The following is a 57,671-nucleotide window of genomic DNA, read 5'->3' as shown; positions in this document are numbered from 1 at the left end:
CCAACGCGGCACAGCTGCATGGCAAAGAGTTGTCGTACAACAACATTAACGACGCCAATGCGGCGATCAACCTCATTCGCGAATTTCAAGAGCCGGCTGTGGCCGCCATCAAACATATGAACCCGTGCGGCGTCGGCGTCGGCGCGACGCTTCTTGAGGCGTTTACGAAAGCGTACGAAGCGGACCCGGTGTCGATTTTCGGCGGCATTATTGCGGTCAACCGTGAAGTGGACAAAGAAACAGCCGAACGGATGCACGACATCTTTTTGGAAATCGTCATCGCTCCGTCATTCAGCGACGAGGCGTTTGCCATTTTGACGAAAAAGAAAAACATCCGTCTGTTGGCGCTTGATTTTACCGCGCCGGACGTCAAGGAAAAAATGCTCGTTTCCGTCAATGGCGGCTTGCTCGTCCAAGAGGCCGATACGTTCACGCTCGAAGACGCTGAATGGAACGTCGTTACGAAGCGCGAGCCGACCGAGGCTGAGCGCGAACAGCTTCGGTTTGCTTGGAAGGTTGTCAAACATGTGAAATCGAATGCGATTGTACTGGCCAAAAACGGGATGACAGTCGGCGTTGGCGCCGGGCAAATGAACCGGGTCGGCGCGGCCAAAATTGCGATCGAACAAGCCGGGGAACAGGCGGTTGGCGCCGTGTTGGCCTCCGATGCGTTCTTCCCGATGGACGATACGGTCGAGGCGGCGGCGAAAGCCGGCATTACCGCGATCATTCAGCCGGGCGGCTCGATTCGCGACGCGGATTCGATCCGCAAAGCGGATGAATACGGCATCGCCATGGTCTTCACCGGCGTGCGCCACTTTAAACATTAAGCGTGGCAAAGGAGAGGGAGACGATGAATGTACTGGTCATCGGACGAGGCGGGCGCGAGCACGCCATCGCCTGGAAAGCGGCGCAAAGCCCGCTTGTTGGCAAGCTGTATGTAGCGCCGGGAAACCCGGGCATCGCGGACGTGGCGGAACTGGTCCATATTGATGAGCTCGATATTGAGGCATTGGTGCAGTTTGCGAAACAACAGGCGATCGATTTGACGATCGTCGGGCCGGAAGCGCCGCTTGCTTCCGGCATTGTTGACCGTTTTATGGCCGAGGGGCTTCGCATTTTCGGCCCAAGCCAGAGGGCGGCGCTCATCGAAGGAAGCAAGGCGTTTGCCAAAGAGCTGATGAAGAAATACGGCATCCCAACGGCGGACCATGCGTCCTTTACGTCGTACGAAGAGGCGAAAGCTTATATTGAACAAAAAGGCGCGCCGATCGTCATTAAAGCGGACGGATTGGCCGCCGGAAAAGGCGTCACCGTCGCCCAAACGGTGGAAGAAGCGCTTGCCGCGGCGAAGGCAGCGCTTGTCGACGGACAATTCGGCACAGCCGGCAGTCAAGTTGTCATTGAGGAGTATTTAGAAGGGGAAGAATTTTCGTTTATGGCGTTCGTTAACGGCGAGAAGGTGTATCCGCTCGCCATCGCCCAAGACCATAAGCGGGCGTATGACGGAGACGAAGGACCGAACACCGGCGGCATGGGAGCCTACTCGCCGGTGCCGCAAATTTCGGATGAGATGATGGATGCCGCGCTAGAGGCCATTTTGCGGCCGGCGGCGAAAGCGTTGGCGGCGGAAGGACGGCCGTTTCTTGGCGTGCTGTACGCTGGATTGATGGCCACGGCAAATGGACCGAAAGTGATCGAATTCAACGCCCGCTTCGGCGATCCGGAAGCGCAAGTCGTGCTGCCGCGTCTGAAGACCGATTTGGTGGAAGCGGTACTAGCGGTGATGGATGGAAAAGAGTTGGAGCTTGAATGGACGGACGAGGCGGTGCTTGGCGTCGTGCTGGCAGCTAAAGGTTACCCCGGGGCTTACGAGCGCGGGGCCGAAATCCGCGGGTTGGACCGAATTTCCCCTGATGCGTTGTTGTTCCATGCTGGCACCAAACGAGAAGGCGGCGCATGGTACACCAATGGCGGACGCGTTCTCCTGTTAGCGGCCAAAGGGGAGACGCTCGCAAAAGCGAAGGAAAAAGCGTACGAGCAGTTGGCGGCGATCGACTGCGACGGCTTATTTTACCGGCGCGACATCGGCCGGCGCGCTATCGAACGCGCCTCCGCCGCATATACACGTATGAAAGGGCGATAATGCCGCCGATTAACGCGGTCAATACGAACGACATATCGGTCATATACTCGAGCAGCATGGTGGTTCACTCCTTTGTAGTCGAAGGTGTCCCAAGTATGGGACACCTTTTTTGATGATGTTTGGCTAGTCCACAATGCCAAGCCGCAGATCATTTTGCTTTCTTCTCTTTCGTTGACAGTTGGCACTCTTCATTGGCCGTTTCGATACATAGCAGCACGTATCGCTCACGATGCGAAAAATGTTGCCGAATGACGGTGGAATGGAAGACATCGGCAAAAGCGGTGCGCAACGTCGGACGGATGTCCTCCCTCATGTCGGATTGACGACCGCTTCCTTTTCCTCTTCAAACAGCTGCCGGCGCTGCATATTGTCAAACAGGGCGGTCATCGGACAAAAACGGGTGATCCCTTCTCCGACTTTCATCGCCCCAAGCAAAGCGGCCCACAAATAGGATGTGCACCATGGCCGCCGGGCGAGGCGGGCGGTGGCCCAGGCGATGACAGTCAGGCCAACCGTGATGCGAATGAATGCGTTCACAATGCCGATATTCGCCATCGGTCTGTCCCCTCCTTATATTTTTATTGTGAAAGTCGCTTTTGTGCGTTAAAATGGTTGTATGGAACGATTAGGAAACAAGGGACGGGGTGTCAATGGGCGAACAACGTTACCGATGGAAAGGCAGCGAACTGCGTGCACAAGCAGCGGTGATTGATGGCAAACAATCGCCGACGAAAGTATTGGTGAACGCCACATATTTGCATTCGTATTTTCGTGAATGGGTAAAAGGAAACATATGGATCCATGGCGACCGCATCGTGTATGCCGGAGAGCGTCTTCCCGATCGTGTCGACGAGGCGTGTGAGATCGTCGACTGCCGTGGGTACGTGCTCGTTCCCGGCTACATTGAGCCGCATGTTCATCCATTTCAATTATATAATCCCCATTCGTTTGCTCGTTATGCAGCGGCGCACGGAACAACAACGCTCATCAACGATAACTTGTTTTTGCTTTTGCAGCTCGATGATGAAGACGCGCTTTTATTTTTACAAGAAATGAATGCGCTTCCAACGTCGATGTATTGGTGGTGCCGGTTTGATGGGCAAACGGAGCTCGAGCGCGAAGAGGAACAAGTGTCCAATGCTCGGATCAAGCGCTGGCTTGACCAAGAGGCGGTGCTTCAAGGCGGTGAGTTGACCTCATGGCCAAAAGTGGCGAGCGGCGATGACATCATCTTGTATTGGATGCAAGAAGCGCATCGGCGGCGCCGCAAAATTGAAGGGCATTTTCCGGGGGCGTCGGAAAAGACGCTTGTCAAAATGGCGCTCTTTGGCGCAGATGGCGATCATGAGGCAATGACGGGAAAGGAAGTGCGCATGCGCCTTTGGCACGGCTATACCGTCGCGCTTCGGCATTCCTCGATTCGCCCCGATTTGCCGGTGCTGCTTGAAGAGATGAAAGCGCTTGGCATCCGGCATTATGATAAATGCTTGTTGACGACGGATGGCTCGCCGCCGGCGTTTTATGAGAATGGGGTGATCGATTGGCTGATCCGCATCGCGATCGAGCATGGCGTGCCGGTGATCGATGCCTATGCGATGGCGACGATCAACGCCGCCCGCCACTACGGCATCGAGCATCTTCACGGCAGCATTGCCACCGGCCGCATCGCTCATATCAACTTTTTGCGCTCGGCTCACGATCCGACGCCGGCGCAAGTGCTCGCCAAAGGCGAATGGGTGAAGCGCGATGGAGAAGCGCCGCCTCTCTGGCCGGCGCCGGAATGGTCTCGGTTTGGCATTCGGCCGCTTTCGTTGTCATGGGAGCTTGAATGGGATGATTTGCAATTTTCCATGCCGATGGGGCTGTGCATGGAAAACGCCGTCATTTTAAAACCGTATTCCGTGTCGATCGATACGTCGCGCGATCGTTTAGGGCATGACCATGATGAGTGTTTTCTGGCCTTGTTTGACCGAAACGGCCGCTGGCGCGTCAATACGATGTTAAAAGGTTTTTCATCGGTGCTTGGCGGGCTGGCGAGTTCTTACTCGAACACCGGGGATTTGATTTTGATCGGCAAGCATAAGGAAGATATGATGCTCGCCTTCCGGCGGATGAAGGAGATCGGCGGCGGCATTGTGCTCGCTGAGGACGGAGAGATTTTGTTTGAGCTCTCGCTTCCTTTAGGCGGCATGATGTCCTCCTTGGAGGTGGATGAATTGATCAACGAAGAAAAAACGTTCGTCCGTTTGTTGCGCGAGCGTGGATATCCGTTCGAAGACCCGGTGTATTCGTTGCTCTTTTTGCAATCGACCCACCTGCCGTATGTGCGCGTCACCCAACGCGGCATTTATGATGTGATGCACAAAACGGTACTCTTTCCTTCGATAATGCGGTAAAATAAAAAAGAAAAGGTTGTGTGTCCATTGAAACATTGGCTGTTCGTCATCAGCTGCGCGGCATTGTTGTTAGGGGGCTGCACGACCAAAAGCGAGCCGAAGCAGGCTGAACCAGCCAAACCGGCTCCTCGGCAGGAGCAGCCGTCCAAGCCTCCGGCGGAGGAAAAACAAACGTTCCCGCTGACGGGGCTGCCGGCGAAAGGGAACATCCATCAACGGGTCGTCGGCGTGATGATCAACAATCACCCGAAGGCGCGGCCGCAATCGGGGCTTCGTGCGGCGGACATCGTGTATGAGGTGCTTGCCGAGGGCGATATCACCCGTTTGTTGGCGTTGTACCAAAGCGAATTGCCGGAGCGGGTCGGACCGGTGCGAAGCGCGCGTGATTACTATATTGACTTGAGTGAAGGCTACCATGCACTGTATGTATGTCACGGCTGGAGTCCGGAGGCGAAAGCGCGTCTTGAGGGAGGCGGAATCGACTATTTGAACGGATTGTTTTACGACGGCACATTGTTTCAGCGCGTCCCGTTCCGCAAGGCGCCGCACAACTCATACATTTCATTCGCCAACATCGAAAAAGGAGCGAAACAAAACGGGTATGCTTGGACGGACCACGTTGCCCCGCTATCGTTTCGCACCGATGAGCCGAGCGGCCAAAAGGTCGAGACGGTTCACATCGCCTATTCGCATCGCGCCTATGCCCAGGTTGAATACCAATATGTTCCTGAACAAAAGGGGTATTACCGGTACAGCGGCGGCGAGCAAACGATCGATTATGATACGCATAAGCCGGTTGTCGTGCAAAACGTCATGATTATCGCTGCCCGGCATCGAGTCATCGATAGCCACGGACGGCGCGACATCGACCTCGCCTCCGGTGGCAAGGGGTACTTGCTGCAGGGCGGCGTCATGCAGCCGATCGAATGGAAAAACGTCGACGGCCGGCTGCTGCCGTACCATAACGGGGCTCCGATCGGATTCGTGCCGGGAAAAACGTGGATCAATATCGTGCCGGAACTGGCGATCGTCCAGTGGAAATCATAACCGCCTTGTCTGTTGCAAGGCAAAGGGGCGGTGGATTCGCAGATTGGTTGGCTACAACATTTTTCCCGCCAAAACGCAAGGAGGAAGCAGCTATGCAAATTGACAAACTGCGCGGCAGAGAGTTGGATCAACTGTTTAAAGCGATTTTATCGCTGCGCGATTTAGAAGAGTGTTACCGTTTTTTTGATGATTTATGCACCGTGAATGAAATCCAGGCGCTCGCCCAGCGGCTCGAGGTCGCCCGCATGCTGCGCGAAGGATATACGTATCACAAAATCGAAACGGAAACCGGAGCGAGCACGGCGACGATTTCGCGCGTCAAGCGCTGCCTCAACTACGGCAATGATGCTTACGCCATGGCGCTCGATCGCATTAAAGAGGAGCAACAGCAAGAAGAGAAAGAAGCCAACGAAGCGGTCACAGACTGACGCGGCAAGGAGATTCCTTCCATTTGCAAAGGAACTCCTTTTCTTTTTGCGGATTTGTTATAATGGAACAATGGAGACGGAGTGGAGGGTTGCCGCTATGGAGGAGATTCGCGCTTGGCGCCATGTGTTTAAACTCGACCCGAATAAACCGATTGATGACGAGCGCCTTGAGCGCCTTTGCGAGTCGGGAACGGATGCCGTCATCGTCGGCGGAACCGACGGGGTGACCATCGACAACGTGCTTGATTTATTGGCTCGCATCCGCCGTTTTTCGGTGCCATGCGCGCTCGAAGTCACCGACGTCGAAGCGCTGACGCCGGGATTTGACGTATATTTGGTTCCGATCGTGTTAAACAGCCGGCAGGCGGAGTGGATCATCGGCCGTCATCACGAGGCGGTGAAACAATACGGTGATATGATGAACTGGGATGAGATTGCCGCAGAGGGCTATTGCATTTTAAATCCGGAATGCAAGGCCGCCAAGCTGACGAGAGCCGATACGGAGCTTGACGTCGACGATATTGTGGCCTATGCCCGTTTGGCTGAGCATTTGTACAAGCTGCCGATTTTTTACCTTGAGTATAGCGGAGTTTATGGAGATCCGTCTGTCGTGGAAAAAGTGAAACAAGCGCTTGATCAGACGCAGCTGTTTTACGGCGGCGGCATCACAACTCCTGAGCAGGCGGAGCATATGGCGCGCTATGCCGATACGGTGGTCGTCGGCAACGCGATTTACGACGCGTTCGAACAGGCGTTGGCGACGGTGGCGGCGGTGAAGCAGATGGCTGGTCAACGCAGCGGCGATGACGGAAAATAGAACATATGTTTTGTTGGTGGTGGACATGATGAATTTTTTATCGGAAAAGCTGCTTGCGCATTTAAACAAAGAGCAGCAAGAAGCCGTTAAAACGACAGAAGGCCCATTGCTCATCATGGCGGGAGCGGGCAGCGGAAAAACGCGCGTGCTGACGCACCGGATCGCCTATTTGATGGCGGAAAAACAGGTGGCGCCGTGGAATATTTTAGCCATTACGTTTACGAACAAAGCGGCGCGTGAAATGAAGGAGCGGGTGCAGGCGCTCTTAGGCGGGGCGGCGGAAGACGTGTGGATTTCGACGTTCCATTCGATGTGCGTCCGCATGTTGCGCCGCGACATTGACCGCATCGGCATCAATCGCAATTTTTCCATCCTTGACCCGACGGATCAGCTTTCGGTCATCAAAGCGATTTTGAAAGACAAAAATATCGATCCGAAAAAATTTGAGCCGCGGACGATTTTAGCGACGATCAGCGGGGCGAAAAACGATTTGCTCACGCCCGAGCAATTCGCAAAGCGGGCATCGACGTACTACGAAAAGATCGTCGGCGACGTGTATCAAGAGTATCAACAGCGCCTTCTCCGCAATCATTCACTCGATTTCGACGATTTGATCATGACGACGATCCACTTGTTTGACCGCGTGCCGGATGTGCTTCAATATTACCAGTATAAGTTCCAGTACATCCATATCGATGAGTACCAGGATACGAACCGCGCTCAATATACGCTGGTGAAAAAGCTCGCAGACCGGTTTCAAAATATTTGCGCCGTCGGCGATGCCGACCAGTCGATTTACCGGTGGCGCGGGGCGGACATTCGCAATATTTTATCGTTTGAGCGCGACTACCCGAACGCGAAAGTCATTTTGCTTGAACAAAACTACCGCTCGACGAAACGCATTTTGCAGGCGGCAAATGAAGTCATTGCGCATAACGTCAATCGAAAACCAAAGCGGTTGTGGACGGAAAACCCGGAAGGGAAGCCAATCGTCTATTATGAAGCGATGAACGAAGTGGACGAAGCGCAATTTGTCGCCCGCCGCATTCAAGAGGCGGTTGAGAGCGGGGAGCGCCGCTACCGCGATTTTGCCGTGCTTTATCGGACGAACGCCCAGTCGCGCGTCATCGAGGAAATGTTTTTAAAAGCGAACATTCCGTACCAAATCGTCGGCGGCTTAAAGTTCTATGACCGGAAAGAAATTAAAGACATTCTCGCTTACTTGCGCGTCATCGCCAACCCCGATGACGATTTGAGCTTGCTTCGCATCATCAACGTGCCAAAGCGTGGCATCGGCGCCTCTACGATCGACAAACTTGTCCGCTATGCGGCCGAGCATGAGCTGTCCTTGTTTGAAGCGCTCGGCGAGCTGGAGATGATCGGCTTCAGCGCGAAGACGGCCGGGGCGCTCGCCGCGTTTCGCGGACAGCTTGAGCAATGGACGCAGCTGCAAGAATACGTTCCGGTGACGGAACTTGTGGAGGAAGTGCTCGACCAATCGGGCTACCGCGAGATGCTCAAGGCGGAACGGACGATTGAAGCGCAAAGCCGGCTTGAGAACTTGGACGAGTTTTTGTCGGTGACGAAGCATTTCGAAAATGTAAGCGACGATAAATCGCTCGTCGCCTTTTTAACCGACTTGGCGCTCATTTCTGATTTGGACGAGCTGAATGGGACAGATCAGGCGGCCGAGGGCGATGCCGTCGTCTTCATGACGCTGCACGCCGCCAAAGGGCTTGAGTTTCCGGTCGTGTTTTTGATTGGCATGGAAGAAGGCATTTTTCCGCATCTTCGTTCACTGGAGAATGAGGATGAAATGGAAGAAGAGCGGCGGCTGGCGTATGTCGGCATCACTCGGGCCGAGGAAGAGCTCGTATTGACGAACGCGCAAATGCGGACGCTGTTTGGCAACATCCAAATGAACCGGCCGTCGCGCTTTTTAGATGAGATTCCCGCGCATTTGCTGGAGACGGTCTCGCGTGGGAAACCGTCTGTTTCCCGTTCAGCGTCCGCTCGCTTGCAGGCAGGCGGCGCCATCAGGGTGTGGAAAGTCGGAGACCGGGCGAACCATCGGAAATGGGGAATCGGTACGGTTGTCAGTGTCCGTGGCGAAGGTGACGACCAAGAACTCGATATCGCCTTCCCGAGCCCGATCGGCATTAAACGTCTGCTCGCTAAATTTGCGCCGATTGAGAAAGTATAGAAAGGAGAACGGGTGAACGTATGGACCGCCAACAAGCCGAACGGCGCGCGGCCGAGCTGCGCGAACTGCTGCACCGCTATGGCTACGAATATTATGTGCTCGACCGGCCGTCCGTCCCGGACGCCGAGTATGACCGGCTCATGCAAGAGTTGATGGCCATCGAGGAACAGTATCCGGAATTGAAAACGAGCGACTCGCCGACCCAGCGCATCGGCGGCCCTCCGCTTGAGGCGTTTCGCAAAGTGACGCATGTTGTTCCCATGATGAGTCTCGCGAACGCGTTTGACGAAGGGGATTTGCGCGATTTTGACCGCCGCGTCCGCCAAGAGGTCGGCGAAGCAGCGTACGTGTGCGAGTTGAAAATCGATGGTCTCGCTGTCTCCGTCCGCTATGAAGATGGTTATTTCGTCCAAGGGGCGACACGCGGCGACGGAACGACCGGCGAGGACATTACGGAAAATTTGAGAACGATCCGTTCACTGCCGCTTCGGCTGAAGGAGCCGGTGTCGCTGGAGGCGCGCGGCGAGGCGTTCATGCCGAAAGCGTCGTTTTTGCGCTTGAATGAGGAGCGAAAAGCCCGAGGCGAGGAGCTGTTTGCCAACCCGCGCAACGCTGCGGCTGGCTCGCTCCGCCAGCTCGATCCGAAAGTGGCGGCGTCGCGCCAGCTCGATTTGTTCGTTTATGGTTTGGCCAATGCCGAAGAGCTTGGCATTGAGTCGCACAGCGAGGCGCTCGACTACTTACAGGCGCTTGGGTTTAAAGTGAATCCCGAGCGGCGGCGCTGCGCCAACATCGATGAGGTGATCGCCTTCGTCAACGAGTGGCACGAAAAACGGCCGCAGCTGCCGTACGAGATCGACGGCATCGTCATTAAAGTCGACTCGTTCGCCCAACAGCGGGAGCTTGGTGCGACGGCAAAAAGCCCGCGCTGGGCGATCGCCTACAAATTCCCAGCCGAGGAAGTGGTGACGACGCTCATCGGCATTGAGGTGAACGTCGGCCGCACGGGCGTCGTCACTCCGACAGCGATCTTAGAGCCGGTCCGCGTCGCCGGCACGACCGTGCAGCGCGCCACTCTTCATAATGAAGATTTTATACGGGAAAAAGATATTCGCATCGGCGATGCGGTCATCATTAAAAAAGCGGGCGACATCATCCCGGAAGTGGTCGGCGTCGTCGTCGACCGGCGCGACGGGGATGAAACGCCGTTTGTGATGCCGACGCATTGTCCGGAATGCGAAAGCGAGCTCGTCCGCCTAGATGGAGAAGTGGCGCTCCGTTGCTTAAACCCGAAATGCCCGGCCCAGCTGCGCGAACGGCTCATCCATTTTGCCTCAAGAGCAGCGATGAACATTGAAGGGTTGGGCGAAAAAGTCGTCACCCAACTGTTTAACGCTGGCCTCGTCCACGATGTCGCCGATTTGTACCGGCTGACGAAAGAACAGCTCATCGGTTTGGAACGGATGGGCGAAAAGTCAGCAACCAACTTGCTTGCAGCGATTGAGGCATCGAAGCAAAACTCGCTCGAGCGGTTGCTGTTCGGTCTTGGCATCCGCTACGTCGGGGCGAAAGCCGCCCAACTTTTGGCTGAGCATTTTGAAACGATGGAGCGGCTGGAAAAAGCGACGAAAGAGGAATTGATGGCCGTGCCGGAAATTGGCGAGAAAATGGCGGACTCGATCATCGCCTTCTTTTCCCAGCCAGAAGCGGCCGAGCTGCTCCATGAGCTGCGGCTTTACGGCGTCAACATGGCATACAAAGGGCTGAAGCGGGCGGCTGAAGCGCCTGCTGACTCCGCCTTCGCCGGCAAAACGGTCGTCTTGACCGGCAAACTCGCGTCGATGTCGCGCAATGAGGCAAAAGAAGAGATTGAACGGCTCGGCGGGCGCGTCACCGGCAGCGTCAGCCGCAGCACCGACATCGTCATCGCCGGTGAGGACGCCGGATCGAAGCTGGAGAAAGCCCAGCAGCTTGGCATTGAGATTTGGGACGAATCACGATTTTTGCAAGAGATCAGCAGGGGGAAACGATGAAACGAATCTCACCACTTCGCAGTTTGGTTGCCTGCCGTTGGACGAATCGGGCCCGAAAGCGGTTGGCCGCTGTCGGCCTCGCTTCGATTTGTTTGTTGTCTGCGTGTGCGCCGAAGTTTGACAAAGGTGAGGAAGTCGTGCAAGACAAAGGCAGCAAACAGCAAGAAGCCGTCATCCCGAAATACAACATTGCCGACTCGTATTACCGCGTCATCCTTCCGTTCAAACCGTCCGGGGCCCGTGGGGAGGTCGTCAATGATTTAAATACGCGCCTTGATGTCGACGAATTTGAGACGGGGCTCATGCGCTTGGCCACTGAGCAGTTTCCGTCGGATGAGTACTTGTTCCAAGAGGGGCAATATTTAGACAGCGAGACGGTTGGAAAATGGCTCGCTCGCAAGAAGACGACTCGCCAGCTGAAGGAAGAGAAAATGAAGCCGGAAGACAACATCGGCTTAAACCCACCGATCAGCGACACGGGAACAAACGAACAAAAAAACAAACAAAGCCCGATTTATTTGGCGAGCATTTTGGAACATGATTATTTGGTGAAGATCGACAACGACAAAGTGAAGCTCGGCGGCATCGCTATCGGCCTGGCGTTAAACTCCGTCCACTATTATTCGACCGAGCAAGGCTATCCGCGGGAGGTCAAAATCAAAGACGATGTCATCGAACGGGAAGGAAAGCGGATCGCCGCCGAGGTGCTGAAGCGGCTGCGGAGCATGAAAGGGCTTGGGAACGTGCCGATTACGATCGCCCTGTACAAACAAGCGCCCCGTTCATCTGTTGTTCCAGGCCACTTTTTCGCCGTCGCCCATGTCGATGAAGGAAGCAGCACCATCGATGATTGGGAGGCGGTGAACGAGGAATATTATTTATTCCCGTCTGATGAGGCGGAAGAAAACCACCGCGACGACTGGCTGAAATTCAATAATTTTAAATCAGACGTTGAGGACTTTTTCCCGAACTACACGGGCATCGTCGGCAGAGGGCTGTATGTCAACGACCAGCTTCAGAAGTTAACGATCAACATTACGATGCCGTTTTACGGCAAAGCGGAAGTGATCGGCTTTACCCAATACGTGACCGGCTTGGTGATGGAAAAATTCCCGGACTACATCACCGTCAACGTCTACATCGCCTCGGCCGGCCAGCCGGAAAGCCTCATCGTGCGCCAGGCGAAAGCAGACGAGCCGTTTGTGCATATTTATCAATGACAACGTGCCACATCCCCTCTGGACGAGCCAGAGGGGATGTGTTTTTTGCGATGTTGCGGTTCGAAAAGGCTGGTGTAAACGGATTCGGTGGCAGCCTGTCGGTGTGATTTGCCGGATGGGGGACAGACTGATAAAATAATGAAGACCTAGATGCGAGTAAAGGTGTGTCACGATCATGAAAGCCATCTGTGTGTTTTGCGGATCAAGTTATGGACAAAGCGTAAAATACAAGGAAGCGGCGAAAGAGCTCGGAACGTTTTTAGCCCGAAGCGGCATGACGCTCATTTATGGCGGCGGAAAACGCGGCTTGATGGGGGAAGTCGCGGAGGCGGCGCTTCGGCATCAAGGGCGCGTGGTTGGGGTCATTCCGCAATTTTTGAAGGACCGGGAAGTGGCGCATAATCGATTGAGCGAACTGTTGGTCGTCGATACGATGCATACGCGCAAAGCGAAAATGTATGAGTCGGCCGACGGGTTTATCGCCCTGCCAGGAGGGTACGGGACGTATGAAGAGCTGTTTGAAGTGCTCTCATGGTCGCGCGTCGGCCTCCACCAAAAACCGATCGGCCTGCTCAACGTGGACGGGTTTTTCGACCCCCTTCTTCATTTGCTTCGGCATACAGTCGAAAACGGATTTGCCGCGCCGGAAGATCTCGATCTGATTGTCAGTGCTGAGGATGTTTCGACGCTGTATGAGCGGATGAAGACGTTCCGCCATCATCGCTGTTCTGGAACATGAAGGAACGGGTTGCCGCTTCCTGCTAAGCTGGCAAATTGTTCACTTCATAAGCGGCTCGGATGCCGGATTCAATGGCGCCTTGAATCCATCCGTGGTGGGTGGAAGCGTGTTCCCCGGCAAAATGCACCCTTCCTTCGGGAGCGGCGATATACGGCGACAGCTCCGTCACTTGATTCGGCTTCATCATCGTGAAGGCGCCGCCTGAGTACGGATAGCGAACCCAGCTATGGCTTGTTCCGGTTTCAAATTCACGGTACACTTGTTCGCCATGGAGGACAGCTAAGTTTTTGAGCGTGTATTCAAGCCGCTCTTCATCGCTTAAGCTGTCCCACGGGATCGTGTCGTCTTCCCACGTATAGCTGGCCAATACGACGCCAGGCCCTGCCGTGCCGATGCCTTGGCTCGGATATTGAGTGTATCGAATCGGCAAGTCCGAGACCGTTTTGCCGCCGAACATCCCTTCTTTTTCCCAAAATCGTGTTTTAAATTGGATGCCGGTTTTCGTCGAGCCGACGTAATGCAGTTCGCGGATCGCTTTCCATTTGTTTTCGGAAAACGAATGGCGCGGCTCCATTTCGATAAACTGCAAAATCGAAAACGGGATGGTGACGATCACGCGATCTGCGGTGATTTGAAACGGCTGGAGAATTTTTGTATGGGTGGCGTGGATGGTGACGCCGTTTTCGTGCTGGACGATTTTTTGCACTTTATGGCTAAAGAAAATCTCGTCCTTCAGCTGCGGCAAAAAAGCTTTGGGAAGCCGATCGTTGCCGCCGACAATTTCATAAAAGCGAATATTCGGCGTAAACAGCACCATCAGTTCGCGCAGCATCTCCAGAAACGAAAGTTCAGGGAATCCTTCTAACGAGAGAACGGCTTTGATCATATCGATGGCTCCCACGGACAACGGTAGACCGAATGGGTTGTAGCGCAAATAGGCGTCCAGCGAGTAGCGGTCGAGCTGTTCAATGACAATCGGCCAATGTTTTTCCGGATTTTGTTCGATGAATTGAATGACCGGACGAATCGCCATCTGCAATAATTGGGAAGCGGTTTTGCCTCGTTCATGCGGGGCGACCGGAAAGCCAAAGAGGTCGGGATGCCGCTCATATTCACCAAGGCGCGCTTTCACGCCGCGAAAATACAGAATGTCGCGCGGAGTGCTGTTGATAAACGGGTGAAGCGGCAAGTTGAATTTTTTGATGTATTCCAATGTCAATTGATGGGTGTGCGGGATGCGCATGGCGCCAGCTTCAAGATACTGGTCGTCGCGAAAGTGGGAGCGGAGCGTGTAGATTCGGCCGCCGACCCGCTCGGACGCTTCAAGAATCGTGATGCGATGGCCGGCTTGCTTCAGCAATGACGCTGCGACAAGTCCGGCCATTCCGGCGCCGATAATGACGATGTTTTGAGGGGTGGATGTTTTCGTCAACCCATTTCGGATGATCGCAATCATCGTTTCCATTGGGAGTTTCGGAAACACATAAGGATGTGCCACGTTTGAATCCCCCTTTGCCGTTTTCACCGCGCGAGGATGAAGGTGCGGTTATTCCATCTTATTCCGCGGCAAAGGGGAGTATGTGAGAATAGGAATGCCCGTCACGGCCTGGAAACGATATACGTCCCGCCATCGATTTCGATGCGGCGCTGCTCCTGCATGCCCACAAGCCGGCACAAAAAAGGGCGCGTTGACGGTCGATGGTCGGCTTCATAAAAACAAAGGGCGATGCCGCCGACGGCTAGTTCAGCGTACGCCCCTGCCTCATCGCGCCCAAAGCGAGGGACAGGAAGGCCAAACAGCCGCCGATACGTGTCGATGGCGCGGCGAAGGTCAAGCGTATAGACGCCGATGGACGACAAAGAAGAAGCCCCGATTCGATGGTGCATGAGCGGCGCCAGCTCGTTCATCCGCACGTCATCACCGTCGCCCCATTGGATGAAAAACGGATAGCGAAATGCACCGTCTGTGTCGTCTTCGATAAACAGCATCGACCATGTCAGCCGCTTGCCGTCATCGCGCTCGCGGCTGCCGGGGAGCGGACCGATTGGGGTAAACCCGTTTCGTTTGAGATGTGCCGCCACCGCTCCGATGTTGTTCGTGCGGAAGGCAAATTGGGAGAAGCCGTTTCCTTCTTGGCGGTCGGCGACAAGCTGGGCGATGAGCGGATTTCCGCATGTTTTCGCCGTCTGCTCATCGGCGATGCCGATCCACTCAATGTAGCGCAAATGCTCGAAGCAGCATAATGCGTTATACGTTCCCCATGACGGATGGCGGCCGCCGTGGATGGCTGTAAACCCCCATTGTTCAAACGCCGTTTTCGCTTGCTCCGGTCGTTCGGTTAAGTGGACGAGATGGTCAAACGCGACATTCATGGCGGCGACCTCCTCCTAGATGGAATCGATCAGCGGAACAACATTTCTTTCAGCTTGTAAATGATTCGTTCGTTGTCGACGGTGCGGTGGGCGATAAAATTCAAGTCCAGCTTGATGTCTTCGATTTGGGCAGCCAATTGTTCGTAACGGGAGTCCATTTTTTGTTCGAGGCGGTCCACCGTTTGTTTCAATGAGGCAAATTCCTGGTGAAGCTGGTGGACGTCAGCGGCGAGAGCTTCCAGTTTGGCGTCTGTTTCGTCTTGGCGGTGGAGAAGAGCGGCCACGATGCCGTTCAATTCCTTTTGCCCGGCGCGAAGCGAATCTTGTTCTTGACGCAGACGCTGTTGTTCCAAACGGATTTCCTGCTGCTCTTTTCGGATTTCTTGTTGTTCTTTTCGAATTTCTTCTTGTTCCTGGCGAATGGCGATTTGTTCCCGCTCGAGCCGCTCTTGGCCTTCCACGAGCTTTTGCAGCGTCCCGTCCATCGCGTTCAAGCGGTCAAGCACTTGGGCGAGCAAAGCGTCACTCATCGTCATTATTCCCCCTTTTTTGTCCGTTATGGCCATTATAGTACATATGTTCGTTTTCGTCAACGGGCAACTAGGCAAAAGAGGGCCAGACGGTTGCTTTATTTCCTAAACGTTTGGTATCATCATAGTATTGTGGAAGGTCGACCATGTCGGAGGTGAATACAATGTCGCGAATTTCGATTGAACAAGTGAAACATGTCGCCGATTTGGCGCGGTTGGCGATTACGGATGAAGAGGCCGAGATGTTTACGAAACAGCTCGATGCGATTATTACGTTTGCCGAGCAGCTGAATGAATTGGATACGGAGAACGTTCCGCCGACTTCGCACGTGCTTGATATGAGAAACGTGATGCGCGAGGATATTCCAGAACCGGGGCTGCCGCGCGAAGAAGTGTTGAAAAACGCGCCAGATCAGCAAGACGGCCAGTTCCGTGTGCCGGCCATTTTAGAGTAAGGAGGGGGATTTATGTCGCTTTTTGACCATTCCGTGTCAGAATTACATACGTTGCTGAAGAAAAAAGAAGTGTCGATTTTCGATTTAGTCGACGAATCGTACCGCCGCATCGATGAAGTGGAAGAGAAAGTGCAAGCGTTTTTAACATTAAATGAAGAACAGGCGCGGGCGAAAGCGAAAGAGTTGGATAACCAGCTCGCCAAAGGCGAAGAAACGAACCCGCTGTTCGGCTTGCCGATCGGCATTAAAGACAACATCGTCACAAAAGGGCTGCGTACGACATGCGCCAGCAAAATTTTGTACAACTTTGACCCGATTTACGACGCCACTGTCATGGAGCGGTTGAATGCCGCAGGGACGATCACGATCGGGAAGTTGAACATGGACGAGTTCGCCATGGGCTCGTCGACGGAAAACTCCGGGTTTCAGCTGACGCGCAACCCGTGGGACTTAGAGCGCGTTCCGGGCGGCTCAAGCGGCGGTTCGGCGGCGGCGGTGGCGGCCGGCGAAGTGCCGTTTGCGCTCGGCTCGGATACGGGCGGTTCGATCCGCCAGCCGGCAGCGTTTTGCGGGGTTGTTGGCTTGAAGCCGACGTACGGACGCGTCTCGCGCTTCGGGCTTGTTGCGTTTGCGTCGTCGCTGGACCAAATCGGCCCGATTACGCGCACGGTCGAAGACAACGCGTATGTATTGCAAGCGATCGCGGGCGTCGACCCGATGGATTCGACTTCAGCGAACATTCCAGTGCCGAACTATGTGGAGGCGTTAACGGGCGATATCAAAGGGTTGAAAATCGCTGTGCCGAAAGAATATTTAGGTGAAGGCGTCGATGAAGGCGTGCGCCAGTCAGTGCTTGCGGCGCTTGCCGTGCTTGAGAAGCTTGGCGCGGCGTGGGAAGAAGTGTCGCTGCCGCATTCAAAATACGCCTTGGCGACGTACTATTTGCTCGCTTCGTCCGAGGCATCAGCGAACTTGGCTCGCTTTGACGGCGTCCGCTACGGCTATCGGACGGACAACGCGAAAAACTTGATCGATATGTATAAACTGACGCGAAGCGAAGGGTTTGGGGCGGAGGTCAAGCGCCGCATTATGCTCGGGACGTTCGCGTTAAGCTCGGGCTATTACGATGCGTATTACAAAAAAGCGCAAAAAGTTCGGACGTTGATCAAGCGCGACTTCGAAAACGTATTTGAACGATATGACGTCATCATCGGCCCGACAACGCCGACGCCGGCGTTTAAAATCGGCGAGAAAACGAGTGATCCGCTGACGATGTACATGAACGACATTTTAACGATTCCAGTCAACCTTGCGGGTGTACCGGCGATTTCCGTGCCGTGCGGCTTTGTCGATGGCTTGCCGGTCGGCTTGCAAATTATCGGCAAGCACTTTGATGAAAGCACCGTCTACCGCGTCGCCCACGCTTTTGAACAAGCGACCGACTACCATAAGCAAAAACCGGTGTTGTAAGGGGGGTTAGGTGATGAACTTTGAAACGGTCATCGGACTTGAGGTGCACGTCGAGCTGAAAACGAAATCGAAAATTTTCTCCAGCAGCCCGAACGCGTTCGGCGCGCCCCCGAACACGCAAACGAACGTCATTGACTTAGGGTATCCAGGCGTGCTGCCGGTGTTGAACCGACAGGCGGTCGAGTTTGCGATGAAAGCGGCGATGGCGTTAAACTGCGAAATCGCGACCGAGACGAAATTCGACCGCAAAAACTACTTTTATCCGGACAACCCGAAAGCGTACCAAATTTCGCAATACGATCAGCCGCTTGGCCGAAATGGCTGGATTGAAATTGAAGTAAACGGAAAAAAGAAAAAAATCGGCATCACCCGCATCCATCTCGAAGAAGACGCCGGCAAGCTGACGCATACGGGCGACGGCTATTCGCTCGTGGATTTTAACCGTCAAGGGACGCCGCTCATTGAGATCGTCTCCGAGCCAGACATCCGCTCGCCGGAAGAAGCGTACGCCTACTTGGAAAAATTAAAAGCGATCATCCAATATACCGGCGTTTCCGACTGCAAAATGGAAGAAGGGTCGCTTCGCTGCGACGCCAATATTTCGCTTCGCCCGCTCGGTTCGGACAAGTTCGGTACAAAAACGGAATTGAAAAACCTCAACTCGTTCAACTTCGTTCGCATGGGGTTGGAATACGAAGCGAAGCGGCAGGAGAAAATTTTGCTCTCGGGCGGCGTCATCCGTCAAGAAACGCGGCGCTTTGATGAAGCGACGAAAACGACCGTTTTGATGCGCGTCAAAGAAGGTTCGGAAGACTACCGCTACTTCCCAGAGCCGGACTTGGTGATGCTCTATATTGACGACGAATGGAAAGAGCGCGTCCGCGCCTCGATTCCGGAGCTGCCGGACGCCCGCCGGAAGCGGTATGTCGAAGAGTGGGGCTTGCCGGAGTATGACGCCAAAGTGCTCACACTGACAAAAGAAATGGCTGACTTCTTTGAAGCGACCGTCGCAAACGGCGCCGATCCGAAACTGGCGTCGAACTGGCTCATGGTCGAAGTATCCGGGTACTTAAACGCCGAGCAAAAAGAGCTCCATGACATCGCCTTGACGCCGGAAAGCTTGGCTGGAATGATCAAACTCATCCAAAACGGCACGATTTCGTCGAAAATCGCCAAAAAAGTGTTCAAAGAACTCGTCGAACACGGCGGCGATCCAGAGAAAATCGTCAAAGAAAAAGGGCTCGTGCAAATTTCCGACGAAGGAGCGCTGCGCAAAATCGTGCTCGAAGTGCTCGACGCCAACCCGCAGTCGGTCGAAGACTATAAAAACGGCAAAGACCGCGCGCTTGGCTTCCTCGTCGGCCAAGTGATGAAAGCGACGAAAGGACAAGCGAATCCGCCGCTTGTCAATAAGCTGTTAGTAGAGGAAATTGGAAAACGATAATGAAACAATAGGAGGCCTGCCCACCGGCAGGCTCTGTTTTCAATAAAAATTTTTGCACTATTAAAAAAATACAATTGACAAACGTTGTGATCGAATGATAGATTTTTTATAAGAAAAAACCAATTGATTTAGTAGGATATGAAATCTCGAAGGGTCAAAGAGGGGAGAGGAAACGATGAGCAATGAACAAACCTTCCGCCCGGAGACGCTCGCCATCCACGCCGGGCAAAAACCGGATGCGGAAACGGGCGCGCGGGCGGTGCCGATTTACCAAACAAGCTCATATGTGTTCCGCGACAGCGAGCACGCGGCCAATTTGTTTGGTTTGAAAGAGGAAGGTTTTATTTATACGCGCATTATGAACCCAACGAACGATGTGCTTGAAAAACGGATCGCGGCGCTTGAAGGCGGGATCGGGGCGCTTGCGCTCTCATCAGGGCAGGCGGCGGTGTTTTATTCGATCATCAACATCGCCTCGGCGGGCGATGAAATCGTCTCGTCCTCGTCCATTTACGGCGGCACGTACAACTTGTTCGCCCATACGCTGCGCAAGTTTGGCATTACGGTGAAGTTTGTCGATCCGTCCGATCCGGAAAACTTTGAGCGGGCGATCACCGACAAAACGAAAGCCTTGTTTGCGGAAACGATCGGCAACCCGAAAAACGATGTGCTCGACATCGAAGCGGTCGCCGACATCGCCCATCGCCACGCCATTCCGCTCATCGTTGACAACACGGTGGCCAGCCCCTATTTGTTGCGGCCGATTGAATTCGGCGCCGATATCGTCGTCCACTCAGCGACGAAGTTCATCGGCGGGCACGGCAATTCGATCGGCGGTGTGATTGTGGACAGCGGCAAGTTTGACTGGAAAGGGAGCGGCAAGTTTCCGGAGTTCACCGAACCTGATCCGAGTTATCATGGTTTGGTGTATGTCGATGCTGTCGGGGAAGCAGCGTATATCACGAAAGCGCGTATTCAGCTGTTGCGCGACTTAGGGGCAGCGCTGTCGCCGTTTAATGCGTTTTTGCTTTTGCAAGGATTAGAGACGCTTCATTTACGGATGCAGCGTCATAGCGAAAATGCGCTCGCTGTTGCTAAGTTTTTGGAAGAGGAAGAAGCCGTCGAATCCGTCAGCTATCCAGGGCTTCCAAGCCATCCGTCACATGAACTCGCGAAAAAGTATTTGCCAAACGGGCAAGGTGCGATCGTTACGTTTGAAATCAAAGGTGGCGTCGAAGCCGGGAAAAAATTGATCGACTCGGTCAAGCTGTTCTCCCATTTGGCCAACATCGGCGATTCGAAATCGCTCATCATCCACCCGGCCAGCACGACGCACGAGCAGCTGAGCCCGGACGAACAGCTGTCCGCCGGTGTCACCCCAGGTCTTGTTCGCCTGTCTGTCGGCACGGAGTCGATCGACGACATTTTAGAAGACTTACGCCAAGCCATTCGCCAGAGTCAGACGGTGGGGGTGAAATAGTTAGGAAGGACGAAGTCACCCGGCGAGCGGGTGGCTTTCAAAGTGCGGGGAGTTCTATACGGAAAACGCTTGACGATGGTTCTTTATTCGAATATGCGTTCCCTATTCTCATGATCTGAGGGAGAGACTCATTAGTATTGACGCCAGCCTGTTCCGGCCGTTCCGAGGTGGAAGGGCAGGGACGCGGTGTTCGAATTCTTGTTGGGGTGACGCCAAAGGGCTGATTACAGCCCCTTGGGCGTCACTTTCTTTTCCACTTTGCGCAGCAGCCAGTCAAACACAATCGCCAACATGGCGGCTGGGATGGCGCCGGCTAAAATTAAGTTTTTGTCGGCGATGCGCAGACCGCGGTCGATCAAGTCGCCAAGCCCGCCGGCGCCGATAAACGTCGCTAAGGCGGCGACGCCGATCGTCAGCACCGTCGCGGTGCGCACGCCGGCCATAATGACGGGAAGCGAGAGGGGAAGCTCGACCATCCATAAAATTTGCCGCGATGTCATCCCCATCCCTCGTCCGGCGTCAACGAGCGTCGGGTCAACGCCGAGAATGCCCGTGTACGTGTTACGCAAAATCGGCAATAGGGCATAAAGCGTCAAGGCGATAATCGCCGGCAGTTTGCCGATGCCGAAAATCGGCAGCATAAACCCAAGCAACGCTAAGCTCGGAATCGTTTGGATGATGGCGGCAATGCCGATAATCGGCTCGGCGAGTTTGCGGTACCGCGTCAACACCACACCGAGCGGCACGGCTATGACGATCGCAATGCTCATAGCGATGGCGGATAAGAGCACATGTTCTTGAAAGGCGATCCAAATATCGTTCTTTCGTTCGATAAACGTCTGCAATAATTCCATCGTATCCCTCCTTGGCGGAAAAGCGGCAGTGGGTGGCTGCCGCTTGGTCATGGGCTGAGACCGAAAACTTGAAAAGGTTTTGGTTCACTAGCGGAACGAATCCCATCGGCAAGCCCGCTTGGAGCGGCCTTGTCTTTTCAAAATGAGACGTGTGATTCAGGCGGGACGACGGCCGCGGCAACGTTTCTGGCTAGATGACAAGAAACGGGGCGGCATCGTTTTTTCAAGCCCCCATTCGCCCGTCTTCGTTGGCATTAGGCATGTTGCTGGAACGTCCACTCCGCGAGTGCGCGCATCATGCTCGAGCGCGTGATCCCGCCGACGAGCCGGTCGCCGTCCAACACCGGAATGATGCGCACATCCGGGTCTTGGAACAGGGCGGCGACGTTGGTGACGTCCGCTTCTTTCGACAACGTCGTCACATCGTAGTCGGCGATGTCGGCAACTAATAAATGTTCTTCTTGGTAGCGCTGTTCGATTTGTTTTAAGGTGACGATGCCGAGAAAGACCTGCTTTTTATCGACGACGACCAAACTGTCGACCTTTTTCGCTTTCATCAATCGGAACGCTTCGGCTAAGCCACGCCGTGGCGAAATCGTTGCGACGTCAGCCGACATTAAATCCTCCGCCGTCGGCACAGCCGTATGGCGGATCCGCAGCCGGTCTTCACCAATAAACTCGCGGACAAACGAGTTCGCTGGTCGCCGAAGCATTTGGTCTGGCGTCGCAAACTGGACGATTTCACCATCTTTCATCAGCGCAATCCGATCGGCAATTTTAATCGCTTCGTCCATATCATGGGTGACAAAGACAATGGTTTTGTGAATCTCCTCTTGCAGACGGATGATGTCATCTTGCAGCTGTTCACGGCTGATCGGGTCGAGAGCGCTAAATGGCTCGTCCATCAAAATGATGTCCGGTTCAGCAGCCAAGGCGCGGACGACACCGACACGTTGCTGTTGGCCGCCGCTGAGCTCCGACGGATAGCGATGCTTGAATGTCGCTGGATCTAAGCCGACGAGCTCAAGCAACTCATCGACCCGCTTTTCATAGGCGTGTTTTTCCCATTTTTTCAGCTTCGGCACGAGCGCAATGTTTTCCGCGATCGTCATATGTGGAAACAAGCCGATTTGCTGGATGACATAGCCGATGTTGCGCCGCAGCTCAACCGGGTCGAGCTCGGAAATGTCTTGTCCATCGATATACACTTTTCCCGATGTCGGCTCGATCAAGCGGTTGATCATCCGCATCGTTGTCGTTTTCCCGCACCCGCTCGGCCCGATGAGGGCGACAAGCTCGCCTTTGCGAATTTCAAGATTGATATTTTTTAAGGCGACAAAGCCGTCCTCATACTGTTTCGTGACGTTTTCAAATCGAATCATCCACATTCCTCGCTTTCTAGTCGATCAGTCCTTCCGCTTTTAAGAAGTCAATCGCCACTTCACGCGGCCGTTTTCCTTCCAAGTTCACTTCGCCGTTGAGTTCCATCATTTTTTCGTCAGTTAAAATATTCGCTAGTTGATTGAGTTTTTCTTCCAATCCCGGGTTGGCATCCAACACTTCTTGGCGGATGATCGGTACGGCGTAGTATGGTGGGAAGTACTGTTTATCGTCTTTGAGCACAACGAGGTCATATTTCTTAATACGGGCATCCGTCGTGTAGGCCGTGATGACATCAATCTTTCCATTTTTCGCTGCTTCGTATTGCAAGTCTGGATCGATGTTGACCGTTTTCTTGAAGTGGAATCCGTACGTATCGACAAGCCCATCATAGCCGTCGCTTCGCTCAAAAAACTCGGCGTCTGACCCAAATGTGAGGGAAGATGAATGGTTCACTAAATCGGAGTACGTTTTAACTCCGAGCTTTTCCGCGAGGTCTCTGCGCATGGCCAAGGCGTAGGTGTTGTTAAACCCGAGTGGTTTGAGCCAAGCGATGTTGTATTTTTCCTTATATAATTTCTTTGTTTCGTTGTAAATTTGTTCGGGCGTCTTTTTAGGATCGTACGGCTGTTTTAAAATGTTTAAGTATCCCGTTCCGGTGTACTCAACGTACATGTCGACATCGCCATTTTCAATGGCTTGCTGGAGCATAAACGCGCCGCCCAAACTGTCTTTCACTTCAACATCCAAATCCGTATTGGCTTTCACATATTCCGCCAACAAATGCGTCAAAATCACCTGCTCGGTAAACTTCTTCCCGCTAATGACGATTTTCCCTTTCGCATCGCTCGTTCCGCTGCAGGCCGCTAACCCAAACACAAGCCCGACAGCGAGCAAAGATCGGATCCATTTTCGCAACACAATTCCTCCTTTTTTTGGCTGTTATCATGCATAATGAAGGGGAGATGAAAAAAGCGGCAACAAGACGCGGAGGGGATGAAAAAGCGTCACAAATAAAGGATACCGTAATTTGGGTGCAGCTGGCAAAGTTGGTATCAGCCGATATGTTTGCCTCTCGCCTGCTCTCACGGCGATGATGGTTCTCTCCTCCCTGATTCTAAAAAATGCTCCGGAATGCTGGCGAATCCTTCGGAATACTCCGAATTCGAGATGTCCGAACAAGCCCGCCGTTTATCCATCAACATGCTGGCTATGCATTCCCCCACGCCGTTGATCGAAAGGTTGGCAGGCTCCATGGCGAAGACGAACGGATCGACACGTGAACAAAAAAAAACGGCAGCCCACGGCTGCCGGGTGAAAAAGGAATCCGTGTGGAACGTTTTTTATGGGGAACGCATTAGGCATGAACAAGGCGATGAAGGGTGCTTTCCGTTTTGAAAACGCGGGCGTTCAAGACGTGCAGTCCCGCTTCATGTTCGGCGAGGGCAGGCAGCACTTTGTCTTCGAGGATGGATGTGATATGGGTGAGGTCGCCTTTCATATGGTGAAGGTCGTGCGCCATCGCCTCGTATTTGGCGGTCAGCACTTCTTGCCCATGGCGGAGCGCTTCAACGATCGCCTTCGTTTCATTCGTGCGCTCATCCAGCAAGTCGATTTGTTGCGCAAGCGTGGTCGTCTGCTCGTTCAGTTGAGCGACTTGATGTTCGACAGTGCCCATGCGTTCGTTGAGTTGGGCGACTTGATGTTCGACAGTGCCCATGCGTTCGTTGAGTTGGGCGACTTGATGTTCGATAGTGCCCATGCGTTCGTTGAGATGAGCAACTTGGTGCTCAAGGTTGCTTGTCCGCTCATTCAACTGAGTGAACTGCTGCTCAAGGGCGCTTGTTCGTTCGTTAAGCTGTGCGACCTGGCGTTCGAGAACGCTCGTGCGCTCATTCAGCTTGGTCATTTGAGCTTCAAGAGCACCTGTTCGTTCATTGAGCTGGGCCACTTGCCCCTCCAAGGCGCCAACCCGCTGCTCGAGCGACTCGACCGCCGTGCGCGTCGCTTTCACTTCATGCAAAATTTCCCGCAGCAACGCTTCCATTCGTTTCACCTCCTTTTCCCCTCTATTTTACAAAAAACGCGCGCCGATGGCGAGAAAAAATAGGAAAACGGTTTTTGCTAGAAAAAGAGCGGAGAAAATCGTTACAATAAACAGTAGGAAAAAACCGAAGCAAAGGTGGACGGAGATGGACGCCACGTGGTTGAAGCCCATTGTCGAAACAAAATATTTATCGACGGAAAACGCGCACCGCTACCGGGCGATTTTGCGCTATTTCTACATTCAGCACGAGCGGATGCGGCAATATTTGTTTCCGGAAGAAGTGTACGCCTTTTTAAAGCAGCACGAGGAGTTTGCGGATTACACGGAAGATGACTTGCAGCAAGACCTCGACCAGCTCGTCAAATGGAACAACTTGATCGCCCGTCAAGAGACTTCTCACGTGCGGACGATTGAAGAGTTTAAGAAAAAGCGGTTTCGCTACCAATGCAGCCCGTACACGGTGGAGATCGAGCGGATGATCCGCACCCTTGAGCAGCTCGGGGATTCGTTTGGAGGGTCCCTCGAGAAAACACGGTTCGACCGTTTGTATGCATCTCTTTCCCGCATGGAGGCGATCATCGCTTCTGATTTTCAAGAACAAGCGGATGAAATGCATCAAGTGTGGGAGGAGACGTTCGATTATTTTAAGAAAATCATCCAAAATTCCGCTGACTATATCGCTTATTTGCACAGTGAAAACTTGGAAGAGCGGATGACGTCCGAGTCGTTTCTCGTTTATAAAGAGCAGTTTACGGCGTACTTGCGCGATTTTATCGTCGCCTTGCAAAAAACGTCGATGCAGATTGAACAATTGCTTGAAGACTTGCCGGAAGACGGGGTTCGGCAGTTCATCGAGCATGTCGTCGACTATGAGCGGTCGATCCCGCGCTTTGCCGATGCGCCGCCGCCGCGCGCTGTGCAGATTGAAGAAAAATGGGAAACGTGGCGCAGCTTGTGCGAATGGTTTTTAGGGCGCGACGGGCGCGAGAGCGAGCTTTCGTTTTTGCAATACCAGACGAATGAGGCGATTCGCCGTCTGACGCGCGTCGTGCAGCGGCTTGGCGAGCGGCATCATCATTTTCGCAGCCGCAAAGGCGACTACTTGCATTTGGCCCGTTGGTTTTCCCGCCTTGAATCGATTGAAGAGGCGCACTGTCTGTCAGCGGTCGTGTTCGGCTGCTTCCATACGAAACATCTCGTCGCTGATGCGGAGGCGACCGACAACATATACCGCGACGTATGGGACGAGCCGCCAGCCGAGTGGGTGACGAAGCCGCGCGTCCGCCATTACGGGGAAAAGAAAAAGCCGCAGGCAATAGAAGACAAAGAACGGGAGAAAGAAGAAGCGCGCCTTCGCTATTTGGAAGAAAAAGCGCGCGAGGAAGCGGCGCTCAGACAGCTTGTGACCGATGGGAAAATCGTGCTTGCCGACCTTCCCGAGGTGACCCCATACGTACGGAAAACGCTGCTCGGCTGGATCGCCAAAGCGATGGGGCGCGAGGGGCAAGCAATGAAGACGGAAAACGGGTGGGTTGTCAAAGTGGTGAACAAAGAGGGGACGATTTGCCTTCGCGCAGAAGATGGAGAACTCGTGATGCCGAACTACGAAATTCATGTGCTTTCGCGAGGTGAGTGAGGATGGAAACGGCGTTTGACGATAAGGCGAAAGAGGCGCTCGCCGCGCTGTTCGAACAATTTTGGATCATTCGCGACAAAGAGCCGGATTTGTATCAGCTCGTCCGTGAGCGCGAACATGTGTTGAAAAAGTATGTGGAGGAGAAGTTTGGCTATCGGCTCATCGTTCACCGCTATTTTGCCAAGCTCGAGAAAATTCCCGCCGAACCGGAGCCGTGGATGGGCATCGAGTCGTTTCAAGAGCCGCTTGACTATGCGTTGTTTTGCTGTTTGATGGCGTATTTGGAAGGAAAAGCAGTGGAAGAAAAGTTTTTGCTTTCTGACGTATGTGAAGAAATCCGCGCCATGTACCCGGGTGATCTACCGGTCGATTGGACGAACTATTCGCATCGGCGCGCGCTCATCCGCGTGTTGAAAACGGCGGAACAAATCGGACTCGTCCGCCGGATGGATGGGGAGATTGAGGCGTTCGCCCAGCATGTGGAGGAAGAGGCGTTGTACGAAGTGCCAGTGTTGGCTCGTTATTTTATGCGCACGTATCCGAAAGATTTGTTGCAATATGAATCGATCGACGAATTGCTCGCCGAGGAGTGGAAAGCATCACCGCAAGATTATCGGCGCCATCGCCTGTATCGAAAGCTGTTTTTATCCCCGGCGGTGCATCGGACGGAAGGGGACGAGCAAGACTTTTACTACTTGCGCAACTTCCGCCATCGGCTGCGGGATGACATCGAAGCGCATACGCCGTTTCGGTATGAATTGTACAAAAATGCTGCCATGTTGACGCTTCCCGAACGGCAGGCGCCGTACACCGTATTTCCTGATCAGAAAGGAACGTCGGAGATCATCCTTCATTTTGCCGCCTTGGTGCGCGAGCGGCTTGGGGAATATCCGCCGGATGAATACGGCCGCATCCGGTTGACGTCTGAACAATTTTCCGCCTGGCTTGCCGATTGCCGGCGCCGCTACGGGGCTGGGTGGGGGAAAACGTACCGCGACATGTCGGCTGCCGAGCTTGTCCGCGAAGTGCTTGCGGCGCTCAACGAATGGCGCATGGCCGATGTGGAGCACGACACCGGAATGATCGTCCTTTATCCCCTCCTCGGGCGGATGTCGGGACGGTATCCGGATGATTTTGACGCGAAAGAGGGAGGAGAACATGGCGAATCCATGGGTGCTTCATCGCGCGGGGCTGATTAATTTTTGGTATTACGACGAGCAGTATTTTCATTTCGCTGACGGTAAGCTGCTCTTGCGGGGAAGCAACGGGGCGGGCAAGTCGGTGACGATGCAAAGCTTGATCCCGGTGCTTTTAGACGGCAAGAAGACGCCCGATCGCCTCGATCCGTTCGGTTCACGGGCGCGGCGCATGGAAGATTACTTGCTTGGGGAAAAAGATGTCGTCAATCGCGATGAGCGGACCGGGTATTTGTTTTTGGAATATAAACGGAAAGAATCCGACCAATACGTCACAACGGGCATCGGCCTGCGCGCGAAGCGGCAAAAAAGCCTCGATTTCTGGGGGTTTGTCCTCTTTGACAACCGCCGCATCGGCTATGACCTTCATTTGTATAAACAAGAAAAAACAGGTGAAAAAATCCCGCTGACCAAGCGGGAGCTGGCCACAGCGCTCGGCGCGGGCGGGACGGTCGTCGAGACGCAAAAAGACTATATGGAGCTCGTCAATAAGCATGTGTTTCGCTTTGAATCGCTTGAGGCGTTTCAAGAATTGATCGAGCTGCTCATTCAACTGCGCAGCCCGAAGCTGTCCAAAGACTTTAAGCCGACCGTGATTTATGAAATTTTGGAAAGCTCGCTGCCTCCGTTGACCGACGACGAGCTCCGCCATTTATCGGACACGATCGAAAACATGGACCAGGCGAAGCAGCAGCTTGAGCAGCTCGAACGCGACGAGCGGGCGTTGAAGCGTCTTTGCGATCAATACCGCCTTTACAACGAATATATGATCGCCGAAAAGGCGACAGAATACGTAAAAGCGGTCAAGCAAGCCGAACAGCTCGCTGCTGCACAACACCGCCTTCACGATGAAGAAGAGCAGGCGCGAAAGACGCTTGATGAGCTTGATGAGTCCATCACCCGCCTCCGCCGCGAAGAAGACGTGCTGCGTTCACGCGAAATCGACTTGGCTGGCCACGAAGTGTTCCAGCAAGCGGAGAAGTATGAACAGTTGAAAGCGGAGCGGCAGCGCCTAGAGGAGCGGCGGGAGCGGCACGAGCAGACGATCGCGGAAAAAGAACGGCTTGAGCGGCAGCATCGCCGCCGCCTCGATGAATCGGAAGCGCGGTTGGATGACCTTGAGCAGAAGCTTGAAGATGAGTTGGAGCAGTTGCGCATGGATGCCGAAGAAGGAGCGTTTCCCTTGCATGAAACGAACGAAGACGATTTTCACCGCCATCGCCAAAAGCAGCAGGAGTTTTCGTTTGCCGCTTGGAAGCAGGAAGCCGATCGTCATGTCGAACGGCTTGAGGGGCTGGCGCGCCTTTGGCGCAGGCATGACGATGTGAAACGACGCTATGAAGAAGCGAGCACCGAAGCGGGCGAGCGGCGGCGGGAAATGGACGAATGGCATCATCAGCAACAGAAATGGGAAGAGCTGCTCGAGCAGGAGAAAGAGCGGTTTGAACAAGCCGTGCTTGCCTGGGTCGAGCAAGGAGGAATCGACGTTTCCGAAACGGACATTCAGGCGTTTTTGCGACAAATGGGCGCCCTCTATGAGCTGTATTCGCTCGATGATCTGAAGCGCCCGTTCGTTCAAGCGTATTACGATGCCGTCGGTAAGAAAAAGGATGAGAAATGGCGGCTCGAACATGACATCCGTCTGTTGGAAGAGAAACGGGCAGAACGTGAGGCCGAACTGCGTCAATGGCGGGAACAACGCGACCCTGAACCCGAACGGGATGAACAAACGACAGCCGCCCGCTTGGCATTGGAACGGGAAGGGATTCCGTTTGTCCCGTTTTATGCCGCGGTCGAATTTGTCGACGATGTGCCTGACGATGTGCGCGAGCGGATCGAATCGGCGCTTTCGCACGCTGGGTTGCTTGACGCCCTCATTGCGGCCCGCGATGTCGACGTCGACTGCGACCGTGTGCTCATCCCGAAACCGGTTCATATGGCGCATACGTTGGCCGATTATTTGCGCCCAGATGCGGATGCCCCTGTGTCGGCGGAGCGGGTTGAGGAAGTGCTCCAAAGCATCGTGATCACCGATGCGGAACAAGAAGGCGGCATGACGATCGACGAAACAGGACGCTATTCGCTCGGCCTTGTCCGCGGCCATGCGCCGCGGAGAGCGCGGACGATGTTCATCGGCCGTGCGGCGCGCGAACGGTGGCGGCTTGAGAACATCGCGGCGCTGGAAGCCGAGATCGCCGCTGTGGGACAAGAGATCGACCGTCTAAGCGGTGAGCATCAGGCGGTGGAAGCAGCCATCCAAGCGCTTGCCGACTGGTTTGCGTCCTTCCCATCGGACCGCGATGTGCGCACCGCGTTTGAGGAAGGGCAAGAAGCCCGCCGCCAAGCCGAAAGCAAAGAACGGGAATGGAAGCGGCAAGAAGAAAAAGCCGCCCTCCTCGCGCGCGAATGGAAACAAATCAAACAACAGCTCCATGACGAGTCGGCCGAGCTTGATTTGGCCTTTACCTTGGACGGCTGCGAACAAGCCCAGCTCGCCATGAAATCGTACGTCCGCCATTTGCACGAACTCGAAGTGCTTTACCGCGAAACGCGCCATACCGAGGCCATGATCGCCCAACAGCGCGAGCGGCTCGCGGCGCTGGAAACGGAGATCGACGAAGCGAAAGGCGAACGAAATCGGATTCGGGATGAAAAAGAGCGGATCTCCTTGGAGATCGTTGAGATGGAACGGACGCTCGCCCAAATGGGAGCGGATGACATTCGCGCGGAAATCGCCCGCATCCAAGAACGATTGGCGTTTTTGCGCCAAGAAATTCCGCGCCTTGTCAACGAACGGGCGCGCACGGAACAGCGCCTCATGCGCTTAGTCGAAGAGCGGGAAAAAGGAGCGCAGCGGGAAGAGTTCGCCTGCCAGCTGGCCGCCATGTGGGAGCGGTCGTTTGCCGATGAAGCGGCGCTTGGGCTCGTGGATCTTGATCGTTCACGTTCGCTTTTGGAGCAGGCCAGAGAAGCGAAACAACGGTATGAAGCAGTGTTAAAAGAGACGCGTTCCTCGCTTTTGGCGCGGCTGAACACCGTCTTTTTCCAAGAGTCGTCCAACTTGACCGAATACCGGGCGTCCTTCGAGCCGCTGGAAGAACAAACGAAGCCCGAATGGACCGCCGCTGCCCCAGACGATGAGATGGCCATGAAAGCCGCGGACTGGCGGGAGAAACAAGAACGGCACGTCATTTATCTCGACTACAAAGGCCAGCGCGCCACGCCGTTTGCGGTGCTGGCGGAAGTGGAGCGCGACATCGTCTTGCAGCACGAGTATATGAAAGAACAAGACCGCGAGCTGTATGAGGACGTCATCTTAAAATCAGTCGGCCGCATTTTGCGCAGCCGCATTCAGCGCGCCGAACGGTGGGTGAATGATATGAATAAACTGATGGGCGGCCTCGACACATCATCAGGGCTTGTGCTGTCCATTCAATGGAAGCCGAAAACGGCGGAGACGGAAGCGGAGCTCGATACGAAAGAATTGGTGCGCCTGTTGCGGCTCGATCCGCGGCTGCTTAGAGAGGAAGATTTACAGCGAGTGACGAACCATTTCCGCTCGAAAATCGCCCGCGCCCGCGAATTGCTTGAAGAGCGCGGCCAAGGCAGCACGCTCCATCAAATCATTAAAGAAGTGCTCGACTATCGGAAATGGTTTTCCTTCACTTTGTACTATGAAAAAACAAACGAGCCGAAACGCGAGCTGACGAACCACCGCTTTTACCAATTCAGCGGTGGGGAAAAGGCGATGGCGATGTACATTCCGCTTTTCGCCGCGGCGTATTCGCGCTACCAAGAAGCGGGCGATGATGCCCCGTACATCATTTCGCTCGACGAGGCGTTCGCCGGCGTCGATGAAAACAACATCCGCAACCTGTTCGGACTTGTCGAACAGCTCGGCTTTAACTACATCATGAACTCGCAGGCGCTTTGGGGCGACTACGACACCGTGCCCGCGTTGTCCATTTGCGAACTCGTCCGCCCGCGCAATGCGTCGTTTGTGACCGTCATTCATTACCGTTGGAACGGCCGCGTCAAACAGCTGATGGTCAATGATAAAGAATGGGAGACGATCGAGACGTGAGCACGGCCAAGGAGGCGGCTGCCTTTTTCCGCTCTGAACCGGGCTTCCGCCGTCTGTTTATCGAGATGAAGCACAAGTACGAGTCGCTCGGCCGCGTCGGCGGCGCGGTGTCTTTAGAGGCGTTCACCGATGAAGAGCGGGAGGCGGTGGCCGCCTTTTTCGGCAAAGACGTCTCCCGCGTCTCCCTTATCGCGTTTGAAAAACAGCTCGGACAGACGAGGTTTGCGGGCGTTGGGCTTGTCGAGCTGCTTGAACAGTACTTCGGCGCCCCGCTTGTCTCAAACAAAGAACGGCGCCAGGCGGAGGAAGAGGAACGGGATCGTTTTTTTGCGCGTCTGACCGAGGAGCATCATTGGGTTGAGTCGGTCCGCCCTCAGCGCTTCGTCCAAACGGCGTACGAAACCGACCGCCGCAGCCTGGAGGAGGCCATCCGCCTTGTCAGCGCGGCTTTGGGCCGCCTCCCGCTCCCGTCATACATGCGCCTCCCGCTCTTTGCCCAGCAAGTGGCGGGCGACCCGCATGCGTTCGATTTGTCCACGCTACCGGGGAGATTGTTGCTTTCGGCATTGCAAGCGACCGTGCCCGGGGATTGGGACATGGCATCTGTAGAGAGCGTCAACGAGTTGCTCCAGTCCGTCGGCTTGCTCCGTGAGGATATCCTGAACTTTGTCACATGCGCCAACATTCTTGCTGAAACCAAGGACGGACCGCATCCTGTTTTCTCCGCTGCCTGGGAGGCGAACACAGCGCTGAACATGCCGCTTAGAGATGTGCTGTCGCTTGTCCGCGCCCGCCCTGCCCATGGGGGGACGGTGTACATTGTCGAAAACGCGGGCGTCTTTTCGACGCTGCTTGACACCCGCGCCCCGCTTGTCAGCACGAACGGGCAAATGAACTTGGCGACGATGAAGCTGCTCGATCTTCTCGCCTCTTCAGGCGCCAAGCTGTATTACTCCGGCGACTTCGACCCAGAAGGATTGGCCATGGCAGAGCGGCTGCAGGAGCGGTATGGACAGGCCGTCACCCTTTGGCGCTTTTCCGTCGAGGATTATAGGGCCGCCAACCCTGTCGTCGACCTCGCCCCCGAGCGCCTCGCCAAGCTCGCATCCGTAACGTCGACGCCGCTGCAGCCGCTGAAAGAGGAGATGGCGGAAACGAAAAAAGCGGGGTATCAAGAGGCAATTATCGGGAGGCTGACAGGGGATATCAACGGGTAGTCCATCCATGAGCCAGAGAAGGAGCCCGGAGCGATCGGGTCTCCTTCTCCAAAAGGAATTTTTGCGCATGCTCGTCCGTCTCGAACTGGACGAAGCGAAACAGCGGCTGTTGTTCGGTTTTTTTGAGACGTATTTGCGGCGATCCGAAGAGGAGGAAGCAAAACGGCGAAACGAGGTGAGCCAAATGGAAACGAAGGAAGCGAAACGTGTGATGGAGCTCATCGTCTCATACGAACAGCGGGGACTGGAAAAAGGAATCCAACAAGGAATCGAACAGGGGTTAAAGCAAGGGATGAAGCAAGGACGCCAAGAAGGGATCGAGGAAGGGAAGCTCGACGTGGTGAAGAGAATGCTGGCGAAAGGATACGATGTCGACACGATCCACGAACTGACCGGACTGCCGATGGAGAAGATTGAAAGGATGAAGGGGTGAGACGGCCCTTCGCCGTCAAGCCCCACATTGTCGTCGACCTCCAATCGTGCCAAAACCCCGGGGGATCGACGACAATGTTCTTTTGCGCCAAAATCCTACAGCCAACACGGCTGAACGATATTGACAGAATATTTGAAACGTGATATTCTGAAAACAGCCAAAAGGGGAAAAGCTTGATTTTATGCGCATTGTGTGGGGTTTTTATCGTACCTATGAGGGATTGAAACATGTTTCCCCGACCCTCACCCATTCCTAGTGTCGTCAGTTTTTATCGTACCTATGAGGGATTGAAACTCTCGTCCTCGAATAGTCCTAATAAGACGGCCATCAGTTTTTATCGTACCTATGAGGGATTGAAACGAAGAAAAATTAGCAAAAGCGCAACGTGTACTTTCAGTTTTTATCGTACCTATGAGGGATTGAAACTCTGTTGCTTGTTTCAAGAGAAAATCAAGTTGAGGCGTTTTTATCGTACCTATGAGGGATTGAAACAACGTCGAGCCTCTAGGTGCAGTGTAGGCCTCTTTCGTTTTTATCGTACCTATGAGGGATTGAAACTATCAACACCAAAAGACGGATCGCGGTCGTCATGAAAGGTTTTTATCGTACCTATGAGGGATTGAAACAAGAAAAGCCCCTAAAGGCCGTTAGGGGCGTTCACACGTTTTTATCGTACCTATATAAGTTGAAACTTTGTTTTACATCCAGTAGAGCGCCCGCTGCATTCTATCAAAATGACTTGTTATGAAGGAAAACAGAATCGAACAATCGGAAAATCTTTATTGCAACTTATATATGAGGGATTGAAACCGGTGGTTGCCCGCGGAGCTTCCTTGAATGAAGCCGTCGTCACTTTGGAAATCGTGCCAACCTTTGAATTGCGTAAGATCTCGGTGGATGTCGCGTTGCGCGTTTTTATCGTACCTATGAGGGATTGAAACTACCACAACTGAATCACTAGGTAATCACAACATCCGTGTTTTTATCGTACCTATGAGGGATTGAAACACATATTCGTCAATGTCAATGTAAACATTTGCCTCGTTTTTATCGTACCTATGAGGGATTGAAACATATAATAAGGGGAGAGGTGTTTCGCTAGAAGATATGTTTTTATCGTACCTATGAGGGATTGAAACTGTGGTGATGTTCTGAGATGTATGAGAAATTTTTTACTGTCGCTGTTTTTATCGTACCTATGAGGGATTGAAACACATAAGCACTACTTGTTCCTGTGAATCCTGTGATAGTTTTTATCGTACCTATGAGGGATTGAAACTTCTGCATCGATATTGTATATCATCACCAGATCACCGTTTTTATCGTACCTATGAGGGATTGAAACTTAAACTTTGCCTCGAGCTCGTGTCCGACGGCCTTGGTTTTTATCGTACCTATGAGGGATTGAAACATTTCTTCTTGATTTGGATTAACTTGATTTACCTCGTTTTTATCGTACCTATGAGGGATTGAAACAAGCGAAGCAGACGCCCACTTTGTATCCGAAATGCTCAGTTTTTATCGTACCTATGAGGGATTGAAACGATGAACAGACGCAAATGTTATTCCGCGGCATTCTTGTTTTTATCGTACCTATGAGGGATTGAAACACGTATCCGCGTCCAGGCGGATAGATGCATAGACGGTTTTTATCGTACCTATGAGGGATTGAAACCCTTCGCGGAAAACCGTGGTTGGCTGGACAGGGAAAAGTTTTTATCGTACCTATGAGGGATTGAAACTACGGCGACATGAAAAGAAGCGCAAACGACATACAAGCGTGTTTTTATCGTACCTATGAGGGATTGAAACCAATGCCCTAGCCCTTCTGTGATTTTTACACCGTTTTGTTTTTATCGTACCTATGAGGGATTGAAACCGGGATTTGGAGAGACAGAAAAAGGCGCTTGAGAGCGTTTTTATCGTACCTATGAGGGATTGAAACATTTTTTCGTTTTGCGCTTCCGTCAATGCGTCATGGGTTTTTATCGTACCTATGAGGGATTGAAACTTGAGGCGGGACCTAAAAAATTGGACGAGCTAACAAAGGTTTTTATCGTACCTATGAGGGATTGAAACAAATAAAAAGGCATAAATACATAAATACCCGTGGTGCTAGATAAACTCAAACAAGCATAAAAATAGCCCTTGCTGGCGGATCTCCTGTAGAATGAAAGTGCGACCTGCCATTCGAAAGGAGAATCCCCATGCAAGAGCACTTTCATTTTACTACAGATCGAGCCAAGATTCAAAAGCAATATGCCGCCATTTTCGTTTTTGTTTCTGCTCAACTTTCATGCATTCAGGTGCATCTTCATCGTCGAAATCGCCATTTGGTCAAGCAAGAGGACGCTGTCATCATCGCCATTCATCTTTTAGGAAAGCTTCTCGGTTTTACATCCGAACGGGCGTGGCATCGTTTTGTCACGGGAAATTTGTTCACAAACGGCTCGTTTCTTGAACGCTCCCGATACAACCGCCGCTGCCGGGCGCTTGGCTTCGCTATCAAATGGATCGCCGTCGTGAGCAAAACGCGGCCAACATCATGCCTATGCCGTCGTGGACAGCTTGCCGCTCCCATTGTGCCATACGGCAAGAATGCATCGCGTCAAGCGGTTTCAAGAGATCGCCGACATCGGGTATTGCGCTTCCAAAAAGCAATGGTACTACGGGTTGAAGCTGCACCTTCAAGTGACCGATCAAGGGCTGCCGATGGGATATGTTGTCACCGAAGCGTCTTGTCACGACCGGGTGGCCGCTGAAACCGTCATGACGCAAATTCCACATCCGTATAACTTCGGTGACAAAGGGTATATCAGCCAAACGCTGCGAAAGAAGCTGTACGAAGAGCACCGAGTCGCGTTTTGGACGCCCGTCCGAAACAATCAGCGAATTCGCCAATCGGATGCATGGAAACAATGGATGAAGCGAAAACGTAAAGTGGTGGAAACCGTGTTTTCGATTTTAGTCGATTCGTATCGGATCACCAAGATTCGCGCGAACTCGGTTTCTGGATTTGAAACGGCACTGGATGGTATTTTACTGGCTTACTCACTTGTTGTTCTCGGGCTAGTTGAGCGCTAAAGCTCAACTAGCACCACGGGTATCGTACCTATTGAGGGATGAAACCTGCCCCAGCATCATAAAACGTTCGGCGCTTTTTTGTTTTCATCAAATTTATAGGGAGTTACATGTCTTGTGGTAGTATAGTAATTCTGAATTTTATAAAAAACTCGTTTTTTATCCCAATTTTTTGTCTATATGGTATAATTAGATTAGTCCAAACGATACAGAGGGGTGATAGATTGATCGAAGCAATCGCCCGAATTGGAAAGATGGTGCTCGAGAAGAAGGGAGAAGCGTCGGTTATTGATCAGTTGGTTGAGAATCCAGGTTATCCTTCTTGTGTGCTCATCTCATTGCGTGTGGATGGTGAGGGAAGCGCCGTTTGGGAAGGATGCGAGGTTGAAGAATGCGGAAGCGATTATAAGAAATATTTGTTTCGTTCTGGATCAACGCGTGGAACCAATTATTCTCCCACAGCGAGAATTACGACGATCGAAAATACATATGATCAAAAAGTTCTCGGATGGTTTCGCAAAGTGAATCGAGTGATGGATGACCTGTTTCTTCGTTCCATTGAGCATGTGCTTGTGCAGCAACAAGAAGCCATTTTGCACGAAATGAAAGACAAGCTTTCGCTTTCCAGTGAACGTGCTATCGTCTCCCTGAAAATCAATGGTGCTTATTTGTACGATTGGACGCCATTTCAGGATGCTTTTTTGTATCTGGTGAATGAAAAGGATATGGAATTGGCAGCACACCATCAAGTGTGCGCCATTTGCGGAGAATGCAAGGAAACGGTGATCGGCAAGTTATCCGTTTTTCGCTTTTACACTTTGGACAAACCGGGGTTTATTACCGGGGGGTTTGATGAGGCAAAGGCATGGCGAAATTATCCTGTCTGTTTGTCCTGCAAATCCCATATTGAGGAAGGAAGAAAATTTATTGAATCATATTTGCAGTATCGGTTTTATGGGTTTTCTTATTTGGCGATTCCCAAGCTGCTGATTCCTGCTGGTCGTGATGTATTGGACGAGCTATTGGAGTATTTGGTTAGTGGGAAAAAGGATATCCGCATCCATCAAGATCAAGCCGAATCGTTTATGACCACGGAAGAGGATTTGCTTGGGACTTTGCAGGATTATGACAATTCTCTTTCTCTGCAGCTATTGTTTTTGCAGAAAATTCAAAGTGCGGAGCGGATTTTGTTGCTGATTGAGGATGTATTGCCGTCGCGAATTAGCGAGTTGTTCCGGGCGAAAAGGGTGACAGAAGCGTTGGTGTATGGCGAGGGGCGTCATCCTTTTCATTTTGGTTTTATTCGCACGTTTTTCCCTTCGGGTGTTTATGATAAGTACTTTTTGCAAGTGGTGGAGTATGTGTTTCAAAAGAAACCGTTATCCATTTCGTTTTTTGCTCCGTTTTTTATGAAACAGCTGCGGGCTGATTTTCATGGTTATGAAACGGGTGAAGGGTTGTTTGTGGTTAAAACGCGTCAAGCCATTGCGGCCATGATCTTTTTAGAACAGGCTGGAGTCTTGATGAGGAAAGGGGATCGGGTGGTGGAAGGAAAATTTGCGCATTTGTTTGAAGCATATGGAGGACAACTGGAGTCGCCCGAGAAACAAGCTGTTTTTCTGCTTGGAGCATTGACACAAATGCTACTGGACATCCAGCATCAACAACGCGGCAGCAAGCCATTCCTGAAACAACTCATGGGGCTTAAAATGGATCAGCAGGCCATCAAAGGACTGTTGCCCAAAGTGATTGGGAAACTGGAAGAATACGAGTCTTACTATGGCGGATATCGACAACTCGCTGAAGAAATCTCTCACTTATTCTTGTCCTCCTCCCCTAGATGGAAATTATCTGTCGATGAGCTGAATTTTTATTTTGCATGTGGGATGAACCTAGTATCGAAAGTCAGAGAAATTGTGTGGAACAAGGGGGAACAATCATATGGTGAAGCAACGTTCTGAGCTGCTCTTTTTGTATGATGTGCAGTGGGCCAATCCGAATGGCGATCCGGTAGATGGCAATAAACCGCGAATTGATGAGGAAACTGGGAGAAACATCGTCACTGATGTGAGGTTGAAACGGACAATTCGGGATTACTTGCATGAGTATCGCGGGCAAGAAATTTTCGTCCGTGAAATTGCGCAAGATGATGAGTATATTCAAGATGCAAAAGCGAGAGCGGAAGATTTTTTGATCAAAGACGGGGAAAAACTGGATAAATCAAAGTTGACCTTACATGAAATGAAAAAGATCATCAATGATGAAGTTCTGAGGCAATGCGTTGATGTAAGGCTGTTCGGCGTCACCTTGCCGATTGAGAAAAGCTCAAAAGAGAAAAGTTCGATTACTCATACAGGGCCTGTCCAGTTTAAAATGGGGCAGTCGCTTCATCGGGTGAAACTGGAATACATCAAGGGGACAGGAGCGTTCGCCTCAGGGGGGCAAATGACACAGAAAACATTTCGAGAAGAATACGTATTGCCTTATTCACTTATTGCGTTCTATGGGGTGATCAATGAGACAGCGGCTCGTTCAACGCGATTGACAGAAGAGGATGTGGAGTTGCTTGTTGACGCGATGTGGGAGGGGACGAAAAATTTAATTTCCCGATCGAAAGTTGGGCATGTCCCAAGGTTGCTTTTGCGTGTGGTTTATCAGGAGCCCCACTTCCATATCGGTGAACTGGATAAATACATTTCCCTGCATACTGAAAAAGCAGAAGAGGAAATTCGCGATGTCCAAGATTATGTGCTTGATGTGTCTCGACTCATCGAGGTATTGGCAAGGGAGAAGGAGAAGATTGCGAACATTGAGCTGCGGCAAGATGAAAGGCTTGTGTGCAGCGAACATCTCGCTGACCGATTGCGGCAAGAAGGCATTGTTGTGGATATTCGATCATAAGGAATGAGCGCGATGAATGTGCTTGTATTTGATATTCAGGCCGATTTCGGGCATTTTCGCCAGTTGTACTCGACTTCGTCTCCGCTCACCTATTCATTCATTCCGCCGACCGCGCTTTTTGGGTTGCTCGGTGCGATCACAGGGGTGGGAAAAGAGGAAAACGAATATTTGCGAGTGTTCAACCATGAGACAACCAATGTGGCCATACGCCTCATGGGTCCAGTGCGGAAGACAAGAGTGGGCATCAACTATGTGAACACGAAAGGGAACATATGGGTGCCGAAACAGCGGCGTGAAGGAGCGCGGACGCAAATTCGTGTGGAATTTTTGCGTTTTCCCCATTTCCGTTGCTATGTGTCGATGAATGACCATGAGCGATTTTCATACCTTATTGATCTCGTTCGGCAACACAAAAGCGTATATACTCCATGCCTTGGTTTGAGCGAATGTTTGGCGGATGTCCAGTTTGTCGCGATGGAAGAGTTTCGCTTCGTTGAAGTGGATGGAGAGGATCACGTGCCGATTTGTTCGGTAATTCCTGGAAAAGAGATGCGAGCGTTGAAAGTGGAGCCAGGCAAAGAGTATCGAAAAGAGCGAGTGGCTTGGAAGATGAATGCGGAACGGGTTGTTTCCCAGTACGAAGAGGTGGTGTTTGAGGCGGGAGGACAACCCATTCTCGCCTCTGTCCCCCATTATTGGGGAAATGAACAAGGAGAGCGGATCGTCTTTTTCTATTCCGATGGAAAGGGAGAGTAAGATGTATTCCCATCCCCATTATTTATTGTCCGAACATATGCGAGGGGTGGAGCAGCTTTCCTCCCTCTTTTTGTCTGAGAAATCCGTGCGCTTGGCAGAACCGATGCTGTTGAGTCAAATGAACCGCTGGATTGCGCTTTTCCATGATCTGGGCAAAAGCCATGCCTTCTTCCAGCAATACATTCAATCGCCTGATGCGTTTCAAGGTTCACCAGCGCTCAAAAGCCATGCTCTTTTATCGGCAGTCTTATTAGCGGTGTTCCTGAAAGAGAAGGGGATTGACGATTTTTGGCGGCTGTTGGCTTTTCTTGTCGTGAAACGTCATCATGGAAATTTAGATGATTGGCTGGAAGAGTTAAAACGGATGGGCGAGGAGACGAAGGCTTTGCTCAAGCGTCAAGTCGAAGCGGTCGATTATTCAGCGTTGGCGGAACAAATGGCGCTTGCTGGCTTTGAAAAAGAGGAAAATTGGACGAAAGAAACGTGGATGGCATGGGTGGATGAGTTTTTTACCGAGGCTCGGTCATTGCGCCGTTTCATCATGTCGTGGAATCGAAGAAACGAATCCCTTGTTCCGTATGTGCAAGCGTTGTTTCTTTTTTCTCTGTTAATTGACGCGGACAAGTCGGAAGCGGGGATTGTGCAGAAGCAGCCATGGTCATTTTCTAAGCGTAAAGATGTCCCTGTGGATCTCATTTTGCGCTACAAACAGCAGCAATCATGGCATCGAACAGGGCTCAACCAGCTAAGGGAACGGGCGTTTCAAGAAGTAGACAGGGCGCCGATTGATCTACGTCAACATTTTTACCGTCTGAATTTGCCCACGGGGATGGGCAAAACGCTGGCGAGTCTGCACTTCGCTTTGCGTCTGCGAGAAAAAATTGAACAGGAGCAGGGAGTCAAACCACGCATCATCTATAGCCTGCCATTTCTTAGTGTCATTGACCAGACAGCCAATGTGCTCAGAGAAGTGTTTTCTGTCAATGGAGTTGAGGAAGATCGCCAATTGTGGCTCGCGCACCATCATCTCGCTGACATTCGTTATACGACCAAACAAGATGATGAACGATATGATGTCGATTATGAAGCTGCCAAACTATTGATCGAAGGTTGGCATTCGGAATTGATTGTGACGACTTTTGTTCAATTGTTTGAAACCATCTTTTCCAACCGTAATGCCTCCTTGCGCAAGTTTCATCGGTTGGCCAACTCGATTGTTCTCATTGATGAAGTGCAGGCTGTTCCTCACCGATACTGGTTGGCCATTCGTCAATTGTTTGCGGTCATGGCAGAAGAACTTGGTTGTTATTTTCTTTTCAGTTCGGCCACCGATCCGAAATGGTTTCCGGAGGCGGTTTCGCTCGTGGATGAACAGGTGTATTTTCAACCACTTTCCCGTGTGACGTTGTATCCCCACATCGATGAGTCTTGGACAATCGAGGAGTTTGCTCGCCGAATACAATGGGAAGAGGGAAAAACCTATTTATTCATTCTCAATACGATTGAAAGTGGGAAAGCGTTCTACCATGCACTTCTCGAGGAGGGGGTCGACGAGACAGAGATCACATTTCTATCTACTCATATTCCTCCAAAAGAGCGCCTTCGCCGAATTATGGCAGTGAAACGTGGAGAGTATCGAATTGTCGTCAGCACCCAGCTGATTGAGGCGGGCGTAGATGTTGACTTTGACGTAGTCTATCGTGACATAGCACCGCTTGATTCCATTCAACAAGCTGCCGGGCGGTGCAATCGCCATGGACGGCGTAAAGGAGAAGTTCATGTGGTGCGCTTGACAGACAACAGGCGGTTATATGCAAGTTATATTTATGATGCCATACGACTCGATATTACACAAAAATTGCTAAAGGGGAAGAGGGAAGTAGAAGAGGGGCAGTTTTTACAACTGATTACATCCTATTTCGAAACATTGGCGGCTCGGATGAGCAATGCGGAATCGGAGCGGTTGTTAAAAGGGATGATGACGCTGTATTTCGATGGCGAGGAAACGATTGATCGAATTCCTGTGTCTCATTTTCGTTTGATTGAGGGAGATGGAGAAAAAATCAATGTCTTTATTGAATTGGATGAAGAGGCTGCTGATGTGTTTCGTGAATATGAGGAGATTTTGCGCCTTGGTGACCGTTGGGAACGTCGGAAACGATTCGCCGCTCTAAAAAGTAGATTTTCCCAATACGTGATTGCCATTCCTGCGAAAGTGGATCATCGGCCGCCGATTGTCCACGGCATCGGGTATGTGGGGAGAGATTCATTGAACGATTTTTACGACGAGACGCTTGGTTATCGGACAAAAAGCGAAGGATTGATTTGGTAGGTGGGTTCAATGGAGTATGAAATGCCTGTCACCGGCACGGATATTTGGTACTACTACATTTGTCCGCGTGAAGTATGGTTGATGAAACATCAAATTGCCCCCGATCAAGAAGACGAAGCATTGGAAATCGGACGATTTCTTTCTGAAACTTATTATGCCAGGGATAAAAAAGAGCTATCGATCGGCCATATTGTCATCGACCGCATTCGTCAGGAAAATGGCGAACTGGTTATTGGAGAAGTCAAAAAATCGTCCAGTTATTCTAAAAGCGCCCGAATGCAGCTGCTGTACTATTTAGATACATTAAGGCAGGCAGGGATTGAGGCAAAGAGAGAATTGTTGTTTCCGAAAGAGCGGAAGAAAGAGCAAGTCGAATGGACAGAAGAAGCGCGAAGTGAGTTGGAACGCGCCATTACAGACATCCGTCGCATCGCGAGAATGCCTGTGCCGCCACCGCCAAAAAAGATCTCATTCTGTGGTAAATGTGCCTACCGTGAATATTGTTGGGCGGAGGAATAAACCATGAAGAAAACGCTGTATATTTTCCAAAATGGCGAACTGCGCCGCAAAGACAATAGTCTCTATTTCGAAACGGAAGAGCGCAAGCGGTATATTCCTGTTGAAAACACGAATGACATTTATATTTTTGGCGAGGTGGACGTTTCGAAGCGATTTTTGGAGTTTGCCGCACAAAAGGAAATCATCGTTCATTACTTTAACCATTACGGGTATTACGTTGGTTCTTTTTATCCACGGGAACACTTGAATTCAGGTCATGTCGTATTGAAGCAGGCGGAACATTATCTTGATCCTCGAAAACGGTTGGAACTTGCCCGTCTGTTTGTCCAAGGCTCCATCCGTCAAATGGAGCGGGTGCTAAAATATTACCGCCCTCGTCTTTCCGAACCAGAGGAATTGGAAAAGGCGCTGCAATCGATTGAACAAGAAGAGGCGAAGCTTGATCAGGCGGAAACGGTGGAGCAGTTAATGGCGGCAGAAGGTCATATTCGCGAGGCATACTATGCATCGTTTGATTCCATCATTCGCCATCCGGACTTTGTGTTCGAGAAACGGACAAAGCGTCCTCCACATAACCGTTTAAATGCGCTGATCAGCTTTGGAAATTCGATTGTGTATACAATGTGCCTCAGTGAGATTTATAAGACATATCTAGACCCGCGCATCGGGTTTTTGCACAGTACGAACTTTCGCCGTTTTTCCTTGAACTTGGACATCGCGGAAATTTTCAAGCCGATCATTGTAGATCGCTTGATCTTTGCATTAGTGAATAAGAAAATGCTGTCCAGTAAACATTTTGAGAAGTTGACAAACGGCATTATGCTGAATGAAGAAGGAAGAAAACTGTTCGTCAGTGAACTTGAGAAGAAAATGCAGACAACAGTCCAGCATCGTCATCTTGGCAAGTCTGTATCCTATCGCCGTTTGATTCGACTTGAGCTGTATAAAGTCCAAAAGCACATCCTTGGTGAAAAAATGTACGAGCCGTATGCAGCCCGCTGGTAGGTGGAGTCATATGTTTGTGATTCTCGTGTATGATTTTAACGAAAAGCGAGTGGCAAAAGCATTGAAAATTGCCCGCAAATATCTCCATTGGGTGCAAAACTCTGTATTCGAAGGAGAAATTACGTCAGCCAACTACGAAAAATTAAAAATGGAATTGCGACAACTTATGGATCCTGATGAGGATTCAGTCATCTTTTACACATTTCGCACGCAAAAGTATTCAAAAAGGGAAGAAATGGGGATGAAAAAAGGTGGAGATGAATTCATTCTATAAGTCAAATGGTATACACTAAGGAAGGCAGGAAAAAACATGAGATTGACAGTGACCATGAGCGGACGGCAAGGGACGGTTTCCTTGCCGCTGCATTATCAGCATTTGTTGCAAGGATTATTGTACCGTTCGTTAGAGAATGAACAATTAGCCGCGTTTTTGCATGACAAAGGATTCCGTCACGGGAAACGGTCATTTAAACTCTTCACATTTAGCCGTTTATTTGGAACGCATCAAGTGAATCGAGAAAGGAAAACAATTCATTTTTTGGGGGATTTCCAATGGCATATCGACACCGTTCTCCCAGAACTGACTCAACAACTTGGGCAGCGATTCTTGTTGCAGAGAGAGATTGAGCTTTACGGACAGTTGATCGAAGTGAAAAGTGTCAAAATGGAGAACATCGACATACGCGAAAACGAAATGAACATTGTCATGCTCTCTCCATTGACCGTATATAGCACATATGAAACGTTCGATGGAAGAAAGAAAACGCAATTTTTTGATCCCGATGATGAGGTGTTCCCCCACCTGATTGAATTGAATTTCCGTCATAAATATGAAGCATACTACGGTGTTCCGCCGACGGAAAGACTGTTGATCGAGCCGATTCACGTTCATCATCGTCATCGTGTGGTGACGATGTTCAAGAATATATATATTACAGGATGGCTTGGCTATTACCGCCTCTGTTCTTCGCCAGAACAGTTGACATTTTTATATCATGTCGGTCTAGGTGGCCGAAATTCACAAGGATTCGGCATGTTTCGCCTCAAAAGTGGATAAACGAGTCACGGATTGTCGTCGACCTCCAATCGTGCAAAAAACCCGGGGGATCGACGACAATGGTTTTTGGTGGTTCAGACTTACAGCCATCGAGGTTGAAGGTTATTGACAGAATTTTTGAAATGTGGTATTCTGAAAACAGCGCTAGATCGAAATGCTTGATGCAACAAGCATTTTTGGGGTTTTTATCGTACCTATGAGGGATTGAAACCCATCTGCTCCACGATGGGCTTCTCTCGTTCCTCGATCAGTTTTTATCGTACCTATGAGGGATTGAAACGATAAGGAAACTCATAATAAATTCGTAAACGATGAAGGTTTTTATCGTACCTATGAGGGATTGAAACACGATGAAAAGAACGGCATAGAACTCTATTTTTCCGTTTTTATCGTACCTATGAGGGATTGAAACTTATCCGCGATTCGGAATGCCTTGACTTGCTCTTCCGTGTTTTTATCGTACCTATGAGGGATTGAAACTCAAATACCGGTAAATGCCCGTGACTTCGACCAATGTTTTTATCGTACCTATGAGGGATTGAAACTCTAATCCATCAGTGAAGCTATAGACAAGTTTGACAGTTTTTATCGTACCTATGAGGGATTGAAACACGTATTGAAGGCATTTGTTGGCGGCGCGCTGGCTGGTTTTTATCGTACCTATGAGGGATTGAAACATGCCTCTGCGGACGGTTCTTTTCGATCACCGACACGTTTTTATCGTACCTATGAGGGATTGAAACGAAGATTCCAAAGTGGAAAAAGTTAGCAACGTTCCTGTTTTTATCGTACCTATGAGGGATTGAAACTTAGCGACAATTTGAATGTGTCGAGCAATTTCTTGGTTTTTATCGTACCTATGAGGGATTGAAACATGGATTGGATAACCAAAGATTGGAAAGAGTGATAGAGCGTTTTTATCGTACCTATGAGGGATTGAAACAACGCCATATAAGCATTGGCGAACGTTTCAACCTCGTTTTTATCGTACCTATGAGGGATTGAAACTTTCTCAATATCATATTACATCAGAAAATCCCTTCAAAGTTTTTATCGTACCTATGAGGGATTGAAACATTTCCAAGCTCACACACTCTTGGCTCATTTCCACTTGTTTTTATCGTACCTATGAGGGATTGAAACGAAAGATGACGCCAACTGTACTCCGGTTTTGGAAGAGTTTTTATCGTACCTATGAGGGATTGAAACACCCCTGTCCGATTTGCCAAAGCTCCGCGTCAAATGTTTTTATCGTACCTATGAGGGATTGAAACTTTGGCTGGCGTTTCTTTTTTCTCTTCAGACTTAGGTTTTTATCGTACCTATGAGGGATTGAAACCGTCAAAGTGTCTGTCGTATCTATAGCTATATACTTCAGTTTTTATCGTACCTATGAGGGATTGAAACCAGCCTGCGACGAGTGGTTAAACATGCGCATGATCGTTTTTATCGTACCTATGAGGGATTGAAACCGATAAACTCCGCCTTCGTAACGTAATCCTGGAACGTTTTTATCGTACCTATGAGGGATTGAAACATACCGATTAATCCTCGCCGTTGCTCCGAATTTGTGTGTTTTTATCGTACCTATGAGGGATTGAAACATTTTGAAGAGCTTGAAAAAATTGCTGATACTTCCCGCGTTTTTATCGTACCTATGAGGGATTGAAACCACGAGAAGATCCAGTTATTTTTGTCTTCAAAGAAGCGTTTTTATCGTACCTATGAGGGATTGAAACACACAACGGTGCGGACGTATCAGCTGACGCCGGAACGTTTTTATCGTACCTATGAGGGATTGAAACAATCCAAATCTAGAAATGCTCGCGCGATCTCAAAAGTTTTTATCGTACCTATGAGGGATTGAAACAGATACATTTCAAGGCTTTCTAATTTTTCCTCCAACGTTTTTATCGTACCTATGAGGGATTGAAACTTTTTGCCTGCGGCGGTCAAGCCAATCTATGATGTTTTTATCGTATCCACAAGGAACTGAACCCTCTCCATCTTCGCGCGCAGGTGTGATGGGGGGCTCGTTGTTATCGCAGAGTTAGTTCAGACCACATCTCTCATTTGCTTCGTTTGCGGTGATGAAGCATTGTGCGTAACGGATGGGCGCCTGCGGAACAGGCAGTACAGCATTCTAAGTTGGGCAAAGGCATTTCTAGTCTCACGGGTTGCCTTTCTAAGTGACGGGAGAAAAAATAAGATGGCAGCGATCTATGTTGGCGGCATCTTTCGATCGAGGGAATCCCTTCTGAGCAGGGGATTCTTTTTTTGTGTTTCGTCCTCCGACGTTGTTTTGCGTCGCTCCTTAAAAGGGGGAAGCAACGGAAAAACCAGCTGGAAGAGACGCTCTTTTACTTTCGAGGGCCCTTGTTATTTTCCATTCGCCTTCGCGAAGTTGGGTGGAAAATTCGTTTTTCACCCGTCTCTTCAGTGGGAAAATGTTTGAAATTGTTAAAAATATCCTCCTCTATAATTGAAAAATAGGATATAATTGATATAAACATAGCTATATTTTCCTGAGATGAAAGAAATATGGAGGGGAAGGGCGGTTGTACCAGCATATTGTTGTAACGTGTGGTGTGTCGTTGCTGACAGGAAACAGGAACGTTTTCTCGATGAATCGGGATGAAATCATGGGGGAGATTCGTCCTTGGTTGAGCGCGACCAACATCGACGAGGAAAAACAACGAAAAATTGATCAATGGATTCGCCATGCCGGGCAGTTTGCTCATGAGGCCGCCCGAGATCCCAATCGTGTGTCGGCGGAATATTCGATGATTTACGAACTTCGTAGACAAGGGAAATTGGCGGAAAGGCCGACGGTCGTTCTCATTGTGACGGAAACGGTTGGGGGACGGATTGTGGAAGCCATCTTGACGAGGTTGCTTGAGGAGGACTTTCAAGCAAATGTCCGCATTATATATGTGGACGTTGATGTGAACCATCCGAGACGGATGCAGGAGACATTGGGAGAGTACATGTGGAAGGTGGCGGATGCTCTCTCCCACGGGGAACCGTCAACAACTTGTTTTGCGCCGATTGGCGGGTATAAAGTGATGACATCGTTGGGCTACATCGTCGGGGCATTTCTGCACTATCCGACAGCTTATATGCATGAGGACGGCCAAGTGTTACATGAGATTCCTCCTGTGCCGATACATATTGATGAGCAATTTGTTCATGATCACTTTGATCTGTTGCGGAAATGCCAAAAGGACATGGTTGATGCGGATTCGCTTTCTTACCGCGAAAAACAATGTATTCTTCAATATCCGTCTTTGTTCCAGCAAGAGGATGGTCTTGTGTATTTAAGTGCATTTGGACAATTTTTGTTTGAACATGAAAAATATAAACATTTGTTTGCGACCACGTACCTTGTATCCAAACAAGTCGCCAATATGTTGCAACACAATCATCACCAGTTGCTGTTTGTGCACCAACAAATGCGGGAGCTGGTAAAAAAGCTGAAGCATGAAGAGGGAGACATGGGCGTTTTGTACCACGAAAAGTCATTCAAAACGATTGATGTCCGAAAAGTGAAATATCACTTGTACAAAGGAGCGAGCAACGGACAGACGGCGTTTCGCCTTGCTTACCGATACGATGAAAAAGAAGATTGCTTGTATGCCAACTATTTATGGCTTGACCATAACCGATATGAGCGGGAAGCGGAAAGAGGAAAAGGGATTTATGAAGAGGATTCTGAGTTTATCGATATCACGAAACAATTGGCGGGAGTGGGGAGATAAGCGTGGGGAGAAGGGTATTGTTGTCGTTTCTTGGATTGAGCGATTATGAATATTGTTATTACACATACGAGGGCAAATCGTCTTCTTATACGCGTTTTATCCAGACAGCGGTGTATGAGTTGTTTCGCGGGGATGGACCGATGGATGTGGTGGTGTTTGCGACGAAAGAAGCGCGGGAGCGGAATGGGCGAGACCGCTTCAAAGGGGAGGAGCGGCTGGAGGGCTTGATCACCGCTTTTCAGCGCATCGCTCCTGAGGCGAATGTGAAGCTCGTGGAAATGGAAAGCCGTCAGGATGAACAGGCCAATTGGCGGTTGTTTGACTGCATTCTGAATGAAATTCGGGAAGGGGATACGATTTATTTTGACATCACCCACAGTTTCCGTTCCATCCCGTTTGTCGCGCTCATCGTGTTGAACTACGCCCGCTTTGTGAAAAAAACGGACATTGGCGCGATCGTTTACGGCTGGTTTGAAATGCTTGGGCGTCCAGCCGATGTCAAACAGTTGCCTCCAGAACGGCGGTTGGCGCCGATTGTCAATTTGACAAGCATGGCGAGGCTGCTCGATTGGACGAACGGGGTCGATCAATTTTTGCGCACGGGGGATGCCTCCATCATCCAGGCGCTGACCGCGAAAGAAAACAGCGAAGTGTTCCGCAATCCGTCTTCGAGCCAGACAATGCGAAACGAAGTGAAAGAATTAAATCAGTTGACGAAGCAGCTTGATCAGACGGAAAAAGTGATCCGCACGTGCCGAAGCTTGCAAATCGATGAAGAAGTGCAGAAATTTCATGAACAGCTCGGCCGCGTTCGCTCAGCGTCGGCGGAAGCGATTAAACCGCTTGTCCCATTGTTGGATGTGATGGAGAAAAAGTATGCGATGTTTGATGATGATCCGATCATGAACAGTTGGAAGGCTGTGCGTTGGTGTTTGGACCACGGATTGATTCAGCAGGCGCTGACGATGTTGGAGGAAAATGCGGTGACGGCCGTTTGCCGGGTGTTGGGGCTTGATTTGCGGAATGAGAAGGCCCGGGGAGATGTTCATTCGGCTATTGAAATTTTATTGCGAGATATTCCGAAAGAGGAATGGCGCGTTCGTTCCGTAGAGCGGGTTGAACAAATAATCGATTTCTTGTCTCCTTATAAGGGCGACTTAAAACGATTTAGCACGCTTAAGGAGCGGCGCAACGACATCAATCATGCTGGGGCGCGGCCGCAACCGCTAAAGGCGGAAAAGTTTTGGCCTGATGCGGAGCAGTCGTTCCGAGAACTTGGTGCGTTTTTTGAACGTATGTCAGCGCTCGCAAAAACGATGCAAATCTCAAAGGAGAATGCGTGATGGCCTATCAGGAAAGCGGGGTAACAGCTGTTGCTCAGTCGTCATATCCGCTTGTTCTCTTGACGCCGGCCGCCATTCACGGCGCTGATCCGAGGGAGAAGGCGGAGTTTCGCCTTCCGTCGTTGCGAGGGGTATGGAGGTACTGGTGGCGGACGCTGCAGGATGAACCTCATCACGAAAAGTTGCTTGCCAAGGAGGAAGAGTGGTTTGGCGGCACGAGGAAAACAAAGCAGCAATCGCCTGTCCATCTAACGTTGGCAAGAGCGATGGAAGGGACAAAGAAGGAAAATATTTTGCCGCATCGTACGTCTCCAACGTTTGTTCCGGCGCTTCCTGCCGGCGGGGAGGTGACCGTGACGCTCTCGGTGCGGAAGCGTCATCAAGAGCGATTGGCGCAATATGATTGGCACTTTCAATATATGCTTCACCTCGCCAGCTTCGGACAGCGGTCGCGCCGCGGGTTTGGAGCTGTCCAATGGACGGGGCATCAATGGGATCACGTTGAGGAATACGGTGAAAGTTTGCGTATGACGCTCGAACGCATCGGGGCGGCGGATGCGTTTTCCTTTGCGGCTCACGGCCGCCTTGTGGCACGACGTGAAGACATCGCAACACCTCATCCGGTATTGTCCGCGGTGTGGGTTGGAGAAGGAAAAGAGAGCGCGGCGGAAGTGGTGAAGGCGTTTGGCAGGGCGTCGCATGAAGCGAACCGCTACGGGAGCCTTGGGTTCGTGCAAGGAAGCCAAAAGCTTGCTTCCCCATTATGGTGCACGGTGAGAAAAATCGGAGGCCGCTACTATCCGATTGTAACAGAAGTGAGAAACCATGACTCGCGCTACAGCGAGCCGCGCTATGAGCGAGATCGAAACCGGTTTTTAGAGATCGTTGGGGTGAGGGTATGACCAATCGCTATATCGTCATTTTTACGGTCGGGCCTGTGCAGTCGTTTATCGCTTCAGCCCGCAAAACGGAAGATTTTTGGAGCGGAAGTTATATTTTGTCCCATTTGGTGCGAGAGGCGATCAAACAGTTTTACCAGTTGGATGCCAACTGTGAAGTCGTCTATCCGCTCGTCACAAGGGAGGAGTTGCGGTCGCCATCTGCGCGGGATTTTCGCATTGCTTCGATCCCGAACCGCGTGACGGTGGTGATGGAGGGAACAGAAGAAAAGGTTGGCGGCTGGCTGCGCGAAGTGGAGGACAATGTTCGCCAAGTGTTTCTGGACTTCTGCTTTCAAGCCATTCGACGCGTGTTTCCACATCTCACTGCCGAAGAGTATGAATGGCTGGAGATGATGGTGGAACAGCAAGTGCAGTCGTTTTTAGAAGTGTACTGGGTCGCTGAACCGTATGAGCCGTCCGCTTCGTTCCGGACCGTGCGTGAACGCGCCGAACGGCGGTTGGGGGCGCTGAAAAATGAGAAGCATTACATTCCTGTTTCCCAATTCGGCCTTGTTTGTTCCGTCTGCAAGGAAAGGGAGGCGCTGCGGCTTGCCGAGATCAAGGAAACGGATCATTACGGTGAGATCAAGCGGAAAACGCTCCACCTTTGGAAGCGGCGGGCGGAGAAATTTCAAGGAGCTGGAGGCGAAGAAGACGACCGCCGCTCGGGACGAATCAAGGACAACGAATTTTTATGCGGCATTTGCTTAGGCAAACGGGTGGCCCGCGATTACTTCTCCGCTTTGTTTGGCGCTTCGGTTTTGTCGTTTCCGTCTGTTCTCGAGATCGGAGCGGGCGATTATTACGCTGTGCTCATGATGGATGGGGACAACATGGGGAAATGGTTCTCCGGGGAACGGAAAGAGGAGTATAGTCAAACGAGCCAAAAACTGGCCCGGTTTGCGAAGGAAATCGTTCCGCGGATTGTCGAAGAACAGTGCCGCGGCAAGCTCGTTTATGCAGGGGGGGATGACGTCCTTGCCTTCCTGCCGACCGAGACGGTGCTGAAAGCGGCTGAGGAGCTCCGATTGGCGTTTGGCGATGAACGGAAAGGATTAGGTCATGGAGCGACCGCCTCGTTTGGCGTGGTCATCGCTCACAAAAAGTCGCCGCTCCATCTCGTTCTTAACACTGTCAGAGCGTTGGAGAAAAAGGCGAAACAGTATTCCAACGACAAGACGGGGCAGCGAAAGGACGCCCTTGCTTTAGCGCTTCACACCCGCTCTGGCGAGATTTCGGAAGCGGTTCTCCCATGGATGATTGGAGGAGAGAAGGTTTCACAATTATTGGATCAATGGATTAATCTGTTGAAAACATCCCTGTCGCCGAACTTTATTTTTCATTTCGCTTCCGCGTTTGCCCCGCTGCTGCATGAGCGGCACTGCCCTAAATGGGAGAATGGCGACATGCTCGCGACAGAGCTTCGGCGTTTGCTTAAGCGGTCTGTAAAAGAGGGAAGCCATCTGAGCGCCCAAGAGATCGCCCATCACACGCAAGTTCTTTTGTCTTTGCATGAAGCGGTTCGCAGCGGCTATGACTTTTTGTATCTGTTAAAGATATTGACCTTTTTCAAACGGAGCGAGGGGAACGGGCAATGACAAAATTAGTCTTGACACCGGTAGACACGTTTTTCTTTAAAAACCATCATGCGACGCAAGCGGGGGAGGCGACGGTGATGGAGTCGATATTCCCTCCGCGCCCGAATACGATTTACGGCGCGCTGCGGGCGGCGTACATTTATGCGTACAGCACGTTTGACGACTTTGCGAGGGGCAGTGATGAACAGGTGAGGAGATGGATGGGCACCCCGACAGAGCGGGGGCAGTTCTGTCTCCATTATTGCACGCTGGCGAAAGAAGACGTCTTGTTCTTTCCCCTGCCCTTTGATTATCAAGTCATAGAGGAGGAAAAATCGCTCAAAGCGTATCCATTGCGGCTTGTCAAAGACCGAAAGCCTTCATCATCTGCTTCGATGTGGCGTCTGGCTTCTTCGCGGCGTGACAAAACGAAAAGTCCGCAGCACTATTACGTCCCGATGGAGGAATGGAAGCAGGCGCTTCTTGAGAATAAGCCAATCTCTTCCCTTTGTTCATTGTCATCGTTCATCGCTCGGGAAGATAAGGTGGGAATTCAACTCGACACGTCCAGCCGAACAGCCCAAAAGGGGCTTTTATACCGGGTGGCGAAAGGGCGTTTTGTAGACGGGGCGTCCCTTGTCGCTTTCGTCGGTGATGGACCGGATTTCTCTGATGTCAAGTGGGCTCGGATCGGCGGGGAAAACCGGCCGTGGTCTGTCCGCCAGCAGCCGGAAATGCTTCGTATATGGAATCCGGACGAGAAAAAGAGGATTGAACAAGACATCGAGCGGACGAGGCTGGCAAAGATTATCTTTTTGTCCCCTGCGATTTTCGCCAACGGCTCTCGTCCGATTGCGATGGACGGTGATCGGTGGACATGGCCGAACGGAGCGGTGGTGACATGGCTTGCCGCTTCCATCGGACGACCGGAGTTGTACGGAGGATGGGACATCGTCCGACATCGTCCAAAACCGCGAAAATGGATGGTTCCAGCGGGTTCTGTCATTTACGTGAAGATCGAGCGGGATGATGATTTGCCCCATGTCTTTTCTGCCCTTGACGGTGTTCATTTCACTGATGAAGGGGCGGAGGAAGGGTTTGGGTTTGCGGTGATCACGAGTGCGAAAGAAAGCGAGGAGGAGTTGTAATGTATTCGATCGTACGGCCTTTTCTTATGCATGCCATTACGTCTGTCCATGCGGGGAGCGGGAGCGAGATCGGGTTTGTCGACTTGCCTATTCAGCGAGAGAAGCATACAGGATTTCCAAAAATCGAAAGCTCCTCGCTCAAAGGGGCGCTTCGATATCATATGACAGAGTCGCTTCCTGAAGATGGGAAGAATCCTGAACGGAAGAAGCTTGAACTGATTTTCGGCGCGGACAAAGGACAGGAAAGCGTCACACAAGCGAGCGCCATTGCTCTGAGTGATGCACGTGTTTTGCTGTTTCCGGTTAAATCGCTTCGCGGCGTATTTGCTTGGATTACGTGCCCGTTTGTGATTGAGCGGTGGAATCAAGAGATGAGCGTCCATCAGCAATCGATCGGGAAAGAAGTTCAACTTCTTCCGATGCCCGCACCGAACACGGTCAGTTCCGACCGGTTGATGGCGGTCAATGGACGCATTGTGTTGGAGGAGTATGCGTTTTCGGTCACCGTCTCTTCTGAAGCGAAACAGCTGGCGGAACAACTTGCCGCCCTCCTTGGGGAGCATTGCCGCCTGCGTCTTGTAGATCGACTCGTTGTTCTCTCCGATGACGATTTCACGGATTTCGTCAAATTGTCGACCGAAATTAACGCGCGCATTCGCATTTCAACGGAGACAGGGACCGTTGACAACGGTGCGCTCTGGTATGAGGAAAATGTTCCGCCAGAAACGGTTTTTTACAGTTTCCTCTACATTGGTGATGTACGGGGAGACGGAATAGACGGTCTTGCGAAGGCTGCGGATATTGAACGGTACTTTCTGAATGAAAACAAATTTCCATCCGTCTTTCAGCTTGGCGGGAACAGTACATTAGGTCGCGGAATGATGAGAACGATTTGGGTGTGAACGGAGGAGAAGCCATGGAAACAAACGTGAAGCGTGTGGGGATTGAGAACGGGCGAGCCGCATTTGCGTTTCAAGAAGTGAAACAGGCAAAAGAACGATTGAGAGGAAGCTTCGAAAACTATCGTTCTTACGTCAAAAAAATGCCGTCCTTAATTCAAGTCAACGGTCTCGGACAAGCATTGGCGTTTTGTTTTCAAAAAGGGAAGGAATACAAGGCGATTTATCAATCCCTCGCAAAATGGATGAGGGAACAGTTTCCGGATCAATTTTCATCGGCAAACCAAGAACTCGTCGAGGCTGTCGTCAACTTATCGAGCGCTGATTACCGGTTATGGACGATGGAAGCCATGGCGCTGTTAGATTGGATGCGCAAGTTTGCCGACGGGATGGCGAAAGACGATGCAAAGGCGGCAGAGTAAGGAGGGGAGGGCATGCTTTTTCATCCAAAGGACACCCTAGAAGTCGTGCAAAAGGCCAATAAATCGATCGGGCATTTGGCGTACCATCTCCATTATTTTATTGAGCATCGGTGGAATGACCGTAAAAAAGTGTGGGAACCTTCGAAACAGTTGAAATCCGCCCCGATTCTCCCAGAGCTGAAAGAGGTTGGCGAGCAGCTGCGGGCGCAGCGAGAACAGGCCATGGTGGAATGGGCGCAAACAGGGGGAGTCAAGAAGCTGAAAGCCCGCCTCTCTGGTCGAATTGTCCACGGACTGGGCGCGGGGCATGTTCGCGAGACGTCATTGACGATCCACCCCGTGTACGGTCTTCCTTACATTCCTGCCTCCAGTCTGAAAGGCCTTGTGCGCCATTGGTTTATCGAGGCGTATTGCGAAGGGGACGAGAAACGGCTCGGCGAGCATGAAGATGGATGTGCGATTTTTGGGACGCAAGGCAATAAAGGACAGGTGCAGTTTTACGATATCTTTCTCATCGATGGCTTGCGGTTGGAAAAGGATGTGCTCGCTGTACATATGAAGGAGTATTATGAGGGAAAAAACGCTGCGACAGATAATCAAAAACCTGTTCCCGTTTCGTTTTGGACGGTCATGGCTGCAGAGGTGGACATTTATTTAACGGCTCATGGCTTTCGAGACGATGAAAAAACTACCCGGTTGTTAGAGGCAGCATCGTTATATACCAAACAGGCGTTGATGGAATGGGGGATCGGTTCGAAAACATCTTCGGGATATGGTCGATTTTCTGAGGTGGACGATGTGACAGAAACGGAATTCCTCCCAATGGTGCAAAAAGAACGCGCCCGTCTTGAGCGCCGGAAAATCGAGCAGGATATGTTGGAGCGAAAGAGACGCGAGGAAGAAGAACGAGCAAGGCTGGCTCTTCTCTCCCCCGAAGAACGGTTGGTGGCCGAAATTGAACGGTTGACTGACAGCGAAACGGATAGGCAGCGAAGCAAGGATAGCCTTTACCAACAAGTGATCGAGCAGCAAAACAAACAAGCCGCCGTTGCGTTGCAGGCGTATTGGAAACGCATCGGAGAATGGGGAAAAGCCGTCAGCAAAAAGCAAAAGCAAAAAATGGACAAACTTCAACAACTGTTGGAGGAAAAGTGAGGGTCTTGCGATTGTCGTCGACCCCCAATCGTGCAAAAATCCCGGGGGATCGACGACAATGTTTTTTGCGCCAAAAATCCTACAGCCATCACGGCCGAACTGTATTGACAGAATTTTTGAAACGTGATATTCTGGAAACAACCCAAAGGGAAAAAGCTTGATTTGATGCGCATGGTTTGGGGTTTTTATCGTACCTATGAGGGATTGAAACCCCGTGATCCAATCCGATCACATACGTCATGTTAACGTTTTTATCGTACCTATGAGGGATTGAAACACGTTTCGTTCGCCACGTATTATCACCGCCTAAAATGTTTTTATCGTACCTATGAGGGATTGAAACCGTGAGCTTTTGGTGAAACAAGCTGATCGACTGACCGTTTTTATCGTACCTATGAGGGATTGAAACCATTCTTTACATATAGTGTGCCTACCATCTTTTTTAGACGTTTTTATCGTACCTATGAGGGATTGAAACTCTAAACGGCAATCTCGACGAAATCATCGAAAATGCCGTGTTTTTATCGTACCTATGAGGGATTGAAACGTCATACCATTTTTCCTTCTGTCTTTTTATTTTTTGTTTTTATCGTACCTATGAGGGATTGAAACATAAGTAAGGTTCGTGAATTGCGGCGTTGCTTTTTGTTTTTATCGTACCTATGAGGGATTGAAACTCGATTGGAAACGACATTAACATGAATGAAGTGTAGTTTTTATCGTACCTATGAGGGATTGAAACTTCGGCAGCTAAATCTTTTTTTGCTGTGTATAGTTCCGTTTTTATCGTACCTATGAGGGATTGAAACTTTGCCTCCTTCACCAAGATTTCTGACGGCTTGTTGGCAGTTTTTATCGTACCTATGAGGGATTGAAACTCTGCTCGGCCAACAGGTTCTGTACGTTCCGCAAAATTGTTTTTATCGTACCTATGAGGGATTGAAACTGGAATGGATCGATATGGGCAATATATCACCTATGATGGTTTTTATCGTACCTATGAGGGATTGAAACACGCCCATATCACAGATGGCTCCCTTCTTCTTATCCGTTTTTATCGTACCTATGAGGGATTGAAACACCGTCGGGATGTACTCGTTGATGTTCTTTTCTTTCAGGTTTTTATCGTACCTATGAGGGATTGAAACT

The 57,671-nt window shown here is 51.3% G+C and carries 44 protein-coding genes, 2 pseudogenes and 4 CRISPR repeat arrays (1 of these 50 running past the window's edge); of the genes and pseudogenes, 36 read left to right on the top strand and 10 right to left on the bottom strand.

The window, feature by feature from the left end; translation table 11 throughout:
- Positions 1 to 830: the 3' portion of a bifunctional phosphoribosylaminoimidazolecarboxamide formyltransferase/IMP cyclohydrolase gene (gene purH / locus JCR24_RS12385; protein ID WP_144329963.1), read on the top strand. The gene continues 709 nt to the left of window position 1, outside the view; 830 of the gene's 1,539 nt are visible here — the last part of the coding sequence; its start codon lies beyond the left edge, outside the window; it ends in the stop codon at positions 828 to 830.
- A gap of 23 nt (positions 831 to 853) precedes the next feature.
- Positions 854 to 2,146 (top strand): phosphoribosylamine--glycine ligase, encoded by a 1,293-nt coding sequence (purD, locus tag JCR24_RS12380; RefSeq protein WP_238980731.1) that lies wholly within the window; start codon positions 854 to 856, stop codon positions 2,144 to 2,146.
- Here the strand turns inward: purD and JCR24_RS17565 are convergent.
- The 3 genes from JCR24_RS17565 to JCR24_RS12370 all read right to left on the bottom strand — a co-directional run bounded on the left by JCR24_RS17565 (position 2,100) and on the right by JCR24_RS12370 (position 2,701).
- Positions 2,100 to 2,204: an EYxxD motif small membrane protein gene (locus tag JCR24_RS17565; protein ID WP_370643341.1), complete on the bottom strand. Its 105-nt coding sequence runs from the start codon at positions 2,202 to 2,204 to the stop codon at positions 2,100 to 2,102. The genes purD and JCR24_RS17565 overlap by 47 nt on opposite strands.
- Positions 2,205 to 2,294: 90 nt before the next feature.
- Entirely contained in the window at positions 2,295 to 2,459 is a 165-nt protein-coding gene (locus tag JCR24_RS12375) for a hypothetical protein (RefSeq protein WP_011229778.1), read from the bottom strand.
- Positions 2,456 to 2,701: a YgaP family membrane protein gene (locus JCR24_RS12370; RefSeq protein ID WP_011229779.1), complete on the bottom strand. Its 246-nt coding sequence runs from the start codon at positions 2,699 to 2,701 to the stop codon at positions 2,456 to 2,458. Before JCR24_RS12370 ends, JCR24_RS12375 begins: the two co-directional genes overlap by 4 nt.
- A gap of 95 nt (positions 2,702 to 2,796) precedes the next feature.
- Between JCR24_RS12370 and JCR24_RS12365 the strand changes: the two genes are divergently transcribed.
- The 8 genes from JCR24_RS12365 (at position 2,797) to JCR24_RS12330 (ending at position 13,029) form a co-directional block, all read left to right on the top strand.
- Entirely contained in the window at positions 2,797 to 4,542 is a 1,746-nt protein-coding gene (locus tag JCR24_RS12365; RefSeq protein WP_238980730.1) for an adenine deaminase C-terminal domain-containing protein, read from the top strand.
- 27 nt (positions 4,543 to 4,569) lie between these two features.
- Positions 4,570 to 5,589: a DUF3048 domain-containing protein gene (locus tag JCR24_RS12360; protein WP_015373819.1), complete on the top strand. Its 1,020-nt coding sequence runs from the start codon at positions 4,570 to 4,572 to the stop codon at positions 5,587 to 5,589.
- Positions 5,590 to 5,681: 92 nt separating this feature from the next.
- Complete coding sequence (locus JCR24_RS12355) at positions 5,682 to 6,017, top strand: YerC/YecD family TrpR-related protein (protein WP_011229782.1); 336 nt, start codon at positions 5,682 to 5,684, stop codon at positions 6,015 to 6,017.
- 97 nt (positions 6,018 to 6,114) lie between these two features.
- Positions 6,115 to 6,834, top strand: a complete 720-nt coding sequence (pcrB, locus tag JCR24_RS12350) for a heptaprenylglyceryl phosphate synthase (protein WP_014194773.1) — start codon at positions 6,115 to 6,117, stop codon at positions 6,832 to 6,834.
- Positions 6,835 to 6,862: 28 nt separating this feature from the next.
- The gene (gene pcrA / locus JCR24_RS12345) at positions 6,863 to 9,037 is read left to right on the top strand and encodes a DNA helicase PcrA (protein WP_011229784.1); all 2,175 of its coding nucleotides are present in this window, start codon (positions 6,863 to 6,865) and stop codon (positions 9,035 to 9,037) included.
- A 20-nt stretch (positions 9,038 to 9,057) separates the two neighbouring features.
- Complete coding sequence (gene ligA / locus JCR24_RS12340; RefSeq protein ID WP_014194775.1) at positions 9,058 to 11,070, top strand: NAD-dependent DNA ligase LigA; 2,013 nt, start codon at positions 9,058 to 9,060, stop codon at positions 11,068 to 11,070.
- Complete coding sequence (locus JCR24_RS12335) at positions 11,067 to 12,290, top strand: CamS family sex pheromone protein (protein ID WP_023633361.1); 1,224 nt, start codon at positions 11,067 to 11,069, stop codon at positions 12,288 to 12,290. The genes ligA and JCR24_RS12335 overlap by 4 nt, the downstream gene beginning before the upstream one ends.
- Positions 12,291 to 12,465: 175 nt before the next feature.
- Positions 12,466 to 13,029 carry an LOG family protein gene (locus JCR24_RS12330; protein ID WP_023633360.1) on the top strand — a complete coding sequence of 188 codons (564 nt, stop codon included), beginning with the start codon at positions 12,466 to 12,468 and terminating at the stop codon, positions 13,027 to 13,029.
- 22 nt (positions 13,030 to 13,051) lie between these two features.
- Here JCR24_RS12330 and JCR24_RS12325 read toward each other — a convergent pair whose 3' ends face one another.
- The 3 genes from JCR24_RS12325 to JCR24_RS12315 all read right to left on the bottom strand — a co-directional run bounded on the left by JCR24_RS12325 (position 13,052) and on the right by JCR24_RS12315 (position 15,938).
- Positions 13,052 to 14,494: a flavin monoamine oxidase family protein gene (locus JCR24_RS12325; protein ID WP_238980736.1), complete on the bottom strand. Its 1,443-nt coding sequence runs from the start codon at positions 14,492 to 14,494 to the stop codon at positions 13,052 to 13,054.
- A gap of 134 nt (positions 14,495 to 14,628) precedes the next feature.
- Positions 14,629 to 15,402, bottom strand: coding sequence for a VOC family protein (locus tag JCR24_RS12320; RefSeq protein ID WP_238980729.1), 774 nt, complete (start codon positions 15,400 to 15,402; stop codon positions 14,629 to 14,631).
- A gap of 29 nt (positions 15,403 to 15,431) precedes the next feature.
- Entirely contained in the window at positions 15,432 to 15,938 is a 507-nt protein-coding gene (locus JCR24_RS12315) for a hypothetical protein (protein WP_011229789.1), read from the bottom strand.
- Positions 15,939 to 16,096: 158 nt separating this feature from the next.
- Between JCR24_RS12315 and gatC the strand changes: the two genes are divergently transcribed.
- The 4 genes from gatC to JCR24_RS12295 all read left to right on the top strand — a co-directional run bounded on the left by gatC (position 16,097) and on the right by JCR24_RS12295 (position 20,781).
- Positions 16,097 to 16,387 carry an Asp-tRNA(Asn)/Glu-tRNA(Gln) amidotransferase subunit GatC gene (gene gatC, locus JCR24_RS12310; RefSeq protein ID WP_011229790.1) on the top strand — a complete coding sequence of 97 codons (291 nt, stop codon included), beginning with the start codon at positions 16,097 to 16,099 and terminating at the stop codon, positions 16,385 to 16,387.
- A 12-nt stretch (positions 16,388 to 16,399) separates the two neighbouring features.
- Positions 16,400 to 17,857 (top strand): Asp-tRNA(Asn)/Glu-tRNA(Gln) amidotransferase subunit GatA, encoded by a 1,458-nt coding sequence (gene gatA / locus JCR24_RS12305; protein WP_238980728.1) that lies wholly within the window; start codon positions 16,400 to 16,402, stop codon positions 17,855 to 17,857.
- A gap of 13 nt (positions 17,858 to 17,870) precedes the next feature.
- On the top strand, positions 17,871 to 19,301 hold the full coding sequence (gene gatB, locus JCR24_RS12300; protein WP_031212135.1) for an Asp-tRNA(Asn)/Glu-tRNA(Gln) amidotransferase subunit GatB: 1,431 nt from the start codon (positions 17,871 to 17,873) through the stop codon (positions 19,299 to 19,301).
- Positions 19,302 to 19,476: 175 nt separating this feature from the next.
- Complete coding sequence (locus JCR24_RS12295) at positions 19,477 to 20,781, top strand: homocysteine synthase (protein WP_238980727.1); 1,305 nt, start codon at positions 19,477 to 19,479, stop codon at positions 20,779 to 20,781.
- 224 nt (positions 20,782 to 21,005) lie between these two features.
- Here the strand turns inward: JCR24_RS12295 and JCR24_RS12290 are convergent, their stop codons facing one another.
- The 4 genes from JCR24_RS12290 to JCR24_RS12275 form a co-directional block, all read right to left on the bottom strand.
- Positions 21,006 to 21,635, bottom strand: a complete 630-nt coding sequence (locus JCR24_RS12290; RefSeq protein WP_011229818.1) for an ABC transporter permease — start codon at positions 21,633 to 21,635, stop codon at positions 21,006 to 21,008.
- A 254-nt stretch (positions 21,636 to 21,889) separates the two neighbouring features.
- On the bottom strand, positions 21,890 to 23,017 hold the full coding sequence (locus JCR24_RS12285) for a betaine/proline/choline family ABC transporter ATP-binding protein (RefSeq protein WP_238980726.1): 1,128 nt from the start codon (positions 23,015 to 23,017) through the stop codon (positions 21,890 to 21,892).
- Between the two features lie 16 nt (positions 23,018 to 23,033).
- A complete protein-coding gene (locus JCR24_RS12280) occupies positions 23,034 to 23,936 on the bottom strand; it encodes a glycine betaine ABC transporter substrate-binding protein (protein ID WP_238980725.1) in 903 nt (300 codons plus the stop codon).
- 436 nt (positions 23,937 to 24,372) lie between these two features.
- Positions 24,373 to 25,062, bottom strand: a complete 690-nt coding sequence (locus tag JCR24_RS12275; RefSeq protein ID WP_238980724.1) for a hypothetical protein — start codon at positions 25,060 to 25,062, stop codon at positions 24,373 to 24,375.
- Between the two features lie 145 nt (positions 25,063 to 25,207).
- Between JCR24_RS12275 and JCR24_RS12270 the strand changes: the two genes are divergently transcribed.
- The 22 genes and pseudogenes from JCR24_RS12270 (at position 25,208) to cmr6 (ending at position 56,522) form a co-directional block, all read left to right on the top strand.
- Positions 25,208 to 26,698 (top strand): TIGR02677 family protein, encoded by a 1,491-nt coding sequence (locus JCR24_RS12270; protein ID WP_238980723.1) that lies wholly within the window; start codon positions 25,208 to 25,210, stop codon positions 26,696 to 26,698.
- Between the two features lie 2 nt (positions 26,699 to 26,700).
- Positions 26,701 to 27,897, top strand: a complete 1,197-nt coding sequence (locus JCR24_RS12265) for a TIGR02678 family protein (RefSeq protein ID WP_238980722.1) — start codon at positions 26,701 to 26,703, stop codon at positions 27,895 to 27,897.
- Positions 27,857 to 31,978 (top strand): TIGR02680 family protein, encoded by a 4,122-nt coding sequence (locus JCR24_RS12260; protein WP_238980721.1) that lies wholly within the window; start codon positions 27,857 to 27,859, stop codon positions 31,976 to 31,978. The genes JCR24_RS12265 and JCR24_RS12260 overlap by 41 nt, the downstream gene beginning before the upstream one ends.
- The gene (locus tag JCR24_RS12255) at positions 31,975 to 33,195 is read left to right on the top strand and encodes a TIGR02679 family protein (RefSeq protein ID WP_238980720.1); all 1,221 of its coding nucleotides are present in this window, start codon (positions 31,975 to 31,977) and stop codon (positions 33,193 to 33,195) included. Before JCR24_RS12260 ends, JCR24_RS12255 begins: the two co-directional genes overlap by 4 nt.
- Before the next feature lie 49 nt (positions 33,196 to 33,244).
- A pseudogene (locus tag JCR24_RS12250) lies at positions 33,245 to 33,628 on the top strand (RpnC/YadD family protein); the annotation flags it as partial.
- Positions 33,629 to 33,825: 197 nt separating this feature from the next.
- A CRISPR array of direct repeats spans positions 33,826 to 34,254; the repeat unit is 30 nt; unit sequence GTTTTTATCGTACCTATGAGGGATTGAAAC.
- 284 nt (positions 34,255 to 34,538) lie between these two features.
- Positions 34,539 to 35,707: a CRISPR direct-repeat array (repeat unit 30 nt; unit sequence GTTTTTATCGTACCTATGAGGGATTGAAAC).
- Positions 35,708 to 35,835: 128 nt separating this feature from the next.
- Positions 35,836 to 36,712, top strand: a pseudogene (locus JCR24_RS12245) (IS982 family transposase).
- Between the two features lie 221 nt (positions 36,713 to 36,933).
- Entirely contained in the window at positions 36,934 to 38,670 is a 1,737-nt protein-coding gene (locus JCR24_RS12240) for a TIGR02556 family CRISPR-associated protein (RefSeq protein WP_238980719.1), read from the top strand.
- Complete coding sequence (cas7b, locus tag JCR24_RS12235; RefSeq protein WP_238980718.1) at positions 38,651 to 39,610, top strand: type I-B CRISPR-associated protein Cas7/Csh2; 960 nt, start codon at positions 38,651 to 38,653, stop codon at positions 39,608 to 39,610. Before JCR24_RS12240 ends, cas7b begins: the two co-directional genes overlap by 20 nt.
- A 12-nt stretch (positions 39,611 to 39,622) precedes the next feature.
- Complete coding sequence (cas5b, locus tag JCR24_RS12230) at positions 39,623 to 40,366, top strand: type I-B CRISPR-associated protein Cas5b (RefSeq protein WP_238980717.1); 744 nt, start codon at positions 39,623 to 39,625, stop codon at positions 40,364 to 40,366.
- Between the two features lies 1 nt (position 40,367).
- Positions 40,368 to 42,698, top strand: coding sequence for a CRISPR-associated helicase Cas3' (cas3, locus tag JCR24_RS12225; RefSeq protein WP_238980716.1), 2,331 nt, complete (start codon positions 40,368 to 40,370; stop codon positions 42,696 to 42,698).
- Between the two features lie 9 nt (positions 42,699 to 42,707).
- Positions 42,708 to 43,217 (top strand): CRISPR-associated protein Cas4, encoded by a 510-nt coding sequence (gene cas4 / locus JCR24_RS12220; protein WP_238980715.1) that lies wholly within the window; start codon positions 42,708 to 42,710, stop codon positions 43,215 to 43,217.
- 3 nt (positions 43,218 to 43,220) lie between these two features.
- Complete coding sequence (gene cas1b / locus JCR24_RS12215) at positions 43,221 to 44,222, top strand: type I-B CRISPR-associated endonuclease Cas1b (RefSeq protein ID WP_238980714.1); 1,002 nt, start codon at positions 43,221 to 43,223, stop codon at positions 44,220 to 44,222.
- 10 nt (positions 44,223 to 44,232) lie between these two features.
- On the top strand, positions 44,233 to 44,496 hold the full coding sequence (cas2, locus tag JCR24_RS12210; RefSeq protein WP_238980713.1) for a CRISPR-associated endonuclease Cas2: 264 nt from the start codon (positions 44,233 to 44,235) through the stop codon (positions 44,494 to 44,496).
- Positions 44,497 to 44,532: 36 nt separating this feature from the next.
- Positions 44,533 to 45,279 (top strand): CRISPR-associated endoribonuclease Cas6, encoded by a 747-nt coding sequence (cas6, locus tag JCR24_RS12205; RefSeq protein WP_238980712.1) that lies wholly within the window; start codon positions 44,533 to 44,535, stop codon positions 45,277 to 45,279.
- Between the two features lie 181 nt (positions 45,280 to 45,460).
- A CRISPR array of direct repeats spans positions 45,461 to 47,215; the repeat unit is 30 nt; unit sequence GTTTTTATCGTACCTATGAGGGATTGAAAC.
- A 622-nt stretch (positions 47,216 to 47,837) separates the two neighbouring features.
- Positions 47,838 to 49,037 carry a CRISPR-associated protein gene (locus tag JCR24_RS12200; RefSeq protein WP_370643340.1) on the top strand — a complete coding sequence of 400 codons (1,200 nt, stop codon included), beginning with the start codon at positions 47,838 to 47,840 and terminating at the stop codon, positions 49,035 to 49,037.
- Between the two features lie 2 nt (positions 49,038 to 49,039).
- On the top strand, positions 49,040 to 50,380 hold the full coding sequence (csx2, locus tag JCR24_RS12195) for a TIGR02221 family CRISPR-associated protein (RefSeq protein ID WP_015373845.1): 1,341 nt from the start codon (positions 49,040 to 49,042) through the stop codon (positions 50,378 to 50,380).
- Positions 50,380 to 51,282 carry an RAMP superfamily CRISPR-associated protein gene (locus JCR24_RS12190; protein ID WP_238980710.1) on the top strand — a complete coding sequence of 301 codons (903 nt, stop codon included), beginning with the start codon at positions 50,380 to 50,382 and terminating at the stop codon, positions 51,280 to 51,282. The genes csx2 and JCR24_RS12190 overlap by 1 nt, the downstream gene beginning before the upstream one ends.
- Positions 51,279 to 52,919 (top strand): type III-B CRISPR-associated protein Cas10/Cmr2, encoded by a 1,641-nt coding sequence (gene cas10, locus JCR24_RS12185; RefSeq protein ID WP_238980709.1) that lies wholly within the window; start codon positions 51,279 to 51,281, stop codon positions 52,917 to 52,919. The genes JCR24_RS12190 and cas10 overlap by 4 nt, the downstream gene beginning before the upstream one ends.
- On the top strand, positions 52,916 to 54,046 hold the full coding sequence (locus JCR24_RS12180) for a type III-B CRISPR module-associated Cmr3 family protein (protein WP_238980708.1): 1,131 nt from the start codon (positions 52,916 to 52,918) through the stop codon (positions 54,044 to 54,046). The genes cas10 and JCR24_RS12180 overlap by 4 nt, the downstream gene beginning before the upstream one ends.
- Positions 54,046 to 54,948 carry a type III-B CRISPR module RAMP protein Cmr4 gene (cmr4, locus tag JCR24_RS12175; protein WP_238980707.1) on the top strand — a complete coding sequence of 301 codons (903 nt, stop codon included), beginning with the start codon at positions 54,046 to 54,048 and terminating at the stop codon, positions 54,946 to 54,948. The genes JCR24_RS12180 and cmr4 overlap by 1 nt, the downstream gene beginning before the upstream one ends.
- Positions 54,949 to 54,962: 14 nt before the next feature.
- The gene (gene cmr5, locus JCR24_RS12170; protein ID WP_025039256.1) at positions 54,963 to 55,367 is read left to right on the top strand and encodes a type III-B CRISPR module-associated protein Cmr5; all 405 of its coding nucleotides are present in this window, start codon (positions 54,963 to 54,965) and stop codon (positions 55,365 to 55,367) included.
- Positions 55,368 to 55,379: 12 nt separating this feature from the next.
- Complete coding sequence (gene cmr6, locus JCR24_RS12165) at positions 55,380 to 56,522, top strand: type III-B CRISPR module RAMP protein Cmr6 (protein WP_238980706.1); 1,143 nt, start codon at positions 55,380 to 55,382, stop codon at positions 56,520 to 56,522.
- Between the two features lie 181 nt (positions 56,523 to 56,703).
- Positions 56,704 to 57,670: a CRISPR direct-repeat array (repeat unit 30 nt; unit sequence GTTTTTATCGTACCTATGAGGGATTGAAAC).
- Position 57,671 lies beyond the last annotated feature (1 nt).

The sequence above is a fragment of the Geobacillus sp. YHL genome, assembly GCF_022341265.1.
Classification (GTDB): Bacteria; Bacillota; Bacilli; order Bacillales; family Anoxybacillaceae; genus Geobacillus; species Geobacillus thermoleovorans.
This window is presented reverse-complemented; position numbering and strand designations above follow the sequence as displayed.

Bases quoted from the DNA above. Each gene is read 5' to 3' on its own strand.
- purD (WP_238980731.1), top strand. From the start codon at position 854: ATGAATGTACTGGTCATCGGACGAGGCGGGCGCGAGCACGCCATCGCC.
- JCR24_RS17565 (WP_370643341.1), bottom strand. From the start codon at position 2,204: ATGCTGCTCGAGTATATGACCGATATGTCGTTCGTATTGACCGCGTTA.
- JCR24_RS12375 (WP_011229778.1), bottom strand. From the start codon at position 2,459: ATGAGGGAGGACATCCGTCCGACGTTGCGCACCGCTTTTGCCGATGTC.
- JCR24_RS12370 (WP_011229779.1), bottom strand. From the start codon at position 2,701: ATGGCGAATATCGGCATTGTGAACGCATTCATTCGCATCACGGTTGGC.
- JCR24_RS12365 (WP_238980730.1), top strand. From the start codon at position 2,797: ATGGGCGAACAACGTTACCGATGGAAAGGCAGCGAACTGCGTGCACAA.
- JCR24_RS12355 (WP_011229782.1), top strand. From the start codon at position 5,682: ATGCAAATTGACAAACTGCGCGGCAGAGAGTTGGATCAACTGTTTAAA.
- pcrB (WP_014194773.1), top strand. From the start codon at position 6,115: ATGGAGGAGATTCGCGCTTGGCGCCATGTGTTTAAACTCGACCCGAAT.
- pcrA (WP_011229784.1), top strand. From the start codon at position 6,863: ATGAATTTTTTATCGGAAAAGCTGCTTGCGCATTTAAACAAAGAGCAG.
- ligA (WP_014194775.1), top strand. From the start codon at position 9,058: ATGGACCGCCAACAAGCCGAACGGCGCGCGGCCGAGCTGCGCGAACTG.
- JCR24_RS12335 (WP_023633361.1), top strand. From the start codon at position 11,067: ATGAAACGAATCTCACCACTTCGCAGTTTGGTTGCCTGCCGTTGGACG.
- JCR24_RS12330 (WP_023633360.1), top strand. From the start codon at position 12,466: ATGAAAGCCATCTGTGTGTTTTGCGGATCAAGTTATGGACAAAGCGTA.
- JCR24_RS12325 (WP_238980736.1), bottom strand. From the start codon at position 14,494: ATGGAAACGATGATTGCGATCATCCGAAATGGGTTGACGAAAACATCC.
- JCR24_RS12320 (WP_238980729.1), bottom strand. From the start codon at position 15,402: ATGAATGTCGCGTTTGACCATCTCGTCCACTTAACCGAACGACCGGAG.
- JCR24_RS12315 (WP_011229789.1), bottom strand. From the start codon at position 15,938: ATGACGATGAGTGACGCTTTGCTCGCCCAAGTGCTTGACCGCTTGAAC.
- gatC (WP_011229790.1), top strand. From the start codon at position 16,097: ATGTCGCGAATTTCGATTGAACAAGTGAAACATGTCGCCGATTTGGCG.
- gatA (WP_238980728.1), top strand. From the start codon at position 16,400: ATGTCGCTTTTTGACCATTCCGTGTCAGAATTACATACGTTGCTGAAG.
- gatB (WP_031212135.1), top strand. From the start codon at position 17,871: ATGAACTTTGAAACGGTCATCGGACTTGAGGTGCACGTCGAGCTGAAA.
- JCR24_RS12295 (WP_238980727.1), top strand. From the start codon at position 19,477: ATGAGCAATGAACAAACCTTCCGCCCGGAGACGCTCGCCATCCACGCC.
- JCR24_RS12290 (WP_011229818.1), bottom strand. From the start codon at position 21,635: ATGGAATTATTGCAGACGTTTATCGAACGAAAGAACGATATTTGGATC.
- JCR24_RS12285 (WP_238980726.1), bottom strand. From the start codon at position 23,017: ATGATTCGATTTGAAAACGTCACGAAACAGTATGAGGACGGCTTTGTC.
- JCR24_RS12275 (WP_238980724.1), bottom strand. From the start codon at position 25,062: ATGGAAGCGTTGCTGCGGGAAATTTTGCATGAAGTGAAAGCGACGCGC.
- JCR24_RS12270 (WP_238980723.1), top strand. From the start codon at position 25,208: ATGGACGCCACGTGGTTGAAGCCCATTGTCGAAACAAAATATTTATCG.
- JCR24_RS12265 (WP_238980722.1), top strand. From the start codon at position 26,701: ATGGAAACGGCGTTTGACGATAAGGCGAAAGAGGCGCTCGCCGCGCTG.
- JCR24_RS12260 (WP_238980721.1), top strand. From the start codon at position 27,857: ATGGCGAATCCATGGGTGCTTCATCGCGCGGGGCTGATTAATTTTTGG.
- cas7b (WP_238980718.1), top strand. From the start codon at position 38,651: ATGGTGAAGCAACGTTCTGAGCTGCTCTTTTTGTATGATGTGCAGTGG.
- cas5b (WP_238980717.1), top strand. From the start codon at position 39,623: ATGAATGTGCTTGTATTTGATATTCAGGCCGATTTCGGGCATTTTCGC.
- cas3 (WP_238980716.1), top strand. From the start codon at position 40,368: ATGTATTCCCATCCCCATTATTTATTGTCCGAACATATGCGAGGGGTG.
- cas4 (WP_238980715.1), top strand. From the start codon at position 42,708: ATGGAGTATGAAATGCCTGTCACCGGCACGGATATTTGGTACTACTAC.
- cas1b (WP_238980714.1), top strand. From the start codon at position 43,221: ATGAAGAAAACGCTGTATATTTTCCAAAATGGCGAACTGCGCCGCAAA.
- cas2 (WP_238980713.1), top strand. From the start codon at position 44,233: ATGTTTGTGATTCTCGTGTATGATTTTAACGAAAAGCGAGTGGCAAAA.
- cas6 (WP_238980712.1), top strand. From the start codon at position 44,533: ATGAGATTGACAGTGACCATGAGCGGACGGCAAGGGACGGTTTCCTTG.
- JCR24_RS12190 (WP_238980710.1), top strand. From the start codon at position 50,380: ATGGCCTATCAGGAAAGCGGGGTAACAGCTGTTGCTCAGTCGTCATAT.
- cas10 (WP_238980709.1), top strand. From the start codon at position 51,279: ATGACCAATCGCTATATCGTCATTTTTACGGTCGGGCCTGTGCAGTCG.
- JCR24_RS12180 (WP_238980708.1), top strand. From the start codon at position 52,916: ATGACAAAATTAGTCTTGACACCGGTAGACACGTTTTTCTTTAAAAAC.
- cmr4 (WP_238980707.1), top strand. From the start codon at position 54,046: ATGTATTCGATCGTACGGCCTTTTCTTATGCATGCCATTACGTCTGTC.
- cmr5 (WP_025039256.1), top strand. From the start codon at position 54,963: ATGGAAACAAACGTGAAGCGTGTGGGGATTGAGAACGGGCGAGCCGCA.
- cmr6 (WP_238980706.1), top strand. From the start codon at position 55,380: ATGCTTTTTCATCCAAAGGACACCCTAGAAGTCGTGCAAAAGGCCAAT.